Annotated in this window: 46 protein-coding genes and 2 tRNA genes (1 of these 48 only partly in view); 32 read left to right on the top strand and 16 right to left on the bottom strand. The window is 73.5% G+C overall.

The annotated features are described in order from the left end of the window. From ilvN to PSD17_RS33080, 3 genes are all read left to right on the top strand, one after another. On the top strand, positions 1-348 hold the 3' portion of the coding sequence (ilvN, locus tag PSD17_RS33090) for an acetolactate synthase small subunit (protein ID WP_013673986.1). Its footprint begins 159 nt before the window's first position; only the last 348 of its 507 coding nucleotides appear in the window; its start codon lies beyond the left edge, outside the window; it ends in the stop codon at positions 346-348. Between the two features lie 45 nt (positions 349-393). Beyond that, complete coding sequence (gene ilvC, locus PSD17_RS33085; RefSeq protein WP_013673987.1) at positions 394-1,398, top strand: ketol-acid reductoisomerase; 1,005 nt, start codon at positions 394-396, stop codon at positions 1,396-1,398. A gap of 130 nt (positions 1,399-1,528) precedes the next feature. Further along, the gene (locus tag PSD17_RS33080; protein ID WP_013673988.1) at positions 1,529-2,521 is read left to right on the top strand and encodes an LLM class flavin-dependent oxidoreductase; all 993 of its coding nucleotides are present in this window, start codon (positions 1,529-1,531) and stop codon (positions 2,519-2,521) included. A gap of 9 nt (positions 2,522-2,530) precedes the next feature. On the opposite strand, the gene PSD17_RS33075 is transcribed toward PSD17_RS33080, so the two are convergent. Continuing rightward, a complete protein-coding gene (locus PSD17_RS33075) occupies positions 2,531-3,394 on the bottom strand; it encodes a methyltransferase domain-containing protein (RefSeq protein WP_013673989.1) in 864 nt (287 codons plus the stop codon). Positions 3,395-3,633: 239 nt separating this feature from the next. On the opposite strand from PSD17_RS33075, the gene serA reads away from it, so the two are divergent. Further along, positions 3,634-5,235, top strand: coding sequence for a phosphoglycerate dehydrogenase (gene serA, locus PSD17_RS33070; protein WP_013673990.1), 1,602 nt, complete (start codon positions 3,634-3,636; stop codon positions 5,233-5,235). 267 nt (positions 5,236-5,502) lie between these two features. Continuing rightward, positions 5,503-6,543 carry a 3-isopropylmalate dehydrogenase gene (locus tag PSD17_RS33065; RefSeq protein ID WP_013673991.1) on the top strand — a complete coding sequence of 347 codons (1,041 nt, stop codon included), beginning with the start codon at positions 5,503-5,505 and terminating at the stop codon, positions 6,541-6,543. A gap of 70 nt (positions 6,544-6,613) precedes the next feature. Here the strand turns inward: PSD17_RS33065 and PSD17_RS33060 are convergent, their stop codons facing one another. Both PSD17_RS33060 and PSD17_RS33055 read right to left on the bottom strand, forming a co-directional pair. Then, positions 6,614-6,928, bottom strand: coding sequence for an EthD family reductase (locus PSD17_RS33060; protein ID WP_103383103.1), 315 nt, complete (start codon positions 6,926-6,928; stop codon positions 6,614-6,616). Between the two features lie 124 nt (positions 6,929-7,052). Further along, complete coding sequence (locus tag PSD17_RS33055; protein ID WP_339126138.1) at positions 7,053-8,339, bottom strand: FAD-dependent oxidoreductase; 1,287 nt, start codon at positions 8,337-8,339, stop codon at positions 7,053-7,055. A 73-nt stretch (positions 8,340-8,412) separates the two neighbouring features. On the opposite strand from PSD17_RS33055, the gene gltX reads away from it, so the two are divergent. The 3 genes from gltX (at position 8,413) to PSD17_RS33040 (ending at position 10,163) form a co-directional block, all read left to right on the top strand. Further along, positions 8,413-9,906 (top strand): glutamate--tRNA ligase, encoded by a 1,494-nt coding sequence (gltX, locus tag PSD17_RS33050; RefSeq protein WP_013673994.1) that lies wholly within the window; start codon positions 8,413-8,415, stop codon positions 9,904-9,906. Between the two features lie 67 nt (positions 9,907-9,973). After that, a tRNA-Gln gene (locus PSD17_RS33045) sits at positions 9,974-10,045 on the top strand. 45 nt (positions 10,046-10,090) lie between these two features. Continuing rightward, a tRNA-Glu gene (locus PSD17_RS33040) sits at positions 10,091-10,163 on the top strand. 168 nt (positions 10,164-10,331) lie between these two features. On the opposite strand, the gene PSD17_RS33035 is transcribed toward PSD17_RS33040, so the two are convergent. Next, positions 10,332-12,092: an Hsp70 family protein gene (locus tag PSD17_RS33035; RefSeq protein ID WP_339126175.1), complete on the bottom strand. Its 1,761-nt coding sequence runs from the start codon at positions 12,090-12,092 to the stop codon at positions 10,332-10,334. A gap of 148 nt (positions 12,093-12,240) precedes the next feature. Beyond that, positions 12,241-12,942 (bottom strand): IclR family transcriptional regulator, encoded by a 702-nt coding sequence (locus tag PSD17_RS33030; RefSeq protein WP_013673996.1) that lies wholly within the window; start codon positions 12,940-12,942, stop codon positions 12,241-12,243. 82 nt (positions 12,943-13,024) lie between these two features. Between PSD17_RS33030 and leuC the strand changes: the two genes are divergently transcribed. The 3 genes from leuC to PSD17_RS33015 all read left to right on the top strand — a co-directional run bounded on the left by leuC (position 13,025) and on the right by PSD17_RS33015 (position 15,805). After that, positions 13,025-14,443, top strand: a complete 1,419-nt coding sequence (gene leuC / locus PSD17_RS33025; protein ID WP_013673997.1) for a 3-isopropylmalate dehydratase large subunit — start codon at positions 13,025-13,027, stop codon at positions 14,441-14,443. 71 nt (positions 14,444-14,514) lie between these two features. Beyond that, positions 14,515-15,111 (top strand): 3-isopropylmalate dehydratase small subunit, encoded by a 597-nt coding sequence (gene leuD, locus PSD17_RS33020; RefSeq protein WP_013673998.1) that lies wholly within the window; start codon positions 14,515-14,517, stop codon positions 15,109-15,111. A 136-nt stretch (positions 15,112-15,247) separates the two neighbouring features. Beyond that, positions 15,248-15,805 (top strand): HU family DNA-binding protein, encoded by a 558-nt coding sequence (locus tag PSD17_RS33015; protein ID WP_103383137.1) that lies wholly within the window; start codon positions 15,248-15,250, stop codon positions 15,803-15,805. A gap of 53 nt (positions 15,806-15,858) precedes the next feature. Here the strand turns inward: PSD17_RS33015 and PSD17_RS33010 are convergent, their stop codons facing one another. The 3 genes from PSD17_RS33010 to cofC all read right to left on the bottom strand — a co-directional run bounded on the left by PSD17_RS33010 (position 15,859) and on the right by cofC (position 20,187). Continuing rightward, on the bottom strand, positions 15,859-16,797 hold the full coding sequence (locus tag PSD17_RS33010) for an NUDIX hydrolase (RefSeq protein ID WP_013674000.1): 939 nt from the start codon (positions 16,795-16,797) through the stop codon (positions 15,859-15,861). A 7-nt stretch (positions 16,798-16,804) separates the two neighbouring features. Continuing rightward, positions 16,805-19,330, bottom strand: coding sequence for an RNA degradosome polyphosphate kinase (locus tag PSD17_RS33005; protein WP_013674001.1), 2,526 nt, complete (start codon positions 19,328-19,330; stop codon positions 16,805-16,807). Between the two features lie 89 nt (positions 19,331-19,419). Further along, on the bottom strand, positions 19,420-20,187 hold the full coding sequence (cofC, locus tag PSD17_RS33000) for a 2-phospho-L-lactate guanylyltransferase (RefSeq protein WP_013674002.1): 768 nt from the start codon (positions 20,185-20,187) through the stop codon (positions 19,420-19,422). A 68-nt stretch (positions 20,188-20,255) separates the two neighbouring features. On the opposite strand from cofC, the gene PSD17_RS32995 reads away from it, so the two are divergent. From PSD17_RS32995 to PSD17_RS32985, 3 genes are all read left to right on the top strand, one after another. Beyond that, positions 20,256-20,984: a lysophospholipid acyltransferase family protein gene (locus PSD17_RS32995; RefSeq protein ID WP_339126137.1), complete on the top strand. Its 729-nt coding sequence runs from the start codon at positions 20,256-20,258 to the stop codon at positions 20,982-20,984. 73 nt (positions 20,985-21,057) lie between these two features. Then, positions 21,058-22,068: an NAD(P)H-dependent glycerol-3-phosphate dehydrogenase gene (locus PSD17_RS32990; protein ID WP_013674004.1), complete on the top strand. Its 1,011-nt coding sequence runs from the start codon at positions 21,058-21,060 to the stop codon at positions 22,066-22,068. Then, the gene (locus tag PSD17_RS32985; RefSeq protein WP_339126136.1) at positions 22,065-23,165 is read left to right on the top strand and encodes a cystathionine gamma-lyase; all 1,101 of its coding nucleotides are present in this window, start codon (positions 22,065-22,067) and stop codon (positions 23,163-23,165) included. The genes PSD17_RS32990 and PSD17_RS32985 overlap by 4 nt, the downstream gene beginning before the upstream one ends. A gap of 47 nt (positions 23,166-23,212) precedes the next feature. Here the strand turns inward: PSD17_RS32985 and PSD17_RS32980 are convergent, their stop codons facing one another. Next, positions 23,213-23,425: a hypothetical protein gene (locus PSD17_RS32980; protein WP_013674006.1), complete on the bottom strand. Its 213-nt coding sequence runs from the start codon at positions 23,423-23,425 to the stop codon at positions 23,213-23,215. 210 nt (positions 23,426-23,635) lie between these two features. Here PSD17_RS32980 and PSD17_RS32975 point away from each other — a divergent pair, with 210 nt between their 5' ends. From PSD17_RS32975 to PSD17_RS32910, 14 genes are all read left to right on the top strand, one after another. Further along, positions 23,636-24,226: an HNH endonuclease gene (locus tag PSD17_RS32975; RefSeq protein ID WP_013674007.1), complete on the top strand. Its 591-nt coding sequence runs from the start codon at positions 23,636-23,638 to the stop codon at positions 24,224-24,226. Between the two features lie 127 nt (positions 24,227-24,353). Next, a complete protein-coding gene (locus PSD17_RS32970; RefSeq protein WP_339126135.1) occupies positions 24,354-25,733 on the top strand; it encodes a DUF2252 domain-containing protein in 1,380 nt (459 codons plus the stop codon). A 602-nt stretch (positions 25,734-26,335) separates the two neighbouring features. Next, positions 26,336-27,841: a sugar transferase gene (locus PSD17_RS32965; protein WP_233899369.1), complete on the top strand. Its 1,506-nt coding sequence runs from the start codon at positions 26,336-26,338 to the stop codon at positions 27,839-27,841. 10 nt (positions 27,842-27,851) lie between these two features. Continuing rightward, complete coding sequence (locus PSD17_RS32960; protein ID WP_013674010.1) at positions 27,852-29,198, top strand: glutamate-1-semialdehyde 2,1-aminomutase; 1,347 nt, start codon at positions 27,852-27,854, stop codon at positions 29,196-29,198. Positions 29,199-29,427: 229 nt separating this feature from the next. Then, a complete protein-coding gene (locus PSD17_RS32955) occupies positions 29,428-31,029 on the top strand; it encodes a hypothetical protein (protein ID WP_339126134.1) in 1,602 nt (533 codons plus the stop codon). A gap of 2 nt (positions 31,030-31,031) precedes the next feature. Continuing rightward, entirely contained in the window at positions 31,032-33,629 is a 2,598-nt protein-coding gene (locus PSD17_RS32950; protein ID WP_339126174.1) for a histone H1-like repetitive region-containing protein, read from the top strand. 2 nt (positions 33,630-33,631) lie between these two features. After that, entirely contained in the window at positions 33,632-34,957 is a 1,326-nt protein-coding gene (locus tag PSD17_RS32945; protein ID WP_339126133.1) for a nucleotide sugar dehydrogenase, read from the top strand. Positions 34,958-34,995: 38 nt separating this feature from the next. After that, positions 34,996-36,162 carry a glycosyltransferase family 4 protein gene (locus PSD17_RS32940; RefSeq protein ID WP_339126131.1) on the top strand — a complete coding sequence of 389 codons (1,167 nt, stop codon included), beginning with the start codon at positions 34,996-34,998 and terminating at the stop codon, positions 36,160-36,162. A 16-nt stretch (positions 36,163-36,178) separates the two neighbouring features. After that, positions 36,179-38,122, top strand: a complete 1,944-nt coding sequence (gene asnB / locus PSD17_RS32935; protein ID WP_339126130.1) for an asparagine synthase (glutamine-hydrolyzing) — start codon at positions 36,179-36,181, stop codon at positions 38,120-38,122. Next, on the top strand, positions 38,119-40,326 hold the full coding sequence (locus PSD17_RS32930) for a bi-domain-containing oxidoreductase (RefSeq protein ID WP_339126129.1): 2,208 nt from the start codon (positions 38,119-38,121) through the stop codon (positions 40,324-40,326). The genes asnB and PSD17_RS32930 overlap by 4 nt, the downstream gene beginning before the upstream one ends. Next, positions 40,323-42,314, top strand: a complete 1,992-nt coding sequence (locus tag PSD17_RS32925; protein WP_339126128.1) for a heparinase II/III family protein — start codon at positions 40,323-40,325, stop codon at positions 42,312-42,314. Before PSD17_RS32930 ends, PSD17_RS32925 begins: the two co-directional genes overlap by 4 nt. After that, the gene (locus PSD17_RS32920; protein ID WP_013674017.1) at positions 42,311-43,867 is read left to right on the top strand and encodes a right-handed parallel beta-helix repeat-containing protein; all 1,557 of its coding nucleotides are present in this window, start codon (positions 42,311-42,313) and stop codon (positions 43,865-43,867) included. Before PSD17_RS32925 ends, PSD17_RS32920 begins: the two co-directional genes overlap by 4 nt. Before the next feature lies 1 nt (position 43,868). Then, the gene (locus PSD17_RS32915; protein ID WP_013674018.1) at positions 43,869-45,131 is read left to right on the top strand and encodes a membrane protein; all 1,263 of its coding nucleotides are present in this window, start codon (positions 43,869-43,871) and stop codon (positions 45,129-45,131) included. After that, positions 45,128-46,366 (top strand): glycosyltransferase family 4 protein, encoded by a 1,239-nt coding sequence (locus tag PSD17_RS32910; RefSeq protein ID WP_339126127.1) that lies wholly within the window; start codon positions 45,128-45,130, stop codon positions 46,364-46,366. Before PSD17_RS32915 ends, PSD17_RS32910 begins: the two co-directional genes overlap by 4 nt. 28 nt (positions 46,367-46,394) lie before the next feature. Here the strand turns inward: PSD17_RS32910 and PSD17_RS32905 are convergent, their stop codons facing one another. From PSD17_RS32905 to PSD17_RS32880, 6 genes are all read right to left on the bottom strand, one after another. Further along, entirely contained in the window at positions 46,395-46,970 is a 576-nt protein-coding gene (locus tag PSD17_RS32905; protein WP_339126126.1) for an acyltransferase, read from the bottom strand. Next, positions 46,967-48,247, bottom strand: coding sequence for a polysaccharide pyruvyl transferase family protein (locus PSD17_RS32900; protein WP_339126125.1), 1,281 nt, complete (start codon positions 48,245-48,247; stop codon positions 46,967-46,969). The genes PSD17_RS32905 and PSD17_RS32900 overlap by 4 nt, the downstream gene beginning before the upstream one ends. Beyond that, on the bottom strand, positions 48,244-49,200 hold the full coding sequence (locus PSD17_RS32895; protein ID WP_013674022.1) for a glycosyltransferase family 2 protein: 957 nt from the start codon (positions 49,198-49,200) through the stop codon (positions 48,244-48,246). Before PSD17_RS32895 ends, PSD17_RS32900 begins: the two co-directional genes overlap by 4 nt. Then, on the bottom strand, positions 49,197-50,663 hold the full coding sequence (locus PSD17_RS32890) for a hypothetical protein (RefSeq protein WP_339126124.1): 1,467 nt from the start codon (positions 50,661-50,663) through the stop codon (positions 49,197-49,199). The genes PSD17_RS32895 and PSD17_RS32890 overlap by 4 nt, the downstream gene beginning before the upstream one ends. Before the next feature lie 287 nt (positions 50,664-50,950). Beyond that, entirely contained in the window at positions 50,951-51,526 is a 576-nt protein-coding gene (locus tag PSD17_RS32885; protein WP_339126123.1) for a phosphatase PAP2 family protein, read from the bottom strand. Between the two features lie 262 nt (positions 51,527-51,788). After that, on the bottom strand, positions 51,789-52,616 hold the full coding sequence (locus PSD17_RS32880; protein WP_013674025.1) for a sugar phosphate nucleotidyltransferase: 828 nt from the start codon (positions 52,614-52,616) through the stop codon (positions 51,789-51,791). A gap of 275 nt (positions 52,617-52,891) precedes the next feature. Here PSD17_RS32880 and ctaJ point away from each other — a divergent pair, with 275 nt between their 5' ends. The 3 genes from ctaJ to PSD17_RS32865 all read left to right on the top strand — a co-directional run bounded on the left by ctaJ (position 52,892) and on the right by PSD17_RS32865 (position 55,326). After that, complete coding sequence (gene ctaJ / locus PSD17_RS32875) at positions 52,892-53,131, top strand: aa3-type cytochrome oxidase subunit CtaJ (protein WP_013674026.1); 240 nt, start codon at positions 52,892-52,894, stop codon at positions 53,129-53,131. Beyond that, entirely contained in the window at positions 53,118-53,651 is a 534-nt protein-coding gene (locus PSD17_RS32870; RefSeq protein WP_103383778.1) for a DUF5130 family protein, read from the top strand. The genes ctaJ and PSD17_RS32870 overlap by 14 nt, the downstream gene beginning before the upstream one ends. A 103-nt stretch (positions 53,652-53,754) precedes the next feature. Further along, positions 53,755-55,326 (top strand): sensor histidine kinase, encoded by a 1,572-nt coding sequence (locus tag PSD17_RS32865; RefSeq protein WP_339126122.1) that lies wholly within the window; start codon positions 53,755-53,757, stop codon positions 55,324-55,326. Between the two features lie 612 nt (positions 55,327-55,938). Here the strand turns inward: PSD17_RS32865 and PSD17_RS32860 are convergent. Next, complete coding sequence (locus tag PSD17_RS32860) at positions 55,939-57,393, bottom strand: right-handed parallel beta-helix repeat-containing protein (RefSeq protein WP_339126121.1); 1,455 nt, start codon at positions 57,391-57,393, stop codon at positions 55,939-55,941. Between the two features lie 40 nt (positions 57,394-57,433). On the opposite strand from PSD17_RS32860, the gene PSD17_RS32855 reads away from it, so the two are divergent. Beyond that, a partial coding sequence (locus tag PSD17_RS32855) for a hypothetical protein (RefSeq protein WP_339126120.1) occupies positions 57,434-57,671 on the top strand: 238 nt, incomplete at its 3' end.

Genomic DNA, 57,671 nt, shown 5'->3' with positions numbered 1-57,671 from the left:
GAGGACCTGCCGCTGGAGCAGGTGACCAAGCAGCTCAACAAGCTGGTCAACGTCATCAAGATCGTCGAGCTCGACCCGGCGGCGTCGGTGCAGCGGGAGCTGCTCCTGGTCAAGGTGCGTGCCGACGCCGCGATCCGCAGCCAGGTGCTCGAGGCCGCCGAGCTGTTCCGGGCCAAGGTCGTCGACGTCGCGCCCGAGGCGCTGACGATCGAGGCCACCGGCACCGTCGACAAGCTCGGGGCGCTGCTGCGGATCCTGGAGCCCTACGGCATCCGCGAGATGGTCAAGTCCGGGATGGTCGCGGTGGGTCGGGGGCCCCGGTCCATCACCGCCGCGGCGATGCGTTAGAGACTTGCCCCCGAACACCCCCTGGGAGAGGACGTACCACCCGTCATGAGCGTGAACATCTACTACGACGACGACGCCGACCTGTCGATCATCCAGGGCCGCAAGGTCGCCGTGATCGGCTACGGCTCGCAGGGGCACGCGCACGCGCTGTCGCTGCGCGACTCCGGCGTCGAGGTGAAGATCGGCCTGCCCGAGGGGTCGAAGAGCCGGCAGAAGGCCGCGGACGAGGGTCTGGAGGTGCTCACCCCGGCCGAGGCGTCGGCGTGGGCCGACCTGATCATGATCCTGGCCCCGGACACCAAGCAGCGCTTCATCTACGCCGAGGACATCGCGCCGAACCTCAAGAGCGGTGACGCGATCTTCTTCGGGCACGGCTTCAACATCCGCTACGACCTGATCAAGCCGCCTGCCGACGTCGACGTCGCCATGGTCGCCCCGAAGGGGCCCGGCCACCTGGTCCGTCGCCAGTTCGTCGACGGCAAGGGCGTGCCCGCCCTGATCGCCGTCGAGCAGGACGCCTCCGGCAACGCCAAGGCGCTCGCCCTCTCGTACGCGGCCGGGATCGGCGGCGCCCGCGCGGGCGTCATCGAGACCACGTTCAAGGAGGAGACCGAGACCGACCTGTTCGGCGAGCAGGCCGTCCTCTGCGGTGGTGCCGCGGCGCTGGTCCAGACCGGTTTCGAGGTGCTCACCGAGGCGGGCTACGCCCCGGAGATCGCCTACTTCGAGTGCCTGCACGAGCTCAAGCTGATCGTCGACCTCATGTACGAGGGCGGCATCGCCAACGAGCGCTTCTCGATCTCCGACACCGCCGAGTACGGCGACCTCACCCGCGGCCCGCGCGTGGTCAACGCGGCGACCAAGGAGGAGATGAAGAAGATCCTCGCCGAGATCCAGGACGGGCGCTTCGCCTCCGAGTGGGTCGCCGAGGACGAGGCCGGCCGGCCCAACTTCACCCGTCTGCAGAAGCAGGGCGCCGAGCACCCGATCGAGCAGGTCGGCGAGAAGCTCCGCGGCCTCATGAGCTGGGTGGGCGAGAAGGCCAAGTAAGGCCTTCTCCCGCTGCTCGAACGGCCCTTCCCCGCAGTCGCGGGAGAGGGCCGTTCGTGCGTTCCGGGGAAGAGACGCGGCGCGCACGGCGTTGGGCGGGATGAGCGTTCCCCGTCGAGAGGTGCCTGCCGTGTCCCTGCCCCCGCTGTCGATCCTCGACCTCGCCCTCGTCCCCCCGGGTGAGTCGGTCGCCGAGGGGCTCGCCGCGAGCGTCGAGCTGGCGCGCCGGGCGGAGCGCTGGGGCTACCGGCGCATCTGGTACGCCGAGCACCACAACATGCGCGCGATCGCGTCGTCGGCGACGAGCGTGCTGATCGGGCACGTCGCGGCGAACACCGAGCGGATCACCCTCGGCGCGGGCGGCATCATGCTGCCCAACCACTCGCCGCTGCAGGTCGCCGAGCAGTTCGGCACGCTCGCCGAGCTCTACCCCGGCCGCATCGAGCTGGGTCTCGGCCGCGCCCCGGGCACCGACCAGGCCACGTTCCGGGCGCTGCGCCGCGACCCGCGGGCGTCGGAGACCTTCCCGCAGGACGTCCAGGAGCTGCAGGCGTTCCTCGGTGAGCAGTCGCTCGTGCCGGGGGTCGAGGCGTTCCCCGGCAAGGGCACCGCCGTCCCGCTCTACGTGCTCGGTTCCTCGCTCTACGGCGCGCAGGTGGCCGCGATCCTCGGGCTGCCCTACGCGTTCGCGTCCCACTTCGCGCCGGAGGCGCTCGAGCAGGCCGTCGAGATGTACCGGACCGAGTTCCGGCCGTCGGCCCAGCTCGCGGCGCCGCTGGTGATGGCGGGGGTCAACGTGCTGGTCGCCGACTCCGCCGCGGACGCCGACGAGCTGCTGCGGCTCGCCCGGATCGACCGGGTCAAACGGCTGCTGAGCCGGGGTGGCCACGAGCTGACCGACGCCGAGGCCGTCGCCGCGCTCGACCTGCCCGCGGGTCGCCAGGTGCTGAACATGATGCGCTACACCGCCGCCGGTACGCCCGACGTCGTCGAGCAGTACCTCACGGAGTTCGCCGCCCGGGTCGGGATCGACGAGCTGATCGTCACGAGCCCGGCCGTCGACCGGGCGGCCTGGTACCGCTCGTTCGAGCTGCTCGCGGGTCGGACCGCCGTCCCGGCCTGACGGGTCGGGTCAGACCGTCGCCGTGAACAGGTAGTAGCCGATCGCGGCGAACAGCGTGCCCTCGCGGTGGCGTTGCGCGATCTCGGCGACCCAGACCTGCGCGTCCTCCTCCGAGACCGCGCCGGCCGCGGCCGCCGAGCGTCCGACGGTCGCGAAGTAGCTCGCCGCGAGGTCGGGGGACAACACGACCATCCGGCTCGCGACCTCGACGTCGTGCGCCCCCGCGGCGCGCAGCGCGGGTCCGAGCGTGCGCGGCAGCCAGGGGTGTACGACGGCCGTGTCCGCCTCGTGGGCCAGGATCGCGCGGGTCGTCGCCCGGTCGCCGACGCCGATCGTGTTCGTGTCGAAGTCCGGCGTGATCACCGCGATCCGCCCGCCCGGACGGGTCACGCGCACCATCTCGGCGAGGGCGGCGTCGGGGTCGGGCAGGTAGACCAGCACGCGCTCGGCGCGGGTGACGTCGAAGGCGTCGTCGGGGAACGGCAGGTCCGCCGCGTCCCCCTCGACGAACGTGACCGTCAGCCCCTCCGCGGCCGCGCGGCGCTGCGCCTCGGCGACGAAGCGGGCGCTCGCGTCGACGCCGGTGACCGACCCGCCCGGTGTGACGGCCCGCGCCAGCCGCAGGCTCTCCAGCCCGAACCCGCAGCCGACGTCGAGCACCGTCGCGCCGGGGCCGGTGCGCGTGCGCTGGATCGCCAGCTTCTTCAGCTCGCCGAGCAGCGGCAGCCGGTCGAACGCCTCCAGCGCGCTGACGAACGGGCCGATCTCGGGTGCGTCGTCGTCGAGGTCGGTGAAGGCGTGCAGGGACAGGCCCTCGGTGCGGGGCGCCGCGCTGCGGTTCGCCGCGGGCCGGTTCGCCTCGGTGCGGGTCATGCGCGTCATCCTGGTCACATCAGGCCCCTGTCCGCCACGGCCGTTCGGCTGCCGAAACCGGCCGCTCGCCCGGATCCGACTGCGGCGAACCGGACACGGGGCCGGCCCGTCCCGGCGCGGACACCGACCATTCGTGCAGGTTGCGCTATTGCGCCGCTCACGCTGGCTGCAGGGCCGTCGGCGGGCGGCCCTAGGATCGGGGGGTCCCTACCGACCGACCCGGGAGCCCTGCAACCGCCGTGAGCACCGCCGCCGCCCGTCCTGTCGTCCTCCTCGCCGAGAAGCTCGCGCCGTCCGCGGTGGAGCTGCTCGGCGACGACGTCGAGATCCGCCACGTCGACGGAACCGACCGGCCGGCGCTCCTCGCCGCGGTCGCCGACGCCGACGCACTCCTCGTCCGCTCGGCCACCAAGGTCGACGCCGAGGTCCTCGCCGCCTCGACCCGCCTCAAGGTCGTCGCGCGCGCCGGCGTCGGCCTCGACAACGTCGACGTCCCCGCCGCCACGGCGCGCGGCGTCATGGTCGTCAACGCGCCGACGTCGAACATCGTCTCCGCCGCCGAGCACGCCATCGCGCTGCTGCTGGCCGCGGCCCGCCACGTCGCCCCTGCCGACGCCGCGCTGCGCCAGGGGCAGTGGAAGCGCAGCGCCTACACCGGCGTCGAGCTCAACGGCAAGACCGTGGGCATCGTCGGCCTGGGCAAGATCGGTCAGCTCGTCGCGCAGCGGCTCGCCGCGTTCGGCGTCACGCTGATCGCGTACGACCCCTACGTCGCCCCGGCCCGTGCCGCCCAGCTCGGCATCGAGCTGGCCTCGCTCGAGGACGTGCTGCGCCGGGCCGACGTCATCTCGATCCACCTGCCGAAGACCCCCGAGACCCTCGGGCTGATCGGCAAGGACCAGCTCGCGATCACCAAGAAGGGCGTGATCATCGTCAACGCCGCCCGCGGCGGGCTGGTCGACGAGGCCGCCCTCGCCGAGGCCGTCCGTTCCGGGCACGTCGGCGGCGCGGGCATCGACGTCTACGTCACCGAGCCGACGACCTCCAGCCCGCTCTTCGAGCTGGAGAACGTCGTCGTCACCCCGCACCTGGGCGCGTCCACCGACGAGGCGCAGGACCGCGCGGGCACCGACGTCGCCAGGTCGGTCCAGCTGGCGCTCGCGGGCGAGTTCGTGCCCGACGCGGTCAACGTGCAGATCGATGGCGCGGTCGGCGAGGAGGTCCGGCCGTACCTGCCGCTCGTGCAGAAGATGGGCACGGTGCTGCACGCCCTGGCCGGGCGCGTGCCCAGCTCGATCACCGTCGACGTCGCGGGCGAGCTCTCCTCCGAGGACGTCTCGGTCCTGCCGCTCGCGGCCCTGCGCGGGGTGTTCACCCACGTCGTCGAGGACCAGGTCACGTTCGTCAACGTGCCGGCGCTGGCCGCGGAGCGCGGCGTCGCGGTCGAGCTGACCACGGCCCCCGAGAGCGCCAACCACCGCAGCGTCGTGCAGCTGCGCGCCGCGATGGCCGACGGCGAGGCGATCACCGTCTCGGGCACGCTGACCGGCCGTGCGCAGGTCGAGAAGCTCGTCGAGATCAACGGCCGGCACTTCGACCTGCGGGCCGAGGGCGACATCCTGCTGCTCGAGTACGCCGACCGCCCCGGGGTGATGGGCCGCGTCGGGTCGCTGCTGGGCGAGGCCGCCGTCAACATCGAGGCCGCGCAGATCAGCCAGACCACCGACGGCCGCGACGCGATCATGCTGCTGCGCGTCGACCGCCCGATCGACCCGGCCGTGCTCGAGCCCATCGGTGCCTCGGTCGGCGCGAAGACCGTCCGGCTCATCTCGCTCGACTGACACGGGCCCGGGTTTCGCGGGTCCCTGACGGTCCGCACCCGGCCCCGACCGGCGGCAGCCGGTGTACCCCGGCTGCCGCCGGCGCGAACCTCGGGCGGACAATCAGACCCGCTCGGGGGCGTGTCGCGCTCCCGGCGGCACCGTCGGGCCGTCCCGCGGGCACCTGTTCCACCGGTACGGGTGACCTCGGAAGAGTGGACGGCGACCGATCGGCGGTGTCGCAGCGGGTAGCGTGCTGCGACTCCCCAAACAGAGAGGTATCTGGACATGCGCCTAGCGGTCATTCCCGGCGACGGCATCGGCCCGGAGGTCATCGACGAGGCGCTCAAGGTCCTGAACGAGGTAGCGCCCGGCGCCGAGACCACCAACTACGACCTCGGCGCCGCCCGCTGGCACTCCACCGGCGAGCTCCTCCCGGAGTCGGTGCTGACGGAGCTGCGGGGTCACGACGCGATCCTGCTGGGCGCGGTCGGCGACCCGTCCGTCCCGAGCGGCATCCTCGAGCGCGGCCTGCTGCTGCGGCTGCGCTTCGAGCTCGACCACCACGTCAACCTGCGGCCCGCGCGCCTCTACCCGGGCGTGCGCGGACCGCTGGCGGGCAACCCCGAGATCGACCTCGTCGTCGTCCGCGAGGGCACCGAGGGCCCGTACGTCGGCACCGGCGGCCTGCTGCGCAAGGACACCCCGCAGGAGGTCGCGACGGAGGTGAGCACCAACACCGCCTTCGGCATCGAGCGCGTGGTCCGCGATGCCTTCGCCCGTGCCGAGCGCCGGCCGCGCAAGCACCTCACGCTCGTGCACAAGACCAACGTGCTCGCGTTCGCCGGCGCGCTGTGGTCCCGGATCGTCGAGGAGGTCTCGCTCGAGCACCCGGACGTCACGGTCGCCTACCAGCACGTCGACTCGACGACGATCCACCTCGTCACGGACCCGTCGCGCTACGACGTGATCGTCACCGACAACCTGTTCGGCGACATCCTCACCGACCTCGCGGCCGCGGTGACCGGCGGCATCGGGCTGGCCGCCAGCGGCAACATCGACGCGTCGGGACGCAACCCCAGCATGTTCGAGCCGGTGCACGGCAGCGCCCCCGACATCGCCGGACAGGGCATCGCCGACCCGACGGCCGCCGTCCTGTCGGTCGCGCTCCTGCTCGACCACCTCGGCCGGTCCGACGCCGCGCGTCGGATCGAGGCCGCCGTGGCGTTCGACCTCGCGACGCGCGACCACGGCGCCAACAGCCACACCCGTTCCATCGGCGACCGGCTGGCCGCGCTCGTCAGCCGCCAGGCCTCCGCGCCCGCCTGACCCGTCCCCGCACGACGGCGGCGTCCCCCGGTCCGGGGGGGGCGCCGCCGTCGTCGCGCCGTCGTGGCGGTCAGACCACCGCGTCGCTGGGGCCGGTCAGCATGGTCACGCCGGCGCCCGCGAAGTTGCCCAGGTCGGCGACGGCGGCCTTGCCCGCGTCGCTCGACATGGACGCACCCATCGCCTCGGCCGAGTCCCATGTCAGCACCGCGACCAGGTGGTAGGCGGGCTGCGCGCCGTCGGGGCCGGGCTGCGGCCTGCTGACGGAGAAGCTCCGCAGGTCGGGGAGCTTGCTCGCGATGGGGGTGTGCACCTCGTCGTAGTGCTTGTCGAACGCCGCGGCGTCCGCGGGGTGGTGGTAGAGCACGGTGAGCTGGTAGGACACGGTTCCTCCGATCCGTGGCCGCGACTCCGGTGTCGACGGCCTCGTCGACATCATGCCGACCCGACGCCGGGCGCGCCCTCCCGCAGCCGGCCCCCTCGACGGACGAACGGCACGAACATCGCGATCAGGTGCGTGCGGGGGCCTCACGTCCGGCGGTGGCGACCGGACGGCGTGCCCACGCCGGCGCGTGCTCGGGCAGCGGGCCGATCGCGACCAGCCGCGCCGGGATGCCCTGCAGCACCGGGAACCGCTGCAGGATCCGGACCGGCAGCGGCAACGTTGCCGCGACCGGCGGTGTCGCGCCGCGACCGGTGTCGAGCGCCGTGCCGATGACCACCCGGTGCGCGACCCGTTGCGCGCCCTGCACCAGGGCCGTCGGCCACCAGCGACGCAGCTGGACCCGGCGCAGCGCGCGGGTCGTCGCACGGCCGTTGCGGCGCAGCTCGGGAGCGAGCAGCCGGGCGGCCGCCACCGCGTCGGCGACGGCCAGGTTGATCCCGACGCCGCCGACGGGCGACATCGCGTGCGCCGCGTCGCCGACCAGCAGCAGGCCGTCGGCGTACCAGCGGCGCAACCGGTCGAGCCGCACGTCGAGCAGCTTGACGTCGTCCCAGGACGCAAGGGTGTCGACGCGGTCGGCCAACCACGGGACCAGCCCCGCCAGCCGCCGCCGCAGCTCGCCGATCCCCGCGGCGCGCAGCTCGGCGTCGCTGCCCTTGCGGATCAGGTAGGCGCACTGCCAGTAGTCGCCGCGGTCGATCAGCACGCAGAAGTGGCCGCGGGTGAAGCGGCCGACGCCGCCGGCGACGTCCTCGGCGTGGCGGGGGAGGCGGAACCACCACACGTCCATCGGGACGCCGAACCCGCGTGGCCGCAGCCCGGCCGCGGCGCGCACCGCGGAGTGCCGGCCGTCGCAGGCCACGGTGAGCGCCGCGCGCAGCACGTGCTCCTCGCCGGTGGTGCGGTCGGTCCAGCGGACGCCCGCGACCCGTCCGGCCTCCCGGACCAGGCCGGTGACGTCGGCCTGCCGGACGAGGGTGAACGAGGGCTCCTCGGCCGCGGCGCCGGCGAGCAGTTCGAGGAGGTCCCACTGGGGGACGAGCGCGACGTGCTGGTGGTCGCCCGGCAGCCGGTGCATGTCGGCGAGCCGGACGGTCCCACCGTCGAGCTCGGCGGAGACGGCCTCGAGCCGCCGCTGCGGGAGGGCGGCGAACCGCTCGCCCAGCCCCAGCTCGTCGAGCAGGGTCAGCGTGGAGGCGTGCACCGTGTCGCCCCGGAAGTCCCGCAGGAAGTCGGCGTGCTTCTCCAGCACGGTGACCTCGATCCCGGCGCGGGCGAGCAGCAGCCCGAGGACCATCCCGGCGGGCCCGCCCCCGACGACGGCGACGGTCGTGCGCTCGTTTTTCCTCATACGTTGAATATAGCTCTCCGTCCGCTCGGGGGCCACCGGAAGGCGCCGATCGGGCACGCGAGACGATGGGGTCGTGAGCACTCCCTCCCAGGTCCGGGTGCGGTTCTGCCCGTCGCCCACCGGCACGCCGCACGTCGGCCTCATCCGCACCGCGCTGTTCAACTGGGCGCACGCCCGCCACCACGGCGGCACGTTCGTCTTCCGGATCGAGGACACCGACGCCGCGCGCGACAGCGTCGAGTCGTACAACGCGCTGCTCGACGCCCTGCGCTGGCTGGGCCTGGACTGGGACGAGGGTCCCGAGGTCGGCGGGCCGCACGGCCCCTACCGGCAGAGCGAGCGCCACGACCTCTACCGCGACGCCCTCGGCCGGCTCACGCAGGCGGGCGAGGTCTACGAGTCGTACTCGTCGGCGGAGGAGATCGAGGCCCGGCACCGCGCGGCCGGTCGGGACCCGAAGCTCGGCTACGACAACGCCGACCGCTCGCTGACCGAGGAGCAGAAGCAGGCCTTCCGCGCCGAGGGTCGCAAGCCCGTCTGGCGGCTGCGCATGCCCGACCGCGACATCACGTTCACCGACCTCATCCGCGGCGAGGTGACGTTCAAGGCCGGGACCGTCCCGGACTTCGTCCTCGCGCGTGGCGACGGCAGCCCGCTCTACCCGCTGACCAACCCGCTCGACGACGCGCTCATGGGCATCACGCACGTCCTGCGCGGCGAGGACCTGCTCTCCTCGACACCGCGGCAGATCGCGCTGTACGAGGCCTTCCAGCGCGTCGGCATCGGCAACGGCGCGCCGACCTACGCGCACCTGCCGCTCGTCACCGGTGAAGGTGCGCGCAAGCTCTCCAAGCGCGACCCCGAGTCGAACCTCTTCCACTACCGCGACCGCGGATTCCTGCCCGAGGGACTGCTGAACTACCTCGCATTGCTGGGATGGTCGATCGCCGACGACCGCGACGTCTTCTCCCTCGACGAGATGGTCGCTGCCTTCGACGTGTCGCGCGTCTCCTCGAATGCCGCCCGCTTCGACCTCAAGAAGGCCGAGGCCATCAATTCCGCACACATGCGACTGCTGCCCGCCGACGAGTTCGCGCGCCGCGTCGTTCCCTACCTCGAGGCCGAGGGTGTGATCAGTGGCACGCCGACCGACGCACAGGCCGCGTTGCTGGCCGCCGCGGTCCCGCTGGTGCAGGAGCGCAGCGTCGTGCTGACCGACGCCGCGCGCATGCTGCGCTTCCTGTTCGTCGACGAGGACGGCTTCGCCGTCGACGACGACGCCGCGGCCAAGAACCTCGGCGCCGACGCCGTCCCCGTCCTCGACGCGGCCCTGACCGGCCTGAACGCGCTCGATGACTGGTCGGCCGCCGCCATCGAGGAGTCCCTGAAGGCCTCGCTGGTCGACGGTCTGGGCCTCAAGCCGCGCAAGGCCTTCGGCCCCGTCCGGGTCGCCGTGTCGGGCCGGACCGTCTCGCCGCCGCTCTACGAGAGCATGGAACTGCTGGGCCGTGAGCGGTCGGTGCGTCGACTGGGGGCCGGTTTGGAGCGCGCTCGGGGCGTGGTCTAGAGTTCTCTGCGCAGGGCACGGGAAACCGAGCCGGCGGGTCACCGCGGGAACGGGAGAACGTGAACCTTGGGGTATGGTGTAATTGGCAGCACGACTGATTCTGGTTCAGTTAGTCTAGGTTCGAGTCCTGGTACCCCAGCGGAAACCTCGCAGTTTCCAGATGTACAATAAGAAAGTCCTACTCGGCCCCGTCGTCTAGCGGCCTAGGACGCCGCCCTCTCAAGGCGGTAGCGCGGGTTCAAATCCCGTCGGGGCTACAAGAAAAAGGTCCCCGCTCTTCGGAGCGGGGACCTTTTTTGTTCGTGCGGAGACGGCGCACGGACCGGGCGCAGGGACTATGCATCCGTGGCCGGATTCTCGTGGGTGGCGACGGTCGCGTGAGCGACCGCCGCCACCCACGAGCAAGCGGGACGGCGTGGCGGGTCCTACTGCGGGCGCGCTGCTGCTGTGCCGCTGCCCGGGGCGGCGACCTGAGTCGTCGTGGTGGTCGTTGTTGTCGTAGTGGTCGTGGGCGGGGTGGTCGGCTTCGGCGTCGTGGTGGTGACCGGCGGCGGGGTCGTTGTCGTCACGACCGGCTTGGGGGTCGTGGTCCGCACGACGGGCGGGGGGTTGTTGCGCGACTCGCTGTGGGTCTCCGGCGGCGCCTCGGTGGTCGTCGTGGGCGTGTCGGAGGGGGTGGCGACGTCGGTCGGGACGATTCGGGTCGTCGCCGCGCTCTCGGGCGCGTTCTGCGGCCAGAACAGCACGGCGGCGATGACGCCCACCGCGGCGAGCACGCCGCCGGCCGCGACGAGCAGTACCGGGGTGCGACGGCCGGAGCCGCCGTGGTCGTCGTCGAAGCCGGGCGTCGCGTAGGCCATCGGGGCGGGGTCGCGCGGCGGTGCGGGCGGCGGCGCCATCGGGGCGCCGTACCCGGGCGGGGGCGGGGCACCCATCCCGCGCCGGACGTCGACGGTGGGCAGCTCGTCGGTCGCAGGGGTGAACCCGCCCGCGGCCAGGCCCGCACCCGCCAGCGCCCCGCCCGCCACGGCCCCGCCCGCAACCGCACCCGCGGCACCCGGGCCGGGCGGCGGGGGCGCGGGGGCGTGCGCGGGCTGGCCGCCCGTCGCCCCGACCTGCTGCGGCGCGAGCGCGATGGCGGCGCCCTTGGCGATGGCGTTCTTGGGGTCGGCGTCGACGGCGACGGGGCGGCCCAGCTCGTCGGACACGGTCTGCGCGACGAGCGGGATCCGCGACGACCCGCCGACGAGCAGCACGGCCGACATCTGCTCGGGCGTGAGCCCCGCGGAGCTGATCGCCCGGCGCAGCGCCGCGACCGTCTCCTCGATCTGCGGGCCGATCATCTGCTCGAACTCGCTGCGGTGCAGCCGCACCGAACCCTGCGTGCCGGGCAGCAGGACGGGGACCGAGGCCTCGGTGTCGGAGCTGAGCGCCTCCTTGGCCTCGGTGCAGTCGCGCCGGATGCGCGCGACCGCGGAGAGCACGGAGGGATCGGTCTCGTCGAGGTCGGCGAAGGCGTCGGGCATGCCCTCGACGACGTGGTCGAACACGACCTGGTCGAAGTCGATGCCGCCGAGCCGCTCGATGCCCTCGGGGCGGCCGAGCAGCCCGAACGTGCCGTCCTTGCGGACGACGGCCGCGTCGAACGTGCCGCCGCCGAGGTCGTAGACCGCGATCGTGGCGCCCTGCTCGACGCGCTCGGCCGACGCGTAGTGCAGCGCGGCGGCCTGCGGCTCGGCGAGGAAGGTGACGGTCAGCCCGACGCGCGCGAGCGCCGTGGCGAACAGCTCCTTCTTGTGGTTGCCCCACGACGCCGGATGGGTGACGGAGATGCGCTCGGCGACGCCGCCCTCGCGCGCCGCGACCTGGTCGACGACCCAGCGGACGAGCCGGGCGGAGAGGTCCTCCGGCGTCCAGGGCTGGCCGGCGACCTGGATGGGCGTGGGGTCGCCGACTCGGCGCTTGAACTCGCGGACGACACGGTCGGGGTCGGTGAGCGCGCGCCGCTCGGCGGCCTCGCCGACGACGACCCCGCCGTCGGCACCGACGAACAGGACCGAGGGGACGTGGACGGAGCGGTCACCGAGATTGACCATCTCGGTCTCGACGATCCGCCCCCCGTCGAGGCGGGTGATCGCCGCCGCGGTCCGAGTGGTGCCCACGTCGATGCCGAGCAGATAGCTCATCGTCACCCGTCTTCGTCCGGTTCCCCAACCAATGCGACTCTCGGTGTCCATCGAGCCGGATCGACGTCACGTTAGCGTCACGATGCCCGGCCCTTCGCAACCGCCCCACCCTGCGGCGACGAGCGGACGCCGGGGCGCCGTGGCCGGACTACAGACGGTGTTGGAGCGCCTCCGCGGCGGCCAGCAGATCGGCGGCCCAGCGGACGCCGGGGCGGCGGCCGATGCGGTCGATCGGGCCGGAGACGGACACGGCGGCGACGACCTTGCCGGAGCCGTCGCGCACGGGCGCGGACACGCTGGCGACGCCCGCCTCGCGTTCGGCGATGCTCTGCGCCCAGCCGCGGCGGCGCACGTCGACGAGCACGCGTTCGGTGAACGTGGCGTCGGCGAGGACGGCGCGCTGCGTTGCCGGGTCCGCCCAGGCGGCGAGGACCTTGGCCCCGGAGCCCGCCGTCATGGCCAGCCGGGTGCCGACGGGCACCGTGTCGCGCAGCCCGCTGGCCGGCTCGGCGGTGGCGACGCAGATGCGGTGGGTGCCGTCGCGGCGGTAGAGCTGCACGCTCTCGCCGGTGATGTCGCGCAACCGCGGGAGGACGGCGGCCGCCGCGTCGAGCAGCGGGTCGCCGTGGCCGCTGGAGAGCTCGGCGAGGGTGGGGCCGGGGCGCCAGCGGCCGTCGGCACCGCGGTGGAGCAGGCCGTGCACCTCGAGCCCGACGGCCAGCCGGTGCGCCGTCGCGCGGGGGAGCCCGGTGCGCTCGCACAGCTCGGTGAGCCCGCACGGTTCGGCGGCCGCGGCACGAAGTACACCCACGGCCTTGTCGAGCACGCCGATGCCGCTAGACTGTCTCACGCCTCGATACTAGCTTCCCAACATCTGGGAGGTCTAGGTCGATCCACCCACCACCGTGAGGCAACCGCGAGGAGGCGGCGCCGTGACTGAGGCGCGCACGCTTGCAGAGAAGGTCTGGGACCGCCATGTGGTCCGCAAGGGCGAGGGGCAGGAGCCCGATCTTCTCTACATCGACCTGCACCTCGTGCACGAGGTCACCAGCCCGCAGGCGTTCGACGGCCTGCGGCTCGCGGGTCGCCGGGTGCGGCGCCCGGACCTCACGATCGCGACCGAGGACCACAACGTCCCGACGAAGGACGTCGAGCTCCCGATCGCCGACCCGGTCTCGCGCACCCAGGTCGAGACGTTGCGGCGCAACTGCGCGGAGTTCGGCGTCGATCTGTACCCGATGAACCACGCCGAGCAGGGCATCGTCCACATCATCGGCCCGCAGCTCGGGCTCACCCAGCCGGGCATGACGGTCGTCTGCGGCGACAGCCACACCTCGACGCACGGCGCCTTCGGGGCCATGGCGTTCGGCATCGGCACCTCCGAGGTCGAGCACGTGCTGGCCACGCAGACGTTGCCGCTCAAGCCGTTCAAGACCATGGCGATCAACGTCAACAGCGCCGACGGCACGCTGCGTCCCGGCGTCACGAGCAAGGACGTCGTGCTCGCGATCATCGCGAAGATCGGCACCGGCGGCGGGCAGGGCTACGTCCTGGAGTACCGGGGCAACGTCATCGACAACCTGTCGATGGAGGCCCGGATGACGATCTGCAACATGTCGATCGAGGCGGGCGCGCGGGCGGGCATGATCGCGCCCGACCAGGTCACCTACGACTTCATCGCCGGCCGCGACCACGCCCCGAAGGGCGAGGCCTGGGACGCCGCGCTGGCCGACTGGCAGACGCTGCGCACCGACGAGGGCGCGCTCTTCGACGCCGAGGTCGACATCGACGCCGACACGCTGACCCCCTTCGTCACGTGGGGTACCAACCCGGGCCAGGGGCTGCCCCTGGGCGAGAACGTGCCCGACCCCGCCACGATCCCCGACGAGAACGAGCGCATCGCCGCCGAGCGGGCGCTCGACTACATGGGCCTCGAGGCCGGGATGCCGCTGCGCGACGTCCGCGTCGACACGGTGTTCGTCGGCTCCTGCACCAACGGGCGCATCGAGGACCTGCGGGCCGCCGCGAAGGTGCTCGACGGTCGTTCGCTCGCGAAGGGCGTCCGGATGCTCGTCGTGCCCGGCTCGATGCGGGTGCGCTTCCAGGCCGAGGACGAGGGCCTGGACAAGGTGTTCACCGCCGCGGGCGCCGAGTGGCGGTCGGCCGGCTGCTCGATGTGCCTGGGCATGAACCCCGACCAGCTCGCGCCGGGGGAGCGCAGCGCCTCGACGTCGAACCGGAACTTCGAGGGCCGCCAGGGCAAGGGCGGCCGCACCCACCTCGTCTCGCCCGTCGTGGCCGCCGCCACGGCCGTGCGCGGCACGCTGTCGTCCCCCGAGGACCTGGACTGAGGTCGTGAGCGGGCGTTGCCGGTCGTGACCGGAGACGCCACTCACGGGCCGACGAAGGAGGCCTGCAGAGCATGGAACCGTTCAGCACCCACACCGGGATCGGCGTCCCGCTGCGCCGGTCCAATGTGGACACCGATCAGATCATCCCCGCCGTCTACCTCAAGCGCGTGACACGCACCGGTTTCGACGACGGGCTCTTCGCCGCCTGGCGCCAGCACGAGGACTTCATCCTCAACACCGAGCCGTTCTCCCGCGGGTCGGTGCTGGTCGCGGGTCCGGACTTCGGCACCGGCAGCTCGCGCGAGCACGCCGTGTGGGCGCTCATGGACTACGGCTTCCGCGTCGTGATCTCGTCGCGCTTCGGCGACATCTTCCGCGGCAACTCGGCCAAGGGCGGGCTCGTCGCGGCGCAGTGCGAGCAGCCCGACGTCGAGCTGCTGTGGAAGCTGCTGGAGACCGAACCGGGCACGGAGGTGACCGTCGACCTGCGGGAACGCACCGTGCAGGCCAAGGATCTCACCGTCGCGTTCCAGATCGACGACTACACGCGCTGGCGGCTGCTCGAGGGGCTCGACGACATCGGTCTGACCCTGCGCCACGAGCCCGACATCACGGCATACGAGCAGGTCAGGCCGGGTTGGCTGCCGGTCACGACGCCCGCGCACTGATCATCGGCCCGCGGTCGGCTGATCGCCCGGACATGCTGCGGCGCAGTCCCCTGACGGAGACTGTTGTTGCACGACAAGGGTTTTTCTTGCGCCGATCTCTGGTGTGAGCTGCGACAACACTCTACCGTGCGCATCCATGAACAAGACGCAGCTCGTGGACGCGCTCGCGGCGCGGCTCGGCGACCGGCGCACCGCGGCCTCCGCGGTCGACGGAGTGCTCTCGATCATCGTGGACACGGTCGGCTCGGGTGGTTCGGTGTCGCTCACCGGGTTCGGCGTCTTCGAGGCGCGTGCCCGGGCCGCCCGGGTCGCCCGCAACCCCCGGACCGGGGACACGGTCGCGGTGCCGCCGACGGTCGTGCCGTCGTTCCGGCCCGGTATCGCCTTCAAGGCGACCGTGTCCGGCAACGGTGCCGCCGCCGAAGGCGCGCGGCCCGCCCCGGCCCGCCGGCCGCGTGCGGCTGCTGCCGCACCCGCGGCCCCGGCCAGGGCGACGCGCAGCCGGGCCAAGGCCGGCTCGTCGTTCGCCGCGGAGAAGCCGGCCCCCAAGCCGGCGGCGAAGTCCGCGACGAAGACGGCGGCCAAGACCACCGCCGCCAAGGCCAAGGCCGCGACCCCCACCCAGGCCAAGGCCGCGGCGGCGAAGGCGGAGAAGCCGGCCGCGAAGCCGAAGAAGGCCAAGGCGAAGAAGTGATCCCGGCCGGGTGACGCCCGGCCGGTCACCGCGCGGGGGTCGCCCGGCGGCCGTCAGCCCATGGGGTCGCGGTAGTAGTCCGCGAAGACGGGTTGGCGGTCGTCGCCGAACCCGATCACCCACGTGCTCGCCTTGCGGGCGGGAATCGCCGCACCTCCGGGGCGGACCCGGTCGGCCAGCGGCGTGCCCGCCGTCAGGGCGTCCACCAGATCGGGGATCACCCCGCCCTGGCTGCAGACCAGCGACACCCCGAGCTGCGTCGCGATCGCGGCCGCCCGTTCGAGGCCGATGGTGGGGTCGGTCGCGAACGCGTTCTCGCCCAACGACGACTCGACGTCGATCCGGACGTCGAGCGCCGCGGCGAGTGGCTCGACCGTCGCGACGCACCGCAGCGGCGGCGCCGAGGCGATCCGGTCGGGGCCGAACAGCCTGAGGAACGGCGTCAGCCGGGCCACCTCGGCGTGCCCCGTCGACGACAACGGGCGCCGCAGGTCGTCGCCGCTCCACGCCTCGCGCCTGCCCGCCTTGGCGTGCCGGACGAGCAGCAGCGTCGACACGACCACCGGCCGCCGGGCGAACAGCCGCAGCACGTCGCGGTCGTGTTCGTAGCTGAGCAGGCCGACGGCCTCGGCTGCCGGGAGGAAGCGCAGCTCGTCGGTTTCCGCGTTCGGCGCGAACACCCCGCCACGCGACTCGCCCGCCCAGTAGCGCACGAGCTTCGCGCCCTCGGCGACGGTGTAGCGGGTCTCGCCCACGCGGGCGCCCAGTCGGATCCGGTGCCCGGTCTCCTCGAACACCTCGCGCACGGCCGCGGCCGCGAGGGTCTCGCCGCGGTCGAGCTTGCCCTTGGGCAGCGACCAGTCGTCGTAACGCGGCCGGTGGACCAGGCCCACCTCCGGGCCACCGGGGCCCTCGCGCCAGAGGACGGCACCGGCGGCGAGGACGTCGACACCCAGGTCGTGCGCGAGCCCGGACCGGTCGGTACGGGTCATCGGCGGGTCACTCGCCGTCGCTGCTGACGGCCGCCGCGGCGTGCAGCTCCATCATCTCGGCCTGGTGGTCGCGCACCCGGTCGACGTCCGAGCCCGGCGGCGGGGACGGCTCCCACGACCCGTCGGCCTGCAGCGTCCAGCAGCGGGTGGCGGGGTCGAGGCAGGAGTCGAAGACGTCGCCGAGCTGGGTCGCCAGCCGCGGGTCGGCCACCCGCAGCAGCACCTCGACGCGCCGGTCCAGGTTGCGGTGCATCATGTCCGCGCTGCCGATCCAGTACTCGTCGGCCGCGCCGAAGTGGAAGATCCGCGAGTGCTCCAGGAAGCGGCCGAGGATCGAACGGACCCGGATGTTCTCCGAGAGGCCCTCGCGGCCGGGGCGGATCGCGCAGATCCCGCGGACGACGACGTCGACCGGCACACCCGCCTGTGACGCGCGGTAGAGCGCGTCGATGACCTGCTCGTCGACCAGCGAGTTGACCTTGATCCGCACGCGGGCGGCGGCGTCGCCCTCGCGGAACGCGTCGATCTCGTCCTCGATGCGGCGCACGATCCCGCGCCGCACGCCGTAGGGCGCGACCAGCAGGCTGCGGTAGGAGGTCTGGCGCGAGTACCCGGTGAGGGTGTTGAACAGGTCGGTGAGGTCGGCGCCGATCGTCGGGTCGGCAGTGAGCACGCCGATGTCCTCGTACAGCCGCGCCGTCTTCGGGTGATAGTTGCCCGTGCCGATGTGGCAGTAGCGCCGGATCTGGGCGCCCTCCTGGCGTACCACCAGCGACGTCTTGCAGTGCGTCTTGAGCCCGACGAGGCCGTAGACGACGTGCACGCCGGCCTTCTCCAGCTCGCGCGCCCAGCGGATGTTGGCCTGTTCGTCGAACCGCGCCTTGATCTCGACGAGCGCCACCACCTGCTTGCCGGCGGCCGCCGCGTCGACGAGCGCGTCGACGATCGGCGAGTCGCCCGAGGTGCGGTAGAGCGTCTGCTTGATGGCCAGCACGTCCGGGTCGGCGGCGGCCTGCTCGATGAACCGCTGCACGCTCGTGGAGAACGAGTCGTACGGGTGGTGGACCATCACGTCGCCTTCGCGCAGCGTCGAGAAGATGCTGCGCGGGGTCTCGCGCTCGGCGAAGGCCGGGTGGGTGGCCGGGCGGAACGGCTCGTCCTTGAGATCGGGCCGGTCGACGCCGTAGACCTCCCACAGACAGGTCAGGTCGAGCAGACCGGGCACGGTGACCACGTCGCCCGGGTCGACGTCGAGCTCGCGCAGCAGCAGCTCCAGGACGTGCTCGCTCATCGTGTCGACGACCTCGAGCCGCACGGGCGGGCCGAACCGGCGACGGGCCAGCTCGCGCTCGAGGGCCTGCAGGAGGTCCTCGTCGCGGTCCTCCTCGACCTCGAGGTCGGCGTTGCGCGTGACGCGGAAGGCGTGCACCTCGGCGACGTCCATGCCGGTGAACAGCTTGCCGAGGTGCGCGGCGATGAGATCCTCGATGGGCAGGAACGTGATGCCGGGGTCGCCGGCGCCCTGGTCGGTGCTCTGGTCGGGGGCCACCCGCACCAGCCGCGGCACGTTGTTGGGGACCTTCACGCGGGCGAACCGCTCGGTGCGGCCCTCGGGGTCGCGGACCGTCACGGCGAGGTTCAGCGACAGGCCCGAGATGTAGGGGAACGGGTGCGCCGGGTCGACCGCGAGCGGCGTCAGCACCGGGAAGACCTGGTCGGTGAAGTAGTTCGAGAGGCGTTCGCGCTGCTCGTCGGACAGGTCGGCCCAGCGGCGGATGTGGATGTCGTACTCGTCGAGCTCGGGGCGCACCTCGTCGAGGAACACACGGGCGTGCGCCTCGGCGAGGACCTGGCTGCGCGCGGTGATGCGGGCCAGCTGCTCGCGCGGGGTGAGGCCGTCGGCGCTGCGGACCGACAGGCCCGTCTCGTCGCGACGCTTCAGCCCGGCGACGCGGACCATGTAGAACTCGTCGAGGTTCGACGCGAAGATCGCCAGGAACTTCGCCCGTTCGAGCAGCGGCTGGCTGGTGTCCTCGGCCAGCGCGAGCACGCGGGCGTTGAAGTCCAGCCAGGACAGCTCGCGGTTGAGGTAGCGGTCGTCGGGCAGCGGGGTGGTCGCCGCCAGGGGCGCCGTCGTCGGCGCGGGCGGCCCGATGGGGGCGGCCCCGGGCGGGGTGGTGGCCGTCGTCGAGGCGGCCTGGGGCGGGACCGCGGGCGTCGAGGTCGCGGCCGTCGCATGTGTCGACGAGGGCGCCGTCGTGGCCGCCGCGGTACGGCGCGAGGCCGTGCCGCGGGCCCGGCCGCCACCGCCCGGCTGAGCGGGTGCGGCCGGCTGCGACGTGTCGGCGCTGACCCGGCGGCTCGACGGGCGGGGGGCGCGGCGGGCACTCGCCCGGCCGCGGGCACGCGATCCCGAGCCCCGGGCGCCCTCGGCGGCGTGGTTGTCGGGCGTGGCCGGGTCAGGGGTCCGCGCGTCGTCACTCACGGTCGAGATTGTTCCCCACTCGGGCGGTCGTGCCGCACTCACCGACATGGCATCCGGGTGAACTCTGGTCGACGCGATGGTCACGTTCTGATCACGTGCTGTTGGCGCGCAAGCATCCTGTCGGCGCGCGGGATCGGTCAGGCGCCGCGGGCGGTGACGGGCAGCGCCGCCGCGGTCCGGGCGCCCAGCCCGAGGGCGACGGCCTCGCGCAGGTCGTCGGGGGTGTCGACGTCGCGGCGCAGGCCCGGCAGGGCGCCGCCGAGCGGCACCGCCCCCGACTCCGCGTGCCGCGCAGCGGAACCGGTGCCGAACATCGGGTCGAGCGCGACCCCGGGCGCCGCGAGGAGCAATGACGTTCCGTCACCGGGGGCGTCGGAGCAGAAGGCCCGCTCGGCACCGGCGGCGAACGCGGCGGCGGCCGCGGCGAGTGCCGCGTCGAGCTCGGCGGGGCGCAGCGCGGGCAGGTCGGACTGCAGCGCGCCGACGATCCCGTCCGGGTCGCGGGCCCTGAGCAGGTCGGCCCCGTGGGTGAGCGCGGCGTTCAGCCCGGGCAGCCCGCCCTCGGCGACGACCTCGACGACCGCCCGGCCCGGCGTCGCGATGTCGTCGTCGTCACCCGTGGTGCGGGTCACCGAGGCGACCCGGCCGGGGCGGAAGGTCTGCCCGACGGCGGTCTCGATCGCGGCGTCCGCCGTGACGACGAGCAGCGTGCGCACCCGCGCGAGGCGGGCCGCCGCGAGCGTGTCCAGCACGAGTGCCAGGGCCAACCGGGCGTGCGCGGCCGGGTCGCCTGCGCCCGCGTCGGCCGCCCCGCGCAGCCGCGACTTGGCCGCGCGCAGTCCCTTGACCGGGACGACGAGGTCGACGTGGGCGGCGGCGGGCGGGCGCACGCCACCATCGTGCATCACGGGCGGGTGGACCCGTGCCGCCCGGTCACGGGAGACTCACCGGAGATCGAGAGCGGGAGGTGCGGGTGAGACGCGAGAAGGGCGGCCTGTGGGTCGCGGTCTGCGCGGCGTTCTTCTACCCGATCGGGTTCCTGACCGGGCGGCAGCGCTACGAGGGTCGCGACCGGTTGCCCGCCCCGGGCGGTGGCGGCGCGCTGGTCGTCGCCAACCACATCTCCTACCTCGACCCCGTGCACACCGCGCTCTGGGTGCACACGGCGCGGCGGATGCCGCGCTTCCTGGCCAAGGCCAGCCTGTGGAAGATCCCGGTCTTCGGCAAGGTGCTGGTCGCCTCGGGGCAGATCCCCGTCTACCGGGAGTCCGCCGACGCGCAGAACAGCCTGCGCGACGGGGAGCGGGCGCTGGCCGAGGGCAAGATCGTCGTCATCTACCCGGAGGGCACGATCACCCGTGACCCCGACGGCTGGCCGATGCTCGCCCGGACGGGCGTCGCGCGGCTGGCGCTGAGCAGCCTCGCGCTCGACCGCGACGTCCCGGTGATCCCCGTCGTCCACTGGGGCACCCGCGAGGTCTACGACCACTACCGCAAGCGGTTCCGCCCGCTGCCGCGCCGCGACATCGTCGTGCGGGCCGGGGACCCGGTCGACCTGTCGGAGTACCGGGGCAGGCCGCTCGACGCCGCGCTGCTGCGCGAGGTCACCGACCTGCTCATGGTCCGGGTCCGCGACCTGCTCGCGCAGGTCCGGGGCGAGCCCGCGCCCGCCGACTTCTTCCGCCGGGGCGGTGCGGCGTGAGCCCCGACGGCGCGCCGCCGCCCGCGGTCCCGCGCATCGTGCCCCCGGCCCTTCCGACGACAGGCGGTGCCTCGTGACCCGAGCCGTCCAGCGGGTGGCCGTGCTCGGGGCCGGGTCGTGGGGGACCGCGTTCGCCAAGGTGCTGGCCGACGCCGGGCGCGAGGTCGCGCTCTGGGCGCGTCGGCCGGAAGTGGCCGCGGCGGTCAACGACACCCGCACCAACCCCGGCTACCTGCCCGGTGTGGAGCTGCCGACGCGCCTGCGGGCCACCACCAACGCCGCGGCCGCGCTCGACGGCGCCGACGCCGTCGTACTGGCGGTGCCGTCGCAGACGTTGCGCGGCAACCTCTCCGGCTGGGCGGCGCTGCTGCCGCCGGGGCGCACGCTCGTCAGCCTCGCCAAGGGCATCGAGCTGGGGACGCTCAAGCGGATGAGCGAGGTCGTCGCCGAGGTGGCGTCGGTGTCGCCCGAGCAGGTCGCCGTCGTGTCCGGGCCCAACCTGGCCAGGGAGATCGCCGCCGCGCAGCCGACCGCGACCGTCATCGCCTGCGCCGACCACGACCGCGCCGTCGCGCTGCAGACCGCCTGCGCCACCGACTACTTCCGCGCCTACACCAACACCGACGTCATCGGCTGCGAGCTCGGGGGCGCCGGCAAGAACGTCATCGCGCTGGCCGTCGGGATCGCGGCCGGGATGGGACTGGGCGACAACAGCCGCGCCTCGGTCATCACCCGCGGACTGGCCGAGATCTCGCGGCTGGGCGCCGACCTGGGCGCCGACCCGCTCACGTTCGCCGGCCTCGCCGGGCTGGGCGACCTCGTCGCGACCTGCTCGTCGCCCTTGTCACGCAACAGGACCTTCGGTGAGCGGCTCGGCCGCGGCGAGAGCCTCGCCCAGGCCGAGGAGGCCAACCACGGGCAGGTGGCCGAGGGCGTGAAGTCGTGCGTGTCGCTGTGCGAGCTGGGGGCCCGGCACGGCGTCGAGCTGCCCATCTCCGACGCCGTGCGACGGGTCTGCCACGAGGGGCTGTCGGCCGCGGCGATGGCCAAGGAGCTGATCACGCGCGCGCCGAAGCCGGAATGAGCGAGCCGCTGGGCGACGGCACCCGGGTGATCCACGGCGGCGCCCGAGTGCCCGCCGTCGGGGACCCGCTGCACCCGGGTCCCGTGCTGTCGTCGACGTTCGCCCTGGGCAGCGGGAGCGGCGACCCGCCGACCGACTTCTACGGCCGCGCAGGCAACCCCACCTGGCGGGCGCTGGAGGCCGCGATCGGCGATCTCGAGGGCGGGGAGTGCACGATCTTCGCGTCGGGAATGGCCGCCGTCGCCGCGGTCCTCGGGACGTGCGCGCGGCCGGGGACGGTCGTGCTGCCCTCCGACGGGTACTACCTCGCCCGCACACTGGCCTCGGACCTCGGGCTGCCGGTGCGGCTCGTACCGACGGTCGCGGCGCCCGACGCCACGTTCACCGACGCGTCGCTCGTCCTGGTCGAGACCCCGTCGAACCCCGGGCTGGACGTCTGCGACATCGCCGTCGTCGCCGCGCGGGCGCACGCCGCGGGCGCGCTCGTGGCCGTCGACAACACGACGGCCACGCCGCTGGGGCAGCGGCCGCTCGAGCTGGGAGCCGACCTCGTCGTCGCGAGCGACACGAAGGCGCTCGCGGGTCACGGGGACGTGGTGCTCGGGCACGTCACGACGGCCGACCCCGCCCTGACGGAGGCCGTCCGGACCGCGCGGACCCGCGGCGGAGCGGTGCCCGGGCCGATGGAGGTCTGGCTCGCGCATCGGGGCCTGGGCACGCTGGACCTGCGGCTGGAGCGGCAGGCGGCGAACGCCCGCGCGATCGCGACGGCGCTGCGGGAGCATCCGGCGGTGTCCGACGTCCGCTGGCCCGGGCTGTCCGACGACCCGGCGCACGCCGTCGCCGCGCGGCAGATGCGCAGGTGGAACGGGGTGCTGCGGTTCACGCTGGCCGACGCGGACGCGGTCGGGCGGTTCCTCGCCGCGTCCGGACTGGTCGAGTCGGCGACGAGTTTCGGCGGGCTGCGGACGTCGGCGGACCGGCGGCAGCGCTGGGGCGACGACGTGGCGCCGGGACTGGTGCGGCTCTCGGCGGGCTGCGAGGACTCCCGCGACCTGGTCACGGACGTGCTGGCCGCCCTGGACCAGATGGGCTGATCCGAGGTGCGCCGATCCGAGGTGTGCTCGGACGGAGCCGAGGGGCGCTAGGAGGCCGGCTCCAGCAGGTGCACCTGGCGCCACGCGACGCGCAGGCCGTGCACGTCGTGCAGCCTGCCTGCGATGAACGAGCGCGCCTCGTCCTCCGTGCGGCTGCCCTCGAGACGGAACGTCCCGCACAGCACCTCTCCGTCCGGCGCCTCGACGACGTAGCCGACGTCGACAGCTGCAGGACGGACCCCGATCCGGCCGAGCTTCATGATGTGAGCTTCGCCCTCCGGTGATCCTGCGTTACGCATCTCGATGTGCACCCCGTCACAGTCGAGCAACCGATCACGAGGTGACCGCTGAACCGTACCTGACGCACACTCGTCGCCGCCCCTGCGCCACCTGCGGGACACGTCGAGATCACAGTCGCGCCGAGCGGCCTCCGTATGGTCGACTAGGTGCGACGAGCGGGAGGTGGTCGCGTGCCCCATCGACAACCCGACCCCATCGGTGCCGACCTCGATCCAGGGGCGGTACCGGGGACCGCACTGTGCCCGGGTGTGGTTCCGACGGGGTCCAGGGTGCTCCTGCTGAACGCCAGCTTCGAACCGCTGGCGGTCGTCACGGCGAAGCGCGCGATCGTGCTGATGCTCAGTGGCAAGGCGGAGTGCGTGGAGGCGGCGATCGGCGGCGGCGCCTTCCACTCTGAGAACCTCACCGTCCCCGCTCCCTCGGTGATGCGCCTCTCGCGCTACGTGCGCGTTCCCTATCGCCGCGCCGTCCCGATGACCCGCGCCGGTGTCCTGCGGCGCGACGGCAGGCGCTGCGCCTACTGCGGTGTCCGGGCCGACACCATCGACCACGTCGTCCCCCGCAGCCGCGGCGGCGACCACTCCTGGGAGAACTGCGTCGCCGCCTGCCGTGGGTGCAACTCCCGCAAGGCCGACCGGCTCCTCGAGGAGCTGGGCTGGACCCTCGCCGTCCCGCCCGCCCCGCCCTCGCGCGCGGGCGGCATCCTCGTGCTCGCCGTCGAGCCGCACCCGACCTGGGAGCCCTGGCTGTCCGCGGCGTAGCGGCTTCCGGTCAGCCGGTCGTGGGGGCTCGCCGCTACCGCGCCGGGGTGCGACGATGATCGCCGCGGCGGGACCACCGGTCGTCGTCCGGCCGCGTCTGGTCCCGAGCCGGAGGGGAGCCGCGCCGATGAGCCATCCCGTCCTAGACCCGGACGACGTACCGCTCGACCGGGCCGCCTTCGGTGCGCTGTCGCGGCGGGCGATCCCACGGTCGGAGCGGCTCGCGCTGGGGCGCTCGCTGCGCGCCCGGACGCCGCGCCGGTCGCTGGGGGAGTGGGCGCCCTCGCCCGACCGCGCCGACGTCCTGCAGCAGTTGCGTGCCGTGCACCGCGGGCGGGTGCCCGAGCTCGTCCGGATCCGGCTGGAGCGGATGTCCGCGTCGCCCTACGGCTTCCTGCGCGGAGCGGCGGGCATCTCCGCCGCCGACTTCGCGACGTTGCCCGCCACCGGCATCCGCCCCGTCATCTGCGGTGACTCCCACCTCGGCAACTTCGGCTTCTACGCCTCGCCCGAGCGTGAGCTGGTGTTCGACCTCAACGACTTCGACGAGTCCCACCCGGGTGCGTGGGAGTGGGACCTGCGCAGGCTCGTGTCGAGCACGTGGGTGGCCGGGCGGATGTCCGGGGCGTCGGAGGAGCAGTGCGAGCACGCCGTCCGGCGCTGCGTCCGGGCGTACCGGCGAAACCTGCGCAGGCTCGCCGCCGAGCCGCTGCTCGCGCGCTCCTTCGAGCGCATCGACGCCGAGGCGATGGAGGATCACATCAGCGGCAGGTCCAGCCGCAAGGCCGTACGCGACGCCGTGAGCCGCGCCCGGACCCGGACCAGCGACCGCGCCCTGCCCCGCTTCACCCACGACGAGGGCGGGCTGCGCCGGATCGTCGAGGAGCCGCCCCTGATCACCCGCCCCGGCCCCGCGGAGTACGACGCCCTGCTCATCGGCCTCGACGACTACCTGTCGACGCTCCCGTTGCACTGGGCGCGCGTCGTCGGCGGATACCACGTGGTCGACATCGCCCACAAGGTCGTCGGGGTCGGGTCGGTCGGCCTGCGGGCCTACCTGGTGCTGTGCGAGGGCTCGAGTTCCGACGACGTGCTGTTCCTGCAGCTCAAGGAGGCCCGTCGGTCGGTCGTCGCGCCGTACGTGCACGGCGGGTCGGCCTGGCACGCACACCAGGGGCAGCGGGTGGTGGAGTACCAGCAGGCCCTGCAGACGGTCTCCGACCCGTTGCTCGGCTGGACGACCGTCGACGACCGGCAGTACTACGTGCGGCAGTTCCGGAACATGAAGGGCGCGCTCGTCCTCGACGACATCGGTGCCGCCGCGCTCGCCGACTACGCCGCGGTCTGCGGGCTGATGCTGGCCAAGGGGCACGCACGCACGAGCGGCGCGTCGATGATCGCGGGGTACTGCGGGCGCGGGGACAACCTGGAGCGGGCGCTCTCCCGCTTCGCGCGGCTCTACGCCGACCAGACCGAGGCCGACCACGAGACCCTCGTGCGGAGCTGAGGCGCCGACCGACCGGGTCGGCGACGGGCTGTGACCGGCCGTCGACCGCCGTTGCTCTGACAACCGGGTGGCTGTCGGTCACGGTCCGTGACGATCATCGGTGCCGGTCCGGCCCGGCTCGCCGCGTTCCGCGCAGTCGTCGGCCGCCGGGTGCCGCCTGTGCCGACCATCCCGGTCCGGCCGCCGCAGACGCTGCCGCACGTCCGCCGCGGACGGAGGGATTCTCCACGGGCCGAAGAGGAGAACGGGACGTTCCGGACGGATGTCTGTGGGAGCGGCGCCCCGCACGGCTCGGTCGGTCGCCGCTCCGGACGGCCCCTGGGCGCCTCGCTGCGGCGATCGGCACAGCCGGAGAGCGCATCATGACGCAGGGTCCACGCTCGGACAGAGCAGTCCGTTGCTGCTGATGGACCATCTGGGCGAAGAGTCACCCTTTCGGCCCCATTCGTGATCGCTGCCTGTAACGGATGTCCCGAAGGGAACGAGTTGGTCGCCGAGGGCAGTGCAACGCGCGGTCGGGGCCGGCGGGGAGCCGGAGTCGCGGGGCATCGTCGCCACACGGTGGTTTCGGGGTCGGAGCGAGGGAAGCTGTGGGCTCTAATGTGGACATCGGGGGGTCGTTCGAGGGGGTGCAGGCCTCCCCGGCGCGAACCCGGCCGGCCCAGCGTGCACCCATCCCGCCACGTCCCCGCGCGGGCGTGGTCAAGGAACGCTGGGAGGCGTACTACGTCGCGGCCACGATCGCGTCCGACACGTGCGCGGTCAGCATCTCGATCCTCGTCGGGTACGTGCTCGGGCTCGGTACCCACGTCCCGTGGCTCGGTGACGTCACGCCGGGGGTCGGCGTCGTTGCGGGCCTCCTCGTCCTGGTGTTCCTCTACCTCTGCCGCGCGTGGGACCCGCGGGTTCTCGGTCAGGGATCGGACGAGTTCAGCCGATTGATGCGGGCGATCCTGAGCGCCGCGGTTGCCCTCGGTCTGCTGGGGCTCGCCGGTCAGGCACTCGCGGCCCGCCCGTGGGTCTTCGGCCTGATCCCGCTCGCCGGCGTGCTGGCGGCACTCGGGCGGCTGCTGTTGCGGTCGCAGATCCGCAGGTTGCGGGCTCGTGGACGGTGCGCCCTGCCCGTGCTGGCCGTCGGCAACGTCGAGTCCGTCGGCGACCTGATCGAGCGGATCCGCCGCGACGAGCAGCGAGGCTGGGTGGTCGTGGGTGCCTGCGTGCCGACGGGAGCGGCACCGGACGGCTCGGACTCGATCGACGGCGTTCCCGTGGTCGGGGACCTGGATGCGGTGGCCGAGGTGGCGCGCGAGGGGGCGCATCGGATCGTCGCGGTGTGCCCGGCTCCGGGATGGTCGCCCGCGAGGTTGCACCAGCTCGCCTGGAACCTGGAGGACCTGACGGCCGAACTGGTGGTCGATCCCGGTCTGATGGACGTGGCCGGGCCCCGGCTGCACGTCGACCCGGTCGACGGCCTGCCGCTGCTGCGGCTCACCCGGCCTACCTTCACCGGCGTCGCGTGGATCGCCAAGCACGTCGTCGACAGGTTCGGTGCCGTCCTGCTCCTGCTGGCGCTCGCGCCCCTGCTCGTGACGGTCGCGGTGGCCGTCAAGCTCGACGGCGGTCCGATCCTGTTCAAGCAGACCCGCGTCGGCCGGCACGGCCGCGAGTTCACGATGTTCAAGTTCCGGTCGATGGTCGTCGACGCCGAGCGCAGGCTCGCGGCGCTGACCGCCGACAACGAGGGCGCCGGCCCGTTGTTCAAGTTGCGCAAGGACCCGCGGATCACCCGGGTCGGTGGCGTGCTGCGCCGGTTCTCGCTCGACGAGCTCCCGCAGCTGTTCAACGTGCTGAACGGGACGATGTCGCTCGTCGGGCCGCGACCGCCGCTGCCGGTCGAGGTGGCCTCCTACGGCCGCGCCGCGCAGCGCCGCCTCCTCGTCCGTCCGGGACTGACGGGGCTCTGGCAGATCAGCGGGCGCAGCGACCTCACCTGGGAGCAGTCCGTGCGGCTGGATCTGCGCTATGTCGAGAACTGGAACCTCGCCCTCGACGCCCGCATTCTCTGGAAGACCCTCGGTGCGGTGATCTCAAGGCGCGGAGCCTACTGAAAGGAACCTCGTGACGAAGAGTTTCGTGCGCTCGTCCGACCTGCAGGCCCGATTGCACCGAGTGGTCCCGGGAGGCGCGCACACCTTCGCGAAGGCGTCGGACCAATATCCCGAGGGGATGGCGCCGGTTCTCGTTCGGGGCCGGGCCGCGCACGTTTGGGACGTCGACGGAAACGAATTCGTCGAGTACGGGATGGGTATGCGGGCGATCACGCTCGGTCACTGCTTCGAGCCGGTGCTCGACGCCGTCCGCGCCGTGCTGGACCGGGGCATCGCCTTCACCCGCCCCACCGACCTCGAGCTCGCGGCCGCCGAGGACTTCCTCGGGTTCGTGCCCGGCGCCGACATGGTCAAGTTCTGCAAGAACGCGTCCGACGCGACCGCCACCGCCATCAGGCTCGCGCGCGGCGCGACCGGTCGCGATCTCGTCGCCATGTGCTCGGACCAGCCGTACTTCTCCTCGCAGGACTGGTTCGTCGGAACGCTGCCGATCAACACCGGCGTGCCGGAGGCGGTCCGCGCGCTGGTGCGGCCCTTCGGCTACAACGACCTGTCGTCGCTGGAGGCGGTGTTCGAGGCCGAGCCGGGCAGGGTCGCGTGCGTGATCCTCGAGGCGGCTAGTGCGCTCACCGAGCCCGAGCCCGGCTACCTCGAGGGCGTGCGGGCGCTGTGCGACCGGCACGGCGCCGTCCTCGTCTTCGACGAGACGATCACCGGCCTGCGCTGGGCGCTCGGCGGGGCACAGGCCGTGTACGGGGTCCGTCCGGACCTTTCGACCTGGGGAAAGGCCATGGGGAACGGCTTCCCGATCGCGGCGCTGGCCGGTCGGCGGGAGCTCATGGAGCTGGGCGGGCTCGACACCGACCGCCCGCGCGTGTTCGTGCTGTCCAGCACGAACGGCGCCGAGACGGTGTCGCTCGCCGCGTTCCGTGCGGTCGTCGCGGCGTACCGGCGCGACGACCCCGTGGCGACCATGGAGGCGCGCGGCGCCGCGCTCGCCGACGGCGTCAACGCCGCGGCGGCGGAGGCGGGCATCGGTGAGTACCTCGACGTCGTCGGCCGGCGTTCCTGCATGGTCTTCCGCACCTTCGACCGCGACGGCCGCCCCTCCCAGGCCATGCGGACGCTGTTCCTGACGGAGCTGCTGCAGCGCGGCGTCCTCGGCCAGTCGTTCGTCATCTCCGCCGCGCACACCCCGGCCGACGTCGACGCGACGATCGAGGCCGCGCGGGCCGCGATGCCCAGCTACCGGAAGGCGCTCGAGACCGGCCGGCCGGAGGAGCTGTTCGACGGCAGACCGGTAGCCCCGGCACACCGCCTGATGGCCGAACCGCGGCGGTTGCGCGTCACAAATTAGTTACACAGCGTCGCCGAACTGTGCTCTGGACGATGTAACGCGACGAGCGGATCGGTCGAGTTACCCGGCAAGAGAAATCGAGTCGGGTTCGTTGGTCGGGGCTCTCCGAAATCCTGCGGCCGACATGATCGGTTCTGTGGGGAGAATTCGATGCAGGGGCACGCCGAGCCGCGATGTGGTCCTTTCCGGACACATCGGTCCGGCCGCGCAGAAATGGGAGCGCAGCGTCGTGGCGAATGAGGACGTCGCCCGGCTCAGCGTCGTCGGGGACGTGATTCGCGGCAGGTGGCGCGGGCTGCTCGCTCTCGCCGTCGCCGGGGCCGTGCTGGGGTTCGGTGCGTCCTTCGTGCTCTCGCCAGGACAGCAGGCCACCGGCAAGGTCCTGGTCCAGGGGCAACGCACGCCCGACCAGCTGCTCACCGAGACCCAGATCGCCACGAGCCTCTCGGTCGCCGACCAGGTAGCCGCCGCCCTGAACTGGGGACGTACCGGCGCCCAGCTGCAACAGGTGATCAGCGCGGCCGTGTCCGACGGGAACGTCATCGACATCTCGGGTGTCGCGGACACGCCCGCCGACGCCCGCCGGCTCGCCGACGAGGCCGCGAAGCAGTACGTGGCCTTCTCCGCGAAGATGACCGACGACGCCGTGCAGGCGGCGCAGGCGGCGCAGACGCAGCAGCGCGCCACGATCCAGAAGCGGATCGACGACCTGGACCAGCAGATCGCCCGGGCCGGGACCGACGCCGGCGGACCCCCGGCGGGCGCCGACGCGAACGCCGCCGGGCCGACGGCCGGGTCGGCGGGCGCCACGGACACCGCCGGCCAGACCCCCGACCAGCTCCGCGCCGCCCGCGCCGCCGCGCAGTCCCAACTCGAGGAGTTCGACCGGCAGGCCGCGGCGGGCTCCGGACAGACCGGCATCTCGACCGGTGCGGTCTCGATCCTCGAGGCCGCGCAGGACCGCGGTGCCGCGGCTCCCTCACCGCTGCAGCTGACCGCGGGCGGCGCGCTCGTCGCGGCCGTCGGTGGTCTGCTGGTCATGCTGTGGGCGCGTCGCCGGACCGGTCGGGTCGGCGACCCCGACATCATCGAGTCCGCGCTCGGCGCAGGCGTCGTCTCGACGGTCACCGTCGTGCGGCCCGATGCCGACGCGACGGGGCCGACGCCGGCCCGTCACGGCCTCGCAGGGCTGCTCAGGACCCTCTTCTCCGACCGCTCGCGGTGGGAGCTCGACCCGCTCCCGCCGGGCCGGACCGACGACGAGCGCACCCGCTACCGCCGAGCGCTGGCACGGCTGCTCGGCGAGGCCAGCCGCAGCCGGCACGACCTGCTCGCCGTCGTCGCCGCGGACGACCTGACCGCCGTGCGGGCCGTGGCGGAGTTCGTCGTCACGGCGCAGGCCGGCCTGGGAGAGGTCGGGGTCGTCACCGACTCCGACGTCGCGCGCGCGGAGCTCGCCGCGGCCTGCGACGGCGGTCCGGCGATCGCGGTGGCAGACGACGACGAGCTCCTGCCGGAACCGACCTGCAGCCGGTTCCGGATCGTCACCGTCGACGTGGACGGCGTCCGTCCGTCGGTACCCGACACCGCCCCGGTGGATGCGACGGTCGTCGTCACCACCGTCGGGGCCCGGTCGGCCACAGAGCTCTCCGACATCGCCGGAGCGGTGCTCGACGCCGGGCACGTCGTGACCGGAGTGCTGCTCGTGCGGCCACGCCGCGCGGCGGACCCTGAGACCGAGCCCGAGCCGGAGCCCGAGGCGGCCCCGGCGCCGGAGGTGGCCACGAGCGGCAACGGCCACACCAACGGTGTTCCGGCGGTCCGATCGTGAAGATGTTCGACCTGGTCCCGACCGGTTCCGAGACCTCGACGCCGCTGTTCGACCTGCACGCGCTCGTCGCCGGTGTCCGACGGCGCATGCGGCCCTGGCTGCTGGTGGCGCTGATCGGCCTGCTGGCCGGTGCGGCGCTGCCGATCGTGATGCCCGGCAGCGCCACCGCGGCCGCGCGGATCTACGTCGTCGACTCCGACCAGACCGACACGGGCGAGGCCCGGATGCAGACCGCGGTCGCGATCATGCAGTCGAGCACGGTCGCCGACGCCGCCCTGCGCACGCTCGGCTCCACGATGCCGACACGCGACTTCATCAAGACCTACACCGCCACCTCCAGCGGCGTGAACCTCGTCGACCTGACCGTCCGGGCCGGCAACCCGGCGACCGCCGTCGCCAACGCCACGGCCATCGCCGACGCGTTCGTGGCCGACCACATCGGTCGCGCACAGGCCGCGGCCGACGCCTACACCCAGGCCCTGCAGACCCGGGTCGCGGACCTGCGCAGGCAGCTGGCGCAGCTGAACCGCCCGGGGGCGGCCGCCGACCCCGCCGCCCAGGCACAGCTGCAGGCGCAGATCGACGGCCTCACGCAGCAGACCCAGCAGGCGACGCTGGGCGCTCCCGAGGTCGTGGCGGGGACGCGGGTCATCGACGCGCCGCATTCGACGACCCGGTCGCTGAAGTCGGCGATGGCGATCAACGGTGGACTCGGGCTGCTGGTCGGGCTCATGCTCGGGCTGCTGGCGGCGCTGCTGCTCACCGTCGTCGGGGACCGGCCGGTCCTGCGCCGCGACGTCTCCGCGAACCTCGGCGCCTCGGTCGTGGCGCAGCTCGGCAGGCGCCGGCTGCTCCTTCCCGGGCGCCCCCGCCGGTCCCGGCGCGACCAGGAGCGGGTCGTCGTCGAGCTCGCCCGGTCGGTGCGGGCGGAATCTCGCGACGTCGTGCTGGTCGAGGTGGGCGCCGCCGATGTCGCCGCCGAGCTGGCGACCGGCATCGCCACCGAGCTCGCGAGCGACGGCGGCGACGTCGTGGTCGTCGACGACCTGCCCGGGGACACCGAGCACGTCGCGCCCGAGGACGGCTCCACGGTCCGGGTCGTCGGCGGCGCCGACCACGTGCGCGGCGCCGAGCACACGGCGGCCCGCGTGGTCGGTCTGACCTCGGCGGCTCCGGGGACGACGTGGTCGGGACCGCTGCTCGACGACTCCGTCGCGTTCGTGGTCGTGCGCGCGGCAGGCGCCTCCACCGCGTGGCTGCACACCGTCGCGCGCCGGCTCGACGATGCAGGGGTCGAGGTCCTGGGCGTCGTCCTCGTCGATCCCGATCCGCGTGACCGCTCGGACGGGACACTGTGGACGGCGACGCACCCCGAGCTGCGTGCGCGCAGCGCGCCCGGGGAGGCGCGGGCCGACCGGGTCGTCGTGGCCACCGGGACGGCCCCGGGCACGACCGACGACGCCGACGCGCTCCCGGCCGCCGCGGCCGACGCCGTGACCGAGCCGAGGACCGAGTCGGTGGCCGCGCAGGAGGTGGCCGCGGAGAAGGTGGCCGCGGAGAAGGTGGCCGCGGAGAAGGCGGCCGCGGAGAAGGCGGCCGCGGAGAAGGTGGCCGCGGAGAAGGTGGCCGCGGAGAAGGCGGCCGCGGAGAAGGCTGCGGCGGAGAAGGCTGCGGCGGAGAAGGTGGCCGCGGAGAAGGCTGCGGCGGAGAAGGCGGCCGCGGAGAAGGCGGCCGCGGACAAGGCGGCGGCGGAGAAGGCTGCGGCGGAGAAGGCTGCCGCGGAGGCCGAGTCGCCGACGGTCAGGATCGCCGCGGTGGCCGGTGCGGCGATGTCGTCGGAATCCAGCGTGTTCACCGTCGTCGAGTCCCCGACGGTCCGGATACCCGCGGTCGCGGGGCTGTCACGGAAGGCCGGGTCGGGCCCGGCGTCGGTGGTCCCACTCGCGGTCTCCACGGCCGGCTCGGACGCGCACGCCGACTCGCCGACCGTCCGCATCGCGGCGGTGCGGGGTGCGGGCCCGAGCGCCGACGAGCGCACGCGACCGGGCGGGGAACCCGACCACGCGCCCGGCCCGTCCGGTCCGCCGCACGGCGGGCCGCCGTCCCCGACGAAGGGCGACGCCACCACCGGCGTGACCGCGGCCAAGGGTCGGTCCGCGCCCAAGAGCGGGCCCGCGGCCACGACGCGGACCGGGACCGACCAGGCGGACACCGCCGCGTCGGCGACCGCCGAGCCGGCCGGTGCCGAGCCCGCGAGCGACCCGCCCAAGACGACCCGGCGCGGCACCCGGACCAAGCGGAGCACGACGTCGACGACGGGCACGTCCGCGAAGAAGGACGGCACGACCCGCGCCCGCGCGGGGCGGGCGGGTCGCCGGGCGGCACGCAAGGACGCCGCCGCCGAGACCACCGCGAACGCGGCGACGGCCGAGGCGCAGGAGTCCGCGGCGGCCGAGGAGAAGGCCCCGGCGAAGCCGGCCGCCCGCCCCCGGGCCCGCAAGCGGAGCACATCGACACGTACGGCCGCCCCGGACGGGGCTGCCGATTCCGAACCGTTCGTCCCGGTCGTGGCATCCACACCGGCCGATCACCGGGGGTAGGCATGAACGTGACCCTGTTCGGGCTGGGCTACGTCGGATCGGTGACGGCGACGTGCCTGGCCGACCGCGGGCACCGGGTCGTCGGCGTCGACACCGACGCCGGCAAGGTCGCCACCGTCAACGGGGGCAGGCCCACCGTCATCGAACCCGGTCTCGACGAGATCGCCGCGCGGGTCGTCGCCGAGGGCGCGCTGCGTGCCTCGGTCTCCGCGGCGGACGGCATGCAGGACAGCGACCTGTCACTGGTGTGCGTCGGCACGCCGTCGGCGCAGGGCGGCAGTACCGACCTGACCTACGTCCGGCGCGTCGTCGCCCAGATCGGTGCCGCGCTGGCGGAGACCTCGCGCCCGCACACCGTCGTCATCCGGTCGACGGTGCCTCCCGGCACCGTCGACGACGTCGTCGTCCCGTTGCTGGAGGCCACGTCGGGCCGGCGGGTGGGCGCGGACCTGCACGTCGCCATGTGCCCGGAGTTCCTGCGCGAGGGCTCCAGCGTCGAGGACTTCTTCGAGCCGCCGTTCCTGGTCATCGGTGGCTCCCCGGTCGCGGCCGCGGCCGTCCGCGAGCTGTTCGCGTTCCTGACCTGCTCGGTTCACGTCGTGCAGACGCGGGCGGCGGAGAGCGTCAAGTACGCCTCGAACGCCTTCCACGCGCTCAAGGTCGCGTTCACCAACGAGGTCGCCCGGCTCTACCGGACCCTCGACGTCGACGCCCGCGACGTCATGAAGGTGTTCGTCGAGGACCGCCAGCTCAACATCTCGCCCGCCTACCTGCGCCCCGGGTTCGCGTTCGGCGGGTCCTGCCTGCCCAAGGACGTCCGCTCGCTGCTGCACCTCGGCCGGGTCAACGACGTCGACCTGCCCGTGCTCGCCGGCGCGCTGGCGTCGAACGAGATCCTCGTCCGTGACGTCGCCGATCGCGTCCTGCAGGAGATCGACGCCCGCGGCGGCGACAACCGCCGGGTGACGCTCGTCGGGCTGGCGTTCAAGCACGCGACCGACGACCTGCGCGAGAGCCCGAACGTCGCGCTGGCGGAGATCCTGATCGGCAAGGGCGTCGACGTGCACATCTACGACCCGATCATCAGCATGTCGCAGCTGTCGGGCGCGAACCTGCGCTACGTCCGGTCGAAGCTGCCGCACCTGCAGAAGGTGCTGCACGACGACGCGGCGTCGGCGCTGGCGGGCTCGCTCGTGGCGGTGGTGTCATCGGCGGCGCCGCGGGTGGTCGACGCGATCGTGGCCGCCGACCCGGCGGTCGTGATCGACCTCAACGGCAGGCTCGCGGCGCTCGAGGTGCTGCCCGGATACCAGGGTGTGGGCTGGTGAGGTTCCGTCGACGAGTGCCCGGCCGGCATGTCTGCATAGTGGTGCAGAACCTGCCGGTGCCGTTCGACCGCCGCGTGTGGCTCGAGTGCAGGGCGCTCGTGGCCGCGGGCTACGAGGTCTCGGTCGTCTGCCCGAAGGGGCCGGGCGATCCGTCCTACCAGGAGCTCGAGGGCGTCCACATCTTCAAGTACCGGGCGTTCCCGCCGATCACCCGGCAGGTCATGTTCCTGGCCGAGTACGCGTACTCCATCGTCGCGACGCTGCTCGGGCTCGCGAAGGCGTGGCGGCGCAACCGATTCACGGTCGTGCAGGTCTGCAACCCGCCGGACGTGCTGTGGACCGCGGTGCTGCCCTTCACGCTGCTGTTCGGCGTCCGGATGGTGTTCGACCAGCACGACCTGTGCCCGGAGCTGTACGAGTCGAGGTTCGAGTCGGCCGGGTCGCTGCCCTACAAGGCGCTCGTGCTGGCCGAGCGGGCGACGTACGCGCTGTCGTCCCACGTCATCTCGACGAACGAGTCCTACCGGGCCGTCGCGATGAGGCGCGGCCGCAAGAAGCCCTCGGACGTGACCGTGGTGCGCACCGGCCCGGACCCGGAGAAGATGCGCCGCCGGGAGCCGGACGCGTCGCTGCGCCGCGGGCACCGGCACCTGCTCGTCTACATCGGGGTGATGGGCCCGCAGGACGGCGTCGACCTCGCGATCCGGGCCATGGAGCACATCGTCCACACGCGGGGGCGCACCGACGTCGCGCTCACGCTCATCGGTGACGGCGACGCCGCCCCGGCGCTGCGTGCCCTGACCACCGAACTGCGCCTCGACGACCACGTCGTCTTCACCGGCCGCGCGCCCGACGACGTCGTCAAGGGGCTGATGTCGACCGCGGACATCGGCCTCTCGCCGGACCCGAAGAACGCGCTGAACGACGTCTCCACGATGAACAAGACGATGGAGTACATGGCCTTCGAGCTGCCGGTCGTCGCGTTCGACCTGGTGGAGACGAAGGTGTCGGCCGCCGACGCCGCGGTGTACGCGACGCCCAACGACGTCGCGGAGTACGGGGACGCGGTGCTCGCGCTCCTCGACGACGAGGTCACCCGCAAGCACATGGGCGAGGTCGGCAGGCGCCGGGTCGAGGACGTGCTGGCCTGGCGCCACCAGATCCCGCCCTACGTCGGCGTCTACGACCGGCTCATCGGATCCTGAGGAAGAGAGACCGACGATGTGCGGTGTCGCGGGGACGTACCTGATTCCCGACGGTGACCGGCTCACCGACCTGATGACCGACGCGGTCGCCCACCGCGGACCCGACGCCGCCGGCCGCTGGTCGCACCGCGTCGGCGCGGGCACCGTCGAGCTGGGCCACCGCCGGCTCTCGATCGTCGACCTGTCCCCGACCGGTGCCCAGCCGATGGCGGCCGACGGCCTCGTGCTCACCTACAACGGCGAGCTCTACAACGCGGCCGAGCTGCGCGCCGAGCTGGTGGCCGCGGGGGTGCGCTTCCGCGGCACGTCGGACACCGAGGTGCTGCTGCAGGCGTGGCGACGCTGGGGTACCGACTGTCTGCCGCGCCTGCGGGGGATGTTCGCGTTCGGGGTGTTCGACACGGCGACGGGCGAGCTGTTCCTGGCCCGCGACCAGCTGGGCATCAAGCCGCTGTTCGTCGTCCGTCGCGGGGGCGGGCTCGCGTTCGCCTCCGAGCTGAAGGCGCTCGCCGACGCGTTCGGCGGGGATCTGCACGTCGACGAGACCGCGCTGGTCGCGTCGCTGCTCTACTACTGGGTCCCCGACAGCCGCTGTGCCTACAAGGAGGCGGAGAAGCTGCCGCCCGGCAGCTGGCTGCGGGTCCGTCCCGACGGGGACGTCGCGCGCGGCACGTACTGGTCGCTGCGCGAGGTCGCCGAGCGGGCGGCGCACGAGCCGGCCCCGACCGCCGCGGAGCTGCACGAGATCGTCGCCGACTCCACGCGGCGGCACCTGATCGCGGACGTGCCGGTCGCGACGTTCCTGTCCGGTGGCCTGGACTCCAGCTACCTGACCGCGCTCGCCGCGCGCGAGCGCCCGGGGATCTCGGCCTACACGATCGGCTTCCGCGCCGAGGACGCGAAGTTCGAGGCGATGCCCGACGACCTGCGCTACGCCCGCCAGGTCGCGCAGCGGTACGGCGTGCGGCTCCACGAGATCGAGATCGCCCCCGACGTCCTCGAGATGCTGCCGATGATCACGCGGGCCCTCGACGAGCCCATCGGGGACCCGGCCGCGATCAACACCTATCTGATCTGCTCGGCCGCCCGCGAGGCCGGGGTCAAGGTCATGGTCTCCGGCATGGGGGCCGACGAGCTGTTCGCCGGCTACCGCAAGCACCTCGCGAACCGGCTGGCGGTGCGCTACCAGCGGGTGCCGCGGGCCGTCCGCCGCCCGGTGCACGCCGCGGTCGACCGGCTGCCCGTCGCGAGCGCGACGCGCGGGTACCGGTCCGTCCGGTTCGCGAAGCGCTTCCTGTCGTTCGCCGAGCTGGGGGAGGAGGCCGCCTTCCGGCGCAGTTACACCATGTACGACCGGGGCGAGCTGCTCGACCTCGTCAGCCCGGATCTCGCCGGTGCCGTCGACGACGTGCTCACCGAGCACGCCGACGTCTACACCGACAACGAGCTGACCGACCACGTGAACCGGATGTGCCTGGCCGACGCCCGGCTGTTCCTGCCGGGGCTCAACCTGGGCTACACCGACCGGTCCAGCATGGCGGCCTCGACGGAGGTGCGTGTCCCGTTCGTCGACGTGGACGTCGTGACGGCAGCCTTCCGGGCGCGCGGCGTCCAGAAGATCGTCGGGCGGTCGGGCAAGACGGTACTCAAGCAGGCCGCCACGTCGATCCTGCCCGCCGAGATCGTGCACCGGCCGAAGGGCCTGTTCAGCGCGCCGTTGCGGGCGTGGATGAGCCGCGACCTGGCACCGCTCGTCCGGGAGGTCGTCGAGGACGGCGTCCTCGTCCGCTCCGGCTTCCTGCGCCGCGACGCCGCGGCCCGGCTGGTCGCCGAGGACGCCGCCGGCCGCGAGGACCGGTCCAAGCACCTCTGGCACATCGTGACGTTGGAGTACTGGTACCGGAACGCGACGTCGGCGGGCGGCGACCTCCGGACCGCCGTGAGCGGGGGAGCCCGATGAAGCAGGTCGTGCAGAACTACAAGAGCGGCGAGCTGGCACTGCTCGACGTTCCCGAGCCGATGTGCAAGCCGGGCGGTGTCCTGGTGCGCACGCTGTACTCGCTCATCTCCACCGGGACGGAGATGATGAAGGTCGGCGAGGCGAGCATGTCGCTGATCGGGAAGGCCAAGGCGCGACCCGACCAGGTCGCCAAGGTCGTGCAGAGCGTCTCGACGCAGGGCCTGGCGGCCACCTACCGCAAGGTGGCGGGCAAGCTCGACTCCTGGACCCCGCTGGGCTACTCGACCTGCGGCGTCGTCGAGGAGGTCGGCGAGGGGGTCCGCGACGTGAAGGTCGGCGACCTCGTCGCCTGTGCCGGCAACGAGCACGCGCTGCACGCCGAGCTGAACTGGGTGCCGGTCAACCTCTACAGCCCGCTGCCCGCGGGGCTGGACGCGAGCCACGCCGCCTTCGGCACCGTCGGCGCGATCGCCATGCAGGGCGTCCGGCGCGGCGAGCCGCAGCTCGGAGACGTCGCGCTCGTCGTCGGCCTCGGCCTGATCGGCCAGCTCGTCGTCCAGCTGCTCGTCGCAGCCGGCGTGAAGGTACTGGGCGTGGACCCCGACCCGTCGCGCTGCGCGTTGGCGGAGAAGCTCGGCGCGTCCGTGTGCAGTGCGCCGTCGTCGGGCGTGGTCGACGCGGCCGTCGCCGACATCACGGGTGGCCATGGTGTCGACCAGGTCTACCTGGCCGCCGGCGGCAGCAGCAACGAGCCCGTCGAGCTGGCCGCGAGGCTCAGCCGCGACCGTGGCACGGTCGTCGACATCGGCAAGACCCGCCTCGACCTGCCGTGGAACGCCTACTACGAGAAGGAGCTCGACGTCCGGTTCTCACGGTCGTACGGGCCCGGCCGCTACGACCCGTCCTACGAGCTGGAGGGTCGCGACTACCCGATCGGCTACGTGCGCTGGACCGAGCGCCGCAACCTCGAGTGCTTCCTCGACCTCGCCGCCCGCGGCCGGGTCGACGTCGAGCCGCTGGTCTCGCACGTGGCGGACTTCGACGACGCCGTCGAGACCTACCGCGGCCTGGAGTCCGGTGACCTCAAGGCCGTCGCGGTGCTGTTCCGCTACCCGCAGCGCCCCGACGGCGCGCCCGCCCCGGTCGCCGCGGTCGCCCCGGCGACGACCCGCCCCGTGACGCCCCTCCCGCAGCAGCGCCGCCCGGCGATCCCGCTGGGCCGGCCGCTGCGGATCGGGTTCGTCGGTGCCGGCAACTACGCGACATCGATGCTGCTGCCGCACCTCGCGGAGCGCCCCGACGCCGAGCTCGCCAGGGTCGTCACGACCTCGGCGCTGTCGGCGGCGAACGCCCGCCGCAAGTTCGGCTTCGCCGAGAGCTCGACCGACCTCGGCGACGTGCTCGACGACCCGTCGATCGACGCGGTGTTCGTCGTGACGCGGCACAGCTCGCACGCGGCGCTGACCCGCCGCGCCCTGCTCGCGGGCAAGGCGGTGTTCGTCGAGAAGCCGCTCGCGCTCGACGAGGCCGGGCTGCGCTCGGTGCTCGACGCGGTGGCGGAGTCGGGCAACGACCGGCTGCAGGTCGGCTTCAACCGCCGCTTCGCCCCGCTGCTGGTGGAGTCGTCGCGGCGGTTGGGCCGCCGGGTCGGCCCGGCGACCGTCCGCTACCTGGTCAACGCGGGCCGTCTCGACGCGCAGAGCTGGTACCTGCGCAGCGCCACCGAGGGCTCCCGCTTCGCGGGGGAGGGCGGCCACTTCATCGACACCGTCAGCTGGCTGCTCGGCGCCGATCCGGTCTCGGTGTACGCCGCGGCCACGCCGAGCCAGGAGGACCTGCACGCCGTCCTCACCTACCCGGACGGATCGACCGCGGTGATCACCTACGCGACGTCGGGCGCCGCGCGGTTCCCCAAGGAGACGATCGAGGTGCTGGCCGACGGCTCGGTGCTGCGGTTCGACGACTTCGCCCGCGCCGGCGTGCACGGTCCCCGCAGGTGGACGTCGTCGCGGATCCCACACGGGCGCGACAAGGGCCAGGCCGCGCAGGTCGCGGCGTTCGTCGCCGCCGCCCGCACGGGCGGGCCGTTCCCGACGTCGGTGGCATCGCTGGCCGCGACGACCCGCGCGACGCTCGCCGTCGACGCGAGCCTCGCGAGCGGTGCCACCGTGCGGCTCGACGCCGCGGTGGGTGCGCCGTCGTGACGGGTCCGGGCTGGTACCTGCGGCGGCTCTCGCGGATGGGGCCCGCGGAGATCGCGGGCCGAGCGGTCACGGCCGTCCGCAGCCGGCGGTTCCGCACGTCGTTCCCGGTCCCGGCCCCGCTCACGACACGGGCCGTGCCCGCGCCGCTGCCCCCGGGCACGTTCGACGGACTGCCCCCCGACGTCGTCGCGGCACTCCTCGCGACGGCCGGCGAGCTGATGGCCGGCCGGGCCGAGTACTTCGGCGTCGTCCGCGACGACATGGAGCTGCCGGACTGGACCTTCGACCCGAAGACGGGACGCCGGGCCCCGGCCGACGCCTACGCGTTCGACGTCCCCTACCGCGACGAGGACGCCGTCGGCGACATCAAGCAGATCTGGGAGCCGTCGCGCCACCAGCACCTGACGGTCCTCGCCGCGGCCTATGCCGTCACCGGCGACGACCGCTACGCCCACCGCGTCGCCGACCACCTCAAGTCGTGGTGGGCGGCGAACCCGCCGCTGCGCGGGCCGCACTGGCTCAGCGGCATCGAGCTGGGCATCCGGCTGCTGAGCTGGGTGTGGGTGCGCCGGCTGCTCGCGGGCTGGGACGGCGCCGCGGCGCTGTTCGAGCAGAACCCGGTGGCCGTCGAGCAGGTCGGCGCGCACCAGCGCTGGCTCACCGCGTTCCCCAGCCGCGGCTCGTCGGCCAACAACCACGTCATCGCCGAGCTCGCCGGTCAGGTCGCGGCGTCGGCGGCGTTCCCGTGGTTCGCCGAGTCCCGCGGCTGGGGCGCCGACGCGATGCGCGCGCTGGACCACCACCTGACCGCCAACACCTTCGGCTCCGGGCTCAACCGCGAGCTCGCGAGCGAGTACCACGGCCTGGTGCTGGAGCTGGGGCTCGCGGCCGCCGTCGAGGCCGACGCCGCGGGCGCCGACGTACCGCCGGCGGTGTGGGAGACGTTGCGCCGCATGACCGACGCACTCGCCGCGATCGTCGACACCCGGCTGCGCCCGCCGCGGCAGGGCGACGCCGACGACGGGCACGGCCTGGTCCTCGACGGGACCGCGGTGGACCGCTGGGGCTCGCTGCTCGCGACCGGCGCCGCCCTGTTCGGCGCCTGCGACTGGTGGCCCGCCGCGGGCGGGACCGACGTCCGCACCGCCGCGCTGGCCGCGCTCGCGCGACCGGTCGTCGTGTCGGGGACGCGGCCGTGGTCGCGACCTGTCCAGCTCGCCGACGCGGGCATGACGGTGCTGCGCGCGGCGTCGCCGGGCGGCGAGGTGTGGGTGCGCTGCGACGCGGGCCCGCACGGCTTCCTCGCGATCGCCGCGCACGCCCACGCCGACGCGCTGTCGGTCGAGGTCCGCCACGACGGCGTCGACGTCCTCGCCGATCCCGGGACCTACTGCTACCACGGCGAACCGGCCTGGCGGCGCTACTTCCGCTCGACGGCCGGGCACAACACCCTGGAGTTGCACGGCCGCGACCAGTCGCGGTCGGGCGGCCCCTTCCTCTGGGTCCGGCACGCCCGCAGCCGCCTCGTCGAGCTGGACACACCGGTGGGCGGGACGGCCCGGTGGGTCGGCGAGCACGACGGGTACCGCGACCGTGCGGGCAACGGGGTCCATCGCCGCACCGTGGAGCTCGGCGCCGACGGCGCGCTGCGCATCGTCGACGAGGTGACCGGACCCGCCGCGGACTGCCGCCTGGCGTTCCACCTCGGGCCGCAGATCGACGTCGACCTGGTGGGCGACGTGGCGATGCTGTCGTGGCCCGCGGGCGGCGCGACCCGGCACGGTCGCCTCGACCTGCCCGGGTCGCTCACGTGGACCCGCCACCGCGGCGGGACCGCACCGCCCGCCGGCTGGTACTCGGAGGGGTTCGGACGCAAGCAGCCGTCCGTCACGCTGATCGGCTCCGGCCGCTGTGGTGGCGCCGCGGGGCCGCTGCGGACGACGCTGGTCGTCGACACGACGAGCTCGACCGGGAGTGGTCCTGGATGACCCGCACCGCGCGCCGCCACCGGTTGGCGCTCCTGCTGTGCCTGCTGGCGGTCGTCGCGGGCTGCACGTCGACGCCGTCCCCCGGTGGGTCCGGAGGTCCGCCCGCGACCGGTGGGGGCGCGAGCGCCCCGGCCGGGTTGCCGGCCGGCCCACCCGCCGCGGTGTGCGACAACACCGAGCCGGGCCCGGCGACGGCACCGCCGGGCGCCGTCGTGATCGACCCGGCCGTCCCGGGCGATCTCGTCGCCAAGACCGACGCGAGTCCGCCCGGCACGACGTTCTGGCTGGGCCCGGGCGTGCACACGTTGGGCACCCACCAGTTCGACCAGGTCTCGCCGAAGGACGGTGACGTGTACACCGGGGCGCCGGGGGCGATCGTCGACGGCAAGGGCGTCAACTACTACGCCTTCGCCAAGACGGCGAAGAACGTCACCATCAGCCACCTGACCGTGCGTGGCTTCACCCCGCCGCAGGACCAGGGCGTGGTCAACCACGACTCCGGCAACGGCTGGACGATCGTCGCCAACACGATCGAGGACAACGGCGGCGCCGGACTCATGGCAGGCGCGCACCAGCAGGTCCGGGGCAACTGCCTGCGCAACAACGGCCAATACGGCCTCAACGCCTACCAGCCCGGCAACGGCATCACCGGTCTCGTCGTCGAGGGCAACGAGATCGTCGGCAACAACACCGGGGACTGGGAGACGAAGGTCCCCGGCTGCGGGTGCAGCGGCGGCATGAAGTTCTGGTCGGTCGACGGCGCCGACGTCCGCGGCAACTGGATCCACGCAAACCACGGACCCGGCATCTGGGCCGACACCAACGACAACGACTTCCTCATCGAGGGCAACCTCATCGAGAACAACGACGCCGAGGCCGTCTTCTACGAGACCAGCTACAACCTCGTGATGCGCGACAACCTGGTGCGCGGCAACGCCATGGTCGCGGGCAAGGCGAAGGCGGCGCAGCAGGACGCGTTCCCGGTCGGGGCCGTGTACCTCAGCGAGTCCGGTGGCGAGCCGCGCATCAAGGCGCGCACCGCCGAGATCGACATCTCCGGCAACCGCTTCGAGAACAACTGGGGTGGGATCGTCGCGTGGGAGAACGCGGACCGCTTCTGCAACAGTCCGGCCAACACCTCGACGGGCGTCTGCACGCTGCTGGTGCCCGACGTCGCGACGTGCGTGCAGCCGGGCATCGCGACCCCGCCGCTCTACGACGACTGTCGCTGGAAGACCCAGAACGTCGACGTCCACGACAACACGTTCGTCGCCGACCCGGCCGTGGTCGGCTGCGACCCCCGCTACGCGTCCCGCAGCGCGGTCCTGTCGAACTACGGCACGTACCCCGACTGGTCGCCCTACCACGGCGAGGTCATCCAGAAGGCGATCAGCACCGCCCAACACAACACCTGGGCCAACAACACCTACCAGGGCAACTGGTCGTTCGTCTTCGGCGCCGTCGAGGTCGCGGTGAGCGCGGCCGACTGGCAGAACACCCAGAAGCAGGACGTGGGCAGCACGTTCACCGCGGACGACGCGGCGAGGTGCTGAGATGACGACGGTCGACCCCGCCGCGAGGCGCCCCACACCGGCGACGGCCCCCCGCCGCCCGTTCCCGGTGCCGCCCGCCGAGCCGCCGGTGCCGCGGCTCGTCGCCGTCGTGTGGACGCTGATGGTGGTCAACACCCTGGGCTTCACCACGGTCGCCCAGATCATCCCGTTCCCGCGGCAGGTCGGCCAGGTCGTCACGATGGGCGCCCTGGTCGCCGCGCTCGGCCTCGCCCTGCTGCTCAACCCGCGGATCCGGATCCGGCCGACCGCCTACCTGCTGTTCCTGACGCTCATCCTCGTCCTGAGCATCGTGTCGAGCCTGCGGCTGGAGTCGGGCTACGGCGCCCTGTTCCGGTGCTTCCGGCTCACCCTGTTCGTGACCACGCTGTGGCTGCTGACGCCGTGGTGGCGCGGTGACCTGAGGTTCGTCGGGTACCACCTGCGGGCGCTCGTCGTCGTGCTCGGGTCGGTCCTCCTCGGGTTGCTGATCTCGCCCGGTTCGGCGTTCTCCGGTCCCGACGGTCGCCTCGTCGGGGCGATCTGGCCCATCCCGGCGCCCCAGGTCGGCATGTACTGCGCGATCACCATCGGCCTGTGCGTGCTGCTGTGGATCGGAAAGGTCCTGCCCGGCCGGACGGCGGCCGTCGTGGCCGTGCCCGCTCTCGCGCTGCTGCTGCTCAGCCACACCCGGACGTCGCTGCTCGGGCTCGTGGTGGGACTCGCGGTCGCCGGTCTGAGCGTCGCCACCACCAGCAGACGGGCCAGACGGGCGTTCGCGGGCGGGATCGCGGTGGCGGGGGGCGCCGCGCTGCTGTTCAGCGGCGTGATCATCACGTGGCTGGCCCGCGGGCAGGACGCCGACCAGCTCGCCAGCCTCACGGGCCGGGCCAACGTCTGGGACCAGCTGCTCGCCCGGCCCCGCACCCTCGACGAGCTGCTCATCGGCGTCGGGCTCACGGACAAGTCGTACGGCGGCCTGCCGATCGACAACGCGTGGCTCGCGGTGTTCAACGAGGAGGGCTGGATCGGCATCGTCCTGGTCGTCGCGATGCTGCTGACGCTGCTGGGCGTCGCGGTCCTGCGCCCGCCGTCGATCGGCCGGACCTGCGCGATCTTCATCGTCGTGTACGGGATCACCGCCTCCTACACCGAGGTCGGTCTCGGCGACGCGTCGCCGTACCTGCTCAACATGGCGGTGGCCGCCTCGCTGCTCGTGCACCGCCGCAACACCTCGCCGGAGCAGCCGGTGGCGGGAACCGGATGAGCGCCGCGTCCGCGCGCCACGTCATGGTGGTGCACAACTGGTACCGCTCCGAGCAGCCCAGCGGCGAGGACCGCGTCGTCACCCAGGAGGTGGCGATGCTGCGCGGGGCCGGGCACCGCGTCTCGATGTTCGAGCGGCGCAGCGATGACATCGCGTCGATGTCCTTGCGGGACAAGGTGTCCGTCCCGCTGCGCGTGCCGTGGAACCGGCTGGTCCGCACCGAGCTCGAACGGCGGCTGCGTGCCGAGCGGCCCGACGTCGTGCACGTGCACAGCACGTTCCCGCTGCTGAGCCCGTCGGTCGTGGACGCCTGCCGGGCCACCGCGACCCCGGTCGTGGCGACGCTGCACAACTACCAGCTCGTCTGTCCGGTCGGCAGCCTCTACCGCGACGGCGCCACGTGCACCGACTGCGCGCGTGGGCTTCCCGTGCCGGCGGTGCGCCACGGCTGCTACCGCGGCTCGCGGGTGCTCAGCGTGCCCGTGGCGCTGGGGACGGCGGTCAACCGCCGTCGGTGGCTCGAGGGTGTCGACCGCTTCTTCTGCATCTCCGCCGCCCAACGCGCGACGCTGACGGAACTGGGCGTCCCCGGCGACCGGCTGTCGGTGAAGTACAACTTCGTCGACGACCCGGAGGCGGTCCGGGCGGGACCGGGCGAGCACGTCCTGTTCGTCGGCAGGCTCACCGCGGAGAAGGGCGTCGGCACGCTCATGGCCGCCTGGGACCGCGTCCCGGCCGCGGTCCGGGCGCGGCTGCCGCTCGTCGTCGTCGGTTCCGGCCCGATGCAGGACGACGTCGGGCGCTGGGCGGCCGGCCGGTCCGACGTCCGCGTCCTCGGCCTGCAGCCTCCGCAGCGGTGCGCCGAGCTGACCGCGCAGGCCGCCACCGTCCTCGCGCCCTCGGTGTGGCAGGAGGCGTTCGGCCTGGTCGTCGTGGAGGCGATGGCTGCAGGTGTCCCGCCCGTTGCGTCGGCGACGGGGGCGCTCCCCGAGCTCGTCGACGACGGTCGCACCGGGCTGCTGCACCGTCCGGACGACGCCGCGGACCTCGCCGCGCGGATCGTGGAGGTGCTCGATCCGGCCCGCAACGCCGCGATGGGGGTCGCCGCCCGCGAGCGCTACGACCGCGACTTCTCGCCCGCCGCCGGCCTGGCCGGGCTGCTCGCCGGGTACGACGCCGCGATCGCGCACCGCGGCGCCGGCGTGGCGCTGCCCGCGGAGCGCCTCGCACGGTGAGGACGCTCGCCGGCCCGCGCGCGAGCGGTCAGCCGGCCGTCGGCCGCGCGCGACGGGCCGTCTCGAGCGCGTCGGCGCCGTCGAGCCGGCGGACCGCCCTCGCCGGCACACCGGCGACGAGCGTGTCGGGCGCGACGTCGTCGACGACGACGGCACCCGCGGCGACCACGGCCCCCGGGCCGACCGTGACGCCGGGCAGGACGGTGGCGTTCGCGCCGATCCACGCGCCTCGCCCCACGGTGACCGGCCGGGCGGTGACGGCTCCGGCCCGGTGGGAGGTCGGGCCGACTGCGTGGGTGGAGGTGACGACGGTGACGCCGTGGCCGATCGTGACACCGTCGCCGAGCGTGACGGTGCCCTCGAGATCGAAGTAGCAGCGACGGTTGACGAAACAGTTCTCGCCCACCCTCAGGTTCGCGGCGCGGCTGAAGTACGTGCCGCCGTGGAAGCTGCTCGACCGGGGCAGGCGGGCCCCGCCGGCCCGCAGCAGCGCCGACCGCAACCGCCGCCCGACGACGTCGTCGCCGAGCAGGTCCGAAGCGGAGTTGAGCAGGTGCGTGGCGGCACGGGCGAGCGTCGAGCGGACGCGGGGCCGAGGGATCACGAGGGGGCCTCGCGGCCGGCCCGCCCGGCCGCCGCGTCGATCAGCATCCGGGACATGTCGGTGAGCTCGGCCTCCGCGCGCCGCCGGCAGTGCTGCGCGGCCGCCGCGATCACCCGCGCGGCGGCCGCGCGGTCGGCGTCGAGCTCGTCGAACCGGGCGCAGAGTGTGTCCAGGTCCGTCGACTCGAGCGCGAGCGCGAACCGGCCCTGGCCGAACTCCTCCATCAGCACGGCGTTCTTGGGCGCGTAGCCGAGCGAGACCGTCGGCCGGCCGGCCATCAGTGCCGCGACGACGTTGTGGTAGCGCGTCGCGACCACGATCTCGACCTCGGCCATGGCGTTCATCAGCCCGTCGAGGTCGTCGGTCGCGACGAGCGCGACGCGGCCGACCTCGACGTCCGGCCGGGCGCTGCGGACCTCGCGGATCACGGTGTCGGCGACCGGCGTGTCGACGCCGTCACCGACGAACAGGCGGACGGTGCGGCCGGCGTCGACGAGCCGGAGCACGAACGCGGACGTCATCGCGAGGTAGGCCGCGTGGATCGCCGGCTCCCGCCTGCGGTCGGCGGCACCGTTGCGGCCGTGGTAGTCCATCACGCCGACCCCGACGGCACCCGGTACGACGGGGCCGGCCGGCGTCGGGGCCGGCATCGCGAAGACCAGGTCGCAGTAGACGTCGTCGCGCGAGGTGTCGACGCCCATGTCGCGCATGGCGGAACGGGACAGCTCGTCGCGGTACGAGCGGTAGGCCGCGGCCCGCGCGGACCAGACCAGCACGCGGCGCAGCGGACGCTCGTCGACGACCTGGGCGCCGACCCCGACGAGGCCGACGGGGGTGCCGACGACCCGCGCGAGGACGCACAGCGTCAGCAGCGCGAGCGGGAACTGCCAGGCCCAGATCGGGAGGCTCGCCTCCAGCACCCCCATCCCGGGGACGACGACGACGTCGAGCCCCACGAGCCAGACCAGCGTGGCGACCCCGTCGGCGAGCTTGCCGCCGAGCCGCACCAGCGCACCCAGCGGGCCGTGTGGCTTGCGGCGCAATGTGTCGACGACGTGCAACGGCGTGGTCGCAACGCCGTACCGGGCAGCGACCTCCTCGTGTCCGGTCGTCATGATCCGGATCTCGGCCCCGGGGTACGCGGCTCGCAGGTGGGCCAGCACCGTGGCCAGCGAGGCGTCGTTGCCGAGGTTGCCCGACCCCAGCAGGCCGAACAGCCCGATGCGCGGGACCCGGTCGCGGCGGCTCCGGGCCGGGCGCAGGGCCCAGGAGGTCATGCCGTCCTCCACGCCCGTCCTGCGACGATCTCGTCGAGGTCGATCGAGGGCGGCGACCCCGCGTCGAGCCGGGGCCGGTCCTCGATCCGTTCCGTCGACCCCCCGCTGACGATCCGGCTGCCGAGCCACCGGGACAGGTGGGCGTAGCACGCGCGGCGCTCCGCCGACGACAGCGGGGCGCGCTGGATGGCGGACACGAAGCCCCACACGTACTCGCCGAGCAGCCGGACCGTCGGGTTGCGGAGCCGGTCGGCGCGGCGCGGGTCCATGTTCGCGGCACGGGCCCGCTTGGTCGGACGCGCCCGTTCGGCGCGGCCGGGATGATCGCGGCGGAAGAACAGGATCTCCGGTACCTGCAGGAACCTGCCCAGCAGCGCGAGCTCGGCGATGATCGTCCGGTCGCTGTGGTGGTAGCTGCCGTTGAGCGGGGTCCGCCGCAGGTCGTCGGTCCGCATCACCGCGTAGAAGTCGTCGCCGCCCACGGTGAACAAGACGCTCGCGAACCGGTCCGACGGCCGGACGGCGTCGGTGGCCAGCGGATAGTCGATCTCCTGCACGACCCGGCCGTGTTCGTCGATGATCCCCTGCCACGCATGACAGAGGACGGCGTCGGGATGCGCGTCGAGCTCGGCGATGCAGCGCTCGAGCAACGTCCGGGCGTACAGGTCGTCGTGCGACGCCCACTTGAACAGCTCGCCGCGCGCGAGGTCGACCAGGAGGTTGTGGTTCGGGATGGCACCGAGGTTGCGGGGCTGGCGGACATAGCGGACGCGCTCGTCCCGGGCCGCGTACTGCCGGCCGATCTGTTCGGTGCCGTCGGTCGAGGCGTTGTCCGAGATGATCAGTTCGAAGTCGGTGAACGTCTGGCCCAGCAGCGCGTCGAGCGACTCGGCGAGGTAGTCCTCGCCGTTGTAGACGGGCAGGCCGATGCTGAGGCGCGGTGTCGATCTCACCTGCTGCTCCTCTCCGGTGAGCCGGACTGGGTGTCGGGTTGTGTGGTCGTCCGCAGTCGGGCGACGACCGGGATCCTCGGTGCCCCGGTCGCGTGGGCGGCCGCGTCGTCGGTCGCGCCGTCGCCCGGGTGGCCGGGCGTGGGTGCGGCGGCGGGCGCGGGACGGGCACCGGTCGTCGGGATCGGTTCGGTCCGGGGTGCGTCCGGTTCCGCCGGGGGCGTGGCGTCCTGGGCACGGTCGGTCGGCCCGAGGCCGGCCATGTGGTCGCGCAGCCCGTCCCGCAGCTGCCACCAGGCGACGCCGGCCCCGGCGAGCTGGGCGAGCACCACGCCCCAGGCCGACCCGTATGCGCCACCGACGGCGGCGCCCGCGAGCCCGCCACCGAGGTACAGGACGGCGGCCACCAGCTGCGCGCGCAGGCTCCGTCGCGCCGCGCCGAGCGCACGCAGACCCGCGGCGGCGCCGGTGAGGAAGCTCGCCGACATCACCGACGCCGTGATCGGCACGATGAGCCGGGAGGACTCGTCCCAGACGTCGCCGAGGAAGTAGTGGCCGATCGAGGCCGGCATGACGAACAGCAGGACGCAGCCCCACAGCATCGCGGCCAGTGCCTGGCCGGAGCCGAGGACCAGGCAGAACTGCGGCAGCCGACGTGGTGACCGACGCAGGATGCGCGCCGCCTCCGGCACCGAGACGAGGCTCAGCCCCATCAGGACGGCGAGGAACGGGCCGATCAGCAGCTCCGCGCCGCGGACCGTGCCCACGGCCGCCAGCCCGGCGATGGCGCCGAGGCCGTAGGCCCGCAGCTGCGAGGCGCCGCTCGTGCTGACGTTCTCGACCAGATAGCGGTAGCCGAGGTCGCGGTGGAGCCGCACCCAGGTCCGGAAGGCCGCCGGCCGCGGCAGGATGCGCGCCTGAGCGGCACCGACGATCGCCGCCACGGCACTCGACCCGCCCCACGCGAGGACGAATCCGGAGACGGTGTGGTGGTGCGAGGCGAGGACCATCCCCGGCACCAGAGCGGCGGCCCACACGAGGTCGTTGACGAACGCGTACTGCCCGCGGCCGACCGCGAAGAACGCGAACCGCCAGCTGTCCTGCAGCAGCAGCGCCGGCAGGACGATCCCGAGACCGACGAACGCGTTCCCCAGCGACCCACCGATGAGCAGCCCGACCACGACGCCGACCAGGCCGCCGGCGATCCCGAGCACCAGCGCGGTGCCCGAGGACCGGCCGACGGCCTCGCGCCACTCGGGCCCGGGCTCGCCGCTGTGCCGGACCGTGAGCGGATCGGTGCCGAGGCCGCGGGAGACGTTGAGCAGCACTCCGTAGGTGACCCAGACGAGGCTGAACACGCCGAAGGACGTCGCGTCGAGCGATCGTGCGACGTAGACCCCGACGAGGAAGTTGGTCAGGCTCGACACCGCCTGGTCGCCGAGTCCCCAGCTGACCCGCCGGGCCATGGATCTCACTGTCTGTGACCGATGGCTGACCGTCGGCATCCCTCCGGCGACCGCCGGGAAGGGAACGGTCAGCGATTCCGCCGAACCCGTGTCGTCGGCGCGCGAGCCTTGTCGTGCCACGGTTCCCCTCGGGCCGATGATGTCCGGAGATGGGCGGACCCGGTCTCGGACCCGTACAGCAGGTCACTCGGCGGCCCACTCACGGTCGTTACGTTCCGTCGACGATCCGGCCTCGGATGCGCCGTCCGGGTGTCGGTACCGGACCGTTAGGCACGGTTCGGCACCGTTCAGCGCTGCCGACGGCGGCGCAGCGCATCCGCGACGAGATCGACACCCCACCCCGTGACGACGACGGCGCACACCGCGATGGCGAAGCCGCCGAGGGTGTCGGAGGGGTAGTGGGCGGTCAGGAACACCTGGGACACGGCCATCACGGCACCGCAGACGACCGTCCCGCCGACGGCGACGGCGAGTGCGGTGGCCGGACGCAGCCGGGTCGCGCCCGCGAGCGCGATGAAGGCCGTGGCGCCGATGGCCGTCGCCACCGCGGTGTGGCCGCTGGGGAACGCGAGGTTGTCGCCGTGGATGGTGCGGTCCATCAACGGCTTCAGCGCGCTCGTGACCGCGACCGCCAGCGCCGGGCCCAGACACGCCAGCAGGGCGCCGCGTCGCCGGCCGGTGAGCAGGCACGCGAGGGCGACCACGGCGGCGAGGCCGCTCGCCACCCACGGCATGCCGACCGCGTCGATCGCGAACGCGACGGGATAGGACATCGGCACCTGCTCCTGCACCCACGCCGTGACCGCGGCGTCGGCGGTGCCGGGCGCGGAGGTGCCCGCGTACAGGACCGCCTGCGCCACCACGAGCACACCGCACACCGCCGCCAGGACCGCGAGCGGCCGACGCAGCGGCGTCGGTAGCGCCGCCCGGGGTGCGCGGACCGCACGCCCCCTATCACCCGCCGTCCCCTCCGCCGCGGGCTCGGGCTGCTGACCGGGTCGCACTGTCGCGGCCCGGTCTCTGCCTGCCCTCGCGAGTCGGCGGGTCAGCTCACGCATCCGACGGGCGTGCTCCGATCAGGAGTGTTCGGTGCGGCCCGGTGCGCCGGGCAGGGTCTGCGGCGGCTCAGTGCTCGGCGGCACCCAGCGCGGCGATGGTGGCCTGGAGCGGGTCGCGCTGCGGGCCGGCCTGCCAGACCATCCACGGGCTCTTCCCCGCGCGGTACGCGGCCTCCAGCGCGGTCCGCTCCTTGACGGTGTCGGCGGGGTGCCAGAAGCCGTGGTGGCGGTAGGCGAGCATCCGGCCCTCGGCGGCCAGCGCGGTGCAGGCGTCGGCGACGAGGTCCCCGTCCTTCGGGACGTAGTCGAAGACCTCGGGACGCAGCACGAAGTAACCGCCGTTGAGCCAGACGGGCATGTCCTGCAGCGTCTTGATGCCGGTGAGCATGCCGTCGTCGTCGACCTCGACACAGTGGAAGGCGGTCTGCGGGGGCACTGCCGCCAGCGCCGCGACCGCCTCGCTCGCCTTGAACGTGTCGATCATGTCGTTGAGCGGCAGGTCGGTCAGGACGTCGGCGTAGTTCGCGAGGAACATCTCCTCGTCCTGGACGTGTTCGCGGACCCGGCGCAGGCGCTCGCCGATCGACGAGTCCAGCCCGGTGTGGACGAACGTGATGTTCCAGTCCTGGATGTCCGAGCCGAGCAGTTCGACACGACCGCCCGCGAGGACGAAGTCGTTCGACGCGGTCTCGGAGTAGTTGAGGAAATAGTCCTTGATGTGGTGCGCCCCGTATCCGAGGCACAGGACGAAGTCCTTGTGGCCGAAGTGGGCGTAGTAGCGCATGACGTGCCAGATCAGCGGCCGTGGCCCGACGGTCGTCATCGGCTTCGGAATATCCGACTGACCGTCGCGCATGCGCATTCCGTAACCGCCGCAGAACAGGACTACCTTCATGTCGATCCCTTCTGGGCTAGTGGCTCGCGAGAATGCTCGCTCTCTGTGGTCTCCGCGTTAACCGCTGCGCCGAACGTGGGTGCGTCCGCCGGAATCCGTGCCGACGCCTGGCGCCGTCCGTGACGGGTCGCGTCCGGTCGCGGGCAGGCCGGCCCGGCCGGGAGCGCGGGCACCGCGACGTCCACCCGCGCAGGGGATGTGGCCGCGGCGGTGCGGCGTGTGATTGCGGGCGGCCCGTGACCTGGGGCGAGCGCGCGTGCACTACCGTCACACCCATGAGCGTGTGGGAGACGATCGGCATCTACGTGCTGATCCCCGCCGCCGTCTTCGGGGCCTTCTATGCGCTGATCGTCGGGCGCGGGCGGGCCAGGCGGCCGCGGTATCGCGTGGGACAGCCGTGGGACCACGAGCCCCTGTTCTGGTCGGCGAACCCGGCGGGTACCGGCCAATCGGCCGGCTCCACCGACGACCCGACCGCGACGGCCGGACGAGGAGGAGCTCGTGGCAGCTGGTGAGCACGGGCACGACGGCCACGGTGCCGTCGCGGTCCCGAAGCAGGAGGACCTGCCGACCGGCGCGGTCGTGACGGCGTCGGGCCGGGTGTCGGCGGCGGAGTTCTACTCCGAGAACGAGCCCGAGACCGGACCGTTCACCCCGCAGCAGCTGACGCGGATCGACGAGGCGATGATGCTCGCCAGCCGCTCGTCGGGGCTGCGCTTCACCGTCTACATCGGCGACCTGGGGGAGAACCCCGAGGTCAGGACGGGTGAGCTGCACGCCGGTATCGCCGGTGCCGCGGAGGCCGTGCTGATCGCGGTGAGCCCCGGTCAGCGGTTCGTCGAGGTCCTGACGGGCCACGAGGCCCGCAAGCGGCTCCCCGACCGCAGCTCCAAGCTCGCGGTCATGAGCATGGTGGCGTCGTTCCGCGAGGGCGACCTCGTCGGCGGCCTGCTGAGCGGGCTGCGGATGCTGGCCGACCAGGCCGGTCGGGTCCCCGTCCACCGCGGACCGATCCGCGAGACGGTCATCGCCTGACGCGCGGTCCGGATCATCCGGCGGTGTCGGCGGATGCGAACCGTTAGCATGGGCCTCGCCATGTGACCCCGATCACCCCGGGTGGGGGGTGTGGAGGCGTGAGGTGCCCAGCGCAGCTCGGTTCCCCGCGCGGCTGGCGATCGACGTGCTGGTCGTGGCGGTGCTGTGCGTCGCGGTCGGCGTGCTCGCCGCTCGCGGCCTGCTCACCGGGCCCGTCGCGAAGGCGGACCCGGCGCTGGCGACCGTCACGCTGACCGTCATCGCGGCGACGCTCGGCGCCGCGGCCGCCATCCTGGCCGTCGTCGCGGGGCGGCTGCTCGAGGACCTGCGCATGGCCTGGCTCGCTCCGGCGCTCGTCCTGTACTGCGTCGTCGTGCTGCCGTGGTCGGCGGCGTCGCCGGCCGGCACGACCGACGTCCCGCACCGGCTCGCGCGCCTCGTCGCCTACGCGACGGCGCTGATCCTGCTCGTCGTCTCCATCCGGCCGCCGGCCCGGGCGGGCTGGTGGGGTGGCTGGGTCGTCGCCGCGCTGGGCGCGATCGCGACCGTCGCCGCCCTCACCGTCCCGGGGACCGAGGCGGTACGGGTCGTCGTCGACGGGTCGATCCCGACGCTCGTCGTGCTCGCGGGCTGGGTCGCGGTCGCGGCCGGGTTCGTCGTCGACGCGCTGCACCGGCGGAGCCAGCCGCGCGCGCGGCTGGGCATCGGGCTGGTCGTCATCGCCGCGGCGCAGCTCTACCGGCTCCTCGCCGGGAGCACGCACCCGATGGCGGGCCTCGCGTTCGGCGCGCTGCGGATGATCGGGCTCGCGATCGTGCTGCTGGGGCTCGCCCAGCTCACGACGGCCGCGCTGAACACCGTGCACCGTCGCGAACAGATGCAGCGTGACGAGCTCGAGACCGCCGCGCGGCACATGGAACGCGCCGCCGAGCACGCCGCCGAGCGCGACCACGAGCTGCGCAACGGCCTGGCCGGGCTCGCCGGCATCACCCACCTGCTGGGTGCCGAGGCCACGGGGGAGGGGCACGACCGGCTCAAGCTCGCGGTCCTCTCCGAGCTCGGCCGGCTGCACCGGATCCTCGACGGCGAGGAGCTCGCCGCCGACGGGAGCTACACCGTCGAACCCGTGCTCGCCAACCTGGTCACGCTGCGCGCCGGGACGGTCGGCGCCGGCGTGACGACGCTCGACGTCGAGCCGGGGCTGCGGGTCCAGGGCGACTCGGCGGTGCTGTCGCAGGTCGTCACCAACCTGCTGGCCAACTGCGACCGGCACGCCCCGGCCGCGCCGGTCACGGTGACCGCGCGGCGCGACGGCGCGACGGTCCTCGTCGAGGTACGCGACGAGGGGCCGGGGCTACCTCCGCTCGACACCGAGCTGCTCTTCCGCCGGGGGGTGCGTGACGACGGCGCCGGCGGCACCGGGTTGGGCCTGCACATCAGCAGGCGGCTCGCCGAGCACGACGGCGGCAGCCTGACCCTCACCACCGCGACGGCGCCGACCGGCACGATCGCCCGGCTGCGGCTGGGAGCGGCCTCGCCGCCGAGCCTGCGCCGGGGCGGCGACGCGGACCGGGTCGCCGAGGAGACCCCCGACCGCGCACCGTCCCAGGGCGCCCAGACGTCGGCCTTCCGGATGCGCCCGGTCCGCCGCGGCTACGAGTCGGGCCCGGCCTGACGCGCCGGACCCGGCCGGGTCGTGGCCGTATCGGCGCCGTAGCCCGGCGACGGAGCGTCGTGGCCGTCGGCGCGGGTGAGCCGTCGCCGCAGGTCATGACCTCAGCGGCCGCCGACCCGACCCGTACCGGGTCCGCTCGCGACACGGGCGTGGGGCGACCCGGACGGCCCGACGGATCTCACGCGTCCAGGCCTCAGCAACCGGGGCGCGATACGACCGGGGCGGCAGGCGACCGGGTCCGGCCCGGCGGGCCCGCTAAGACCAGGCCGCGGCCGACGGGGGAATGCGACCGGGGCGGCACCCGACGGGCTCAGCCGATGGGCCCGACACGACCGGGGTCTCCGCCCACCAGGTCCCGAGCCGACCGGTCCACGGCCGACCCGGCCGCGCCCGACAGGGGTCCGCGACCGGAGGCACGGGGCCGGGGTCGCGTCCGACCGGCGCCTCAGCCGACCGGTGCGCTGCCCGCGTCGGGCAGAACGGGAGGCAGCATCGCGGGCGGTGCTGCGGGCGGTTCCGTGATCAGCGCCCCCGAGGCGGGTGCCACGGGTGGGACCGGCGGCAGCGGGGGCTCCGGCCGAGGCAGGCGGCTCCCCCCCGGGGCCGCTCGCCTCAGCCGACCGGTGCGCCGCCCGCGCTGGGCAGAACGGGGGCCAGGACCGCGGGCGGGTCCGTTCTCGGCGCCCCTGAGGCGGGTGCCACCGGCGGGACCGGCGGCGCGGTCGTCGTCGGCGTACCGCCGGCCGCCGGGAGTGCGGCCGGGTCGGACGGCGCCGGGGGAGCGAGGGCTCCGGCCGAGGCAGGCGGATCCGCGGGGGCCGCGGCCGGGGGCACGACCTGCAGCTCGTAGGCGCCGAGGTCGAAGCCCGCTCCGCTGGGGCGTGGTGCACCGGTGATGTCGGTGGCAGGCGCGCCCTGGGCGGACCCGGCGTCGACGCCCGCGGAGCCCGGCGCCAGCCGCAGGTCACCCGCGGCGGCGTTGACGAACCGCAGTACGCCGGTCACGACGTTCGCCCCGAGGGACGTCCCCGAGAACAGGTTGTGGTCGGCGGTGAAGGCGGCCGCGCTCCCGCCGACGTCCTGCGGGTTGCCGCTGAAGATGTTGTTGCGCAACACGTTCGTGCCCTGGAACTGGCCGGCCGAGATGGTGATGCCCGCCTTCTTGTTGTCCACGATGGTGTTGTTGACGATCGAGATGTCGCTGAACGTGCCGCTCGACTCGGTCCAGAAGCTGATGCCGCCACCGGCGTTGCCCGTGAGCACGTTGTTGTAGATCTGCACGTCGTAGGTCTTGCGTGTCTTCGAGTAGTTCTCGACGGCGAGCGCGATGCCCGCCTTCGAGCTCTCCTTCGCGCCGGAGGACACGTTGTCGAAGACCTGGATCGCGTGGGCGGAGTCGACGTAGATGTTGGGCCCGCGGTTGTTCTCCACACGGTTGCCGTGCACGGTGCCGTTGCGGGTCTCGTACTTCGTGTCGATGCCCTCCTCCCCGTTGTCGTGCACGTGGTTCCCGGCGATCTCGAAGCCGTCGACGTTCTCCAGGCTCACGCCCTCCATGTCGGCGCTCGTCCCCTTGGCGTTGTTGCCGTGGACGTCGCAGCCGAGGATCCGGATGTCGGCGGAGTCGATGAAGACCGCGCCGCCGTCCTGCGAGTCGGCGACCTCGCAGTCCTGCAGCACGATGCCGGTCGCGTTGGTGGCGTAGACGCCGAACCGGCTCGACCGGGACACGCCGATCCCGACGACGTGGACGTAGGAGCGTCCGCTCAGGTCGAGGCGGCCGTTGCCCGTGCCGCCGCTGGTCAGCGTGACGGCGCCGCCGTCGGCCTTGAAGGTGATCGGGGCGTCCTTGGTCCCGCTGACGGGGATCTGCAGGCCGGCGTAGCTGCCGGGCGCGATCAGGACGGTGTCGCCGGGCTTCGCGGCCGCGGCGGCCTCGGCGATCGTCCGGTACCGGCCCGATCCGTCGGCCGCGACGCGGAGGGTGGTGCCGGTCGCGACGGGGACGACAGGCGCCGTGACCGGCGGCGCGGTGTCCGCAGGCGTCGTGACGGGGGGAGTCGTCACCGGGGGAGTCGTCACCGGGGGCGCCGTGGTCGGAGGCGTGGTGACGGCAGGGGGCGTGGTGACGGCCGGAGGCGCGGTCGTCGGGTTCACCTCGACGGGGTCGACCGCCGCGGGCTCGTTCGCTGCGGGCCCGGGCGTTGCGGGAGCGGCCGCGGTGGTCGGCGCAGGGGCGTTTGTCGTCGGCGCAGGGGCGGTGGTCGTCGGCACCGCCGGCGCCGTGGTGGTCGCTGTGGGCGGGGTCGTGGTCGTCGGGACGGCAGGGTTCGTCGAGGTCGCTG

The sequence above is a fragment of the Pseudonocardia sp. D17 genome, assembly GCF_036984265.1.
In the GTDB taxonomy this organism is placed as follows: Bacteria; Actinomycetota; Actinomycetes; order Mycobacteriales; family Pseudonocardiaceae; genus Pseudonocardia; species Pseudonocardia benzenivorans.
The sequence above is the reverse complement of the archived record's forward strand: the minus strand, read 5'-3'. Positions and strand labels throughout refer to the sequence as shown.

What these genes read in the sequence shown, in the direction of transcription:
- ilvC (WP_013673987.1), top strand. Translation starts at nt 394, where the DNA reads ATGAGCGTGAACATCTACTACGACGACGACGCCGACCTGTCGATCATC.
- PSD17_RS33075 (WP_013673989.1), bottom strand. Translation starts at nt 3,394, where the DNA reads ATGACCCGCACCGAGGCGAACCGGCCCGCGGCGAACCGCAGCGCGGCG.
- PSD17_RS33065 (WP_013673991.1), top strand. Translation starts at nt 5,503, where the DNA reads ATGCGCCTAGCGGTCATTCCCGGCGACGGCATCGGCCCGGAGGTCATC.
- PSD17_RS33055 (WP_339126138.1), bottom strand. Translation starts at nt 8,339, where the DNA reads ATGAGGAAAAACGAGCGCACGACCGTCGCCGTCGTCGGGGGCGGGCCC.
- PSD17_RS33035 (WP_339126175.1), bottom strand. Translation starts at nt 12,092, where the DNA reads ATGAGCTATCTGCTCGGCATCGACGTGGGCACCACTCGGACCGCGGCG.
- leuD (WP_013673998.1), top strand. Translation starts at nt 14,515, where the DNA reads ATGGAACCGTTCAGCACCCACACCGGGATCGGCGTCCCGCTGCGCCGG.
- PSD17_RS33015 (WP_103383137.1), top strand. Translation starts at nt 15,248, where the DNA reads ATGAACAAGACGCAGCTCGTGGACGCGCTCGCGGCGCGGCTCGGCGAC.
- PSD17_RS33010 (WP_013674000.1), bottom strand. Translation starts at nt 16,797, where the DNA reads ATGACCCGTACCGACCGGTCCGGGCTCGCGCACGACCTGGGTGTCGAC.
- PSD17_RS33005 (WP_013674001.1), bottom strand. Translation starts at nt 19,330, where the DNA reads ATGTCGGTGAGTGCGGCACGACCGCCCGAGTGGGGAACAATCTCGACC.
- cofC (WP_013674002.1), bottom strand. Translation starts at nt 20,187, where the DNA reads ATGCACGATGGTGGCGTGCGCCCGCCCGCCGCCGCCCACGTCGACCTC.
- PSD17_RS32985 (WP_339126136.1), top strand. Translation starts at nt 22,065, where the DNA reads ATGAGCGAGCCGCTGGGCGACGGCACCCGGGTGATCCACGGCGGCGCC.
- PSD17_RS32980 (WP_013674006.1), bottom strand. Translation starts at nt 23,425, where the DNA reads ATGAAGCTCGGCCGGATCGGGGTCCGTCCTGCAGCTGTCGACGTCGGC.
- PSD17_RS32970 (WP_339126135.1), top strand. Translation starts at nt 24,354, where the DNA reads ATGAGCCATCCCGTCCTAGACCCGGACGACGTACCGCTCGACCGGGCC.
- PSD17_RS32950 (WP_339126174.1), top strand. Translation starts at nt 31,032, where the DNA reads ATGTTCGACCTGGTCCCGACCGGTTCCGAGACCTCGACGCCGCTGTTC.
- PSD17_RS32945 (WP_339126133.1), top strand. Translation starts at nt 33,632, where the DNA reads ATGAACGTGACCCTGTTCGGGCTGGGCTACGTCGGATCGGTGACGGCG.
- asnB (WP_339126130.1), top strand. Translation starts at nt 36,179, where the DNA reads ATGTGCGGTGTCGCGGGGACGTACCTGATTCCCGACGGTGACCGGCTC.
- PSD17_RS32930 (WP_339126129.1), top strand. Translation starts at nt 38,119, where the DNA reads ATGAAGCAGGTCGTGCAGAACTACAAGAGCGGCGAGCTGGCACTGCTC.
- PSD17_RS32920 (WP_013674017.1), top strand. Translation starts at nt 42,311, where the DNA reads ATGACCCGCACCGCGCGCCGCCACCGGTTGGCGCTCCTGCTGTGCCTG.
- PSD17_RS32915 (WP_013674018.1), top strand. Translation starts at nt 43,869, where the DNA reads ATGACGACGGTCGACCCCGCCGCGAGGCGCCCCACACCGGCGACGGCC.
- PSD17_RS32910 (WP_339126127.1), top strand. Translation starts at nt 45,128, where the DNA reads ATGAGCGCCGCGTCCGCGCGCCACGTCATGGTGGTGCACAACTGGTAC.
- PSD17_RS32900 (WP_339126125.1), bottom strand. Translation starts at nt 48,247, where the DNA reads ATGACCTCCTGGGCCCTGCGCCCGGCCCGGAGCCGCCGCGACCGGGTC.
- PSD17_RS32890 (WP_339126124.1), bottom strand. Translation starts at nt 50,663, where the DNA reads ATGGCCCGGCGGGTCAGCTGGGGACTCGGCGACCAGGCGGTGTCGAGC.
- PSD17_RS32880 (WP_013674025.1), bottom strand. Translation starts at nt 52,616, where the DNA reads ATGAAGGTAGTCCTGTTCTGCGGCGGTTACGGAATGCGCATGCGCGAC.
- ctaJ (WP_013674026.1), top strand. Translation starts at nt 52,892, where the DNA reads ATGAGCGTGTGGGAGACGATCGGCATCTACGTGCTGATCCCCGCCGCC.